The organism is Burkholderiales bacterium, from assembly GCA_035560005.1.
Lineage (GTDB): Bacteria > Pseudomonadota > Gammaproteobacteria > Burkholderiales > Eutrophovitaceae > DASRFY01.
The window spans coordinates 112354-168437 of the sequence record DATMAN010000101.1; the positions used below are offsets into that span (position 1 = coordinate 112354).

Below are 56084 nucleotides of genomic sequence, written 5' to 3' on the forward strand. Positions count from 1 at the left end.
GCTGTGCCATGTGGCGCGCAGCGTCTGCCGGCGCGCCGAGCGCCGCGTCGTGAGCCTGGCAGCGGCCGAACAGGTTTCGCCGCTCGCCCAGCGCTATCTGAACCGGCTCTCCGACCTGCTGTTCGTGCTGTGCCGGGTCATCAACCGCGCTCAAGGCGGCGTCGACCTCTACTGGCGCAGACAGCCCGGCGGGAACTGATCTTGCCGATGGACGCGGATGCGCTCTCCCGGCTGCTCGCGCGCTGCGCGCTCAGGGACCAGCGCGCCTTCGGGGAGCTGTACCGGCTGACCGCGCCAAAACTGTTCGCGGTGGCCCTGCGTATAACCAGACGGAAGGCCTGGGCCGAAGAGATCCTGCAGGAAAGTTTCGTGAACATCTGGCACCACGCGCAGGGCTACGACGCCGCCAAGAGCGCGCCGATGACCTGGATGACGGCGGTCGTGCGCAACCGCGCGCTGGACTGGCTGCGCCGGCCGCGCGAGTCCGAGCTGGGCGAGGTGCACGAGGACTTCCTGAACTCGGTCGCCGACGAGACGCCCGGGCCCGACGAATTGCTGCGCCAGTCGGCCGACGCTGCCCGGCTCGCGGATTGCATGCGTCAGCTCAGCGAAGAGCAGCAGCGCACGATCACGCTCGCCTTCTACTACGGACTGTCGCACGGCGAGCTGGCGCGCAAGCTCGAGCGCCCGCTGGGCACCGTCAAGACCTGGATTCGGCGCGGCCTGGAACGGCTTCGCGGCTGCCTGGACAACACCGGATGAGGCTCGACAACGACAGACTGCGCCAGGCTCTGGCGGCTGAATACGTGCTGGGCACGTTGCCGCCGCGCGCACGCCGTCGCTTCCAATGGCACCTGCGGCGCGATCCGGGGTTGCGGCGCCTGGTCGGGCAGTGGGAACGGCGCCTGACGCCGCTGGCCGACGGGCTGCCGCCGCTCGCGCCGCCGCGCCGCGTGTGGAGTGCGATCGAGCAGCGTCTGTTCGGCGCGCCGCGCGCGCGTGTCTGGCGCAGCGTGGCCTTCTGGCGCCTGGCTGCGGCTGCGGCGGGCGTGGCCGCGATCGCCCTCGCCGTTTGGCTCGCCCCGCCCGAGGACATCGCGCCCCCGGAGCGCATGGTCACGGTCATGACCGACATTCAGACCCAGAGCCCGGCCATGACCGTGTCCTGGGATGCGGGTCGTCCCGGACAGCGGCTGCTGCGCATCCGGGTGATCGGGCATGCGGAGATGGCACCGGACACCGCCTGGGAGCTGTGGATGCTGCCGGGTGGAGACAAGCCACCGGTGTCGCTCGGGCTCGTCTCCACGCACGAGACCCAGACGCTGACCGTACCGCGGGAACTGGCCGCGCGCCTGGACCAGGCTTGGGGACTGGCGATGAGCGTGGAACCGCGCGGCGGTTCACCCACCGGGCTGCCCACCGGTCCGGTGCTCTACAAGGGCCAGTGCGTGCGCATCTGAACAGTCGCGCGCCGTCCAGGGCGCGCGGATTCACCGCTGCGCACCCTCCAGCATCCGGCAAAGTTCCTCGACCCCGTCGAGAATCCGCGGCGTGGCCCGAACGATGCGCTCGGGGGCCAAGGTGAGAATGGCGCCGCGCTGCACCGCCTTGAGCTGTGGGAAAGTCGCCCAGAAGGCACGGGCCTCGACCACAGGCTCGCCCAGGGTGGAGACGATCGCGTCCGGATCGAGCCTGAACAGCCACTCCACCGGGATCGGTGCGGCATCCACCGGCAGTCCGGCGATCGCGTTGCGCGCACCGCACACGCGCAAGGCGTCCGAGATCAGGTGCCGCTCGTCGACCGTGAACAACGGCCGGCGCCAGATCTCGATGAACACCTGCCGGGGCCGGGCAGCGGCATAGCGTTGTTCCAGCAGCGCTCGCCGCTGCTCGAAGGCAGCGGCCGCGCGGCGCGCGGGCTCGAGCGTGGCGGCAAGCGCGCCAATGGCCAGCAGGTGGCGCGCGATGTCGCGCAGCCGGCGCGGTTCGGCCACGAAGACCGCATGCCCCGCGGCGGCCAGGTGCTCGAGATCGGCCGCGCGGTTGCCGCTTCCCCAGCCCAGAATCAGGTCCGGACGCAGCGCCGTGATGCGCTCGAAGTCCAGCCCGGTCGCATCTCCCACCGACGGCAGGCGCGCAGCCGCCGGGGGGAAGTCGCTGCCGCGCACCGTGCCGACGAGCTTGTGGCCGGCGCCGGCCTCGAAGGCCAGCTCGGCCAGATGCGGAGAAATCGCCACGATGCGCTGGGCAGGCCGCGGCAGGACGACGTGCGTGCCGCGGTCGTCGAGCTGCGCGACCCCCGCTGCGTGACTGGACCCGATCGCGCACGCCAGGACTGCGGCCAGTAGCGCGCCGTGGCGCGACGGGCTCATGGCCGCACCACCGGGACGAAAGGTCAGTTGGAAAAGTTCGGGCGGGCGCCCGCCACCGAGCCTCGTGCCCAGTCTCAGCGGGCCATGTAGGACAGCAGGTTCGAGCTGGTCTTGCGCAGGCGCTGCGAGAGCACGGTGACCAGCTTGATCAGGATCTTGGCGCCCAGGCTGGGCTCTTCCAGGATGATCTGCACCATGCTGTCTCGCGAGATCACGGCAAAGACGGTGGGCTCGGTCGCCACACAGGTCGCGAACCGCGGCTCGCCGTCGATCATCGACATCTCGCCGATGAGCGCCCCGGCCCCGACTGTGGTCATGGGCTGCGGCTTGCCGTGGGAATCCGCCTTCACGATGTCCACCCGGCCCTGAACGATGAGCAGCATGTAGTCGTCGACATCGCCTTCGCGGATGATGGTCTGCCCCGGTTCGGCCCGATAAACGTGCATGAATGCGCTCAGCCGCTCGACGTCCTCGCGCGTGAAGTCGGCAAAGAATTTGGAGTGTCCGATCATTTCGTAGATCTGCTGGGCGAGCGAGGTGCCCTCGCCCAGATGCTTGAAAGTCGGCAAGAGTGCGTTCTGGGGAGGCTGGACCGGGTTTTCCACCATCGTGTTCAAGACATTTTCCTCCACGCGGCGGGGTTGCAGCCGTATGCGCGTGGAATTATGCGTGAGCGGACCCGAGCGGTAAAGCCGAGGGCTCGGCGCATTGCTCGGCTGCGCCCGCGTGGCGCCTGGCGGCCGCCGCGCGCTTGAGGTAGGCCTCGCGCGCGATCGCCACGTCCTCCAGGAAAAAGCCCAGCTCTTCGAGGCGCAGCGCCTGCGGGCCATCCACCAGCGCCTTGGCAGGATTCGGGTGAAAATCCACGAGCACCATGTTCGCGCCCGCAGCCACGCCCTGGGCGGTGACATGGAAGATGTCCATGAGTCCGTCGGGCGAGGCGCCGCGCGAGCCGACCGAATGACTCGGATCGATGCACACCGGCATGCGCGTGAGCCGCTTGACTACCGGCACGTGCGCGAAATCGACGAAATTGCGGTGCGGATCGCCCAGATTGGTCTTCATTCCGCGCAGGCCGAACACCACCCGCCGGTTGCCTTCGCTCGCCAGGTATTCGGCGGCATTCAGCGACTCGTCCAGGGTGATGCCGAATCCGCGCTTGATCAGGACGGGGAAATCGCGCTGGCGGCCGACTGCCTTGAGCAGCTCGAAGTTCTGCGTGTTGCGCGTGCCGATCTGCAGCATGACCCCGGTGGGGTCTCCGGTCGAGCGCAGCGCCTCGCGGATCTCGTCGACGTGCGCTTCGTGGGTGATTTCCATCGCGATCACGCGGATGCCGTACTTGCCGGCCAGCTCGAATACCCAGGGCAGGCAACGCTTGCCGTGCCCCTGGAAGGAATACGGGCTGGTGCGGGGCTTGTAGGCGCCCATGCGCGTGCACTGCTGACCATTGGCCTGGAGCGCGCGCATCATCATCTCGACGTGCTCGGGGCTGTCGACCGCGCACAGCCCGGCGAACACGTGCAGGGTGTCCTGTCCGAAGCGCAACCCCTGGTAATCGAAGTGCGCGGGCCGGGTGTCGCCTTTGTGCCGGCCCAGCACCCGGTATTCCTCCGAGACCCGGATCACCTGCTCCACGCAGGGCAGCGAGCGCATGTCCTCGATCGACAGCGCCTTGGTGTCACCGATCAGATAGACCTCGGTGACCGAGCGCTCGGTACCCTGCACCCGGTGCACCCGTGTGGTGATGTCCGGCAGGGCGGCCAGTGCCTCCATCAGCTGCCGGTACTCGGCGCTGGCGGGATCGGTGTTCTCGTTCAGGATCAGGATCATGGGACGATCGGAAGTCGGCGGGCAAGCGGGGTGAGGCGTGCAGGCGCACTGGCGAAGCCGGGCGCGTGCCAAGCCTGCGCCGTTGCCGCCCGCCCGAGGCCTTGCGCGCGATTCACACGGTACCACCCACCGTCAGGCCATCGATGCGCAGCGTGGGCTGGCCAACCCCGACCGGCACGCTCTGGCCATCCTTGCCGCAAGTGCCGATGCCCGGGTCGAGCGACAAATCGTTGCCGATCATCGACACGCGGGTCAGCACGTCGGGACCGTTGCCGATCAGCGTGGCGCCTTTCACCGGCCAGGTCAGCTTGCCATCCTCGATCAGATACGCCTCGGCGGCCGAGAATACGAACTTTCCGCTCACGATATCCACCTGCCCGCCGCCGAAGTTCACTGCGTACAAGCCCTTGCGCACCGAGCGCACAATTTCTTCCGGATCCCTGTCGCCGTTCAGCATATAGGTATTGGTCATGCGCGGCATGGGTACGTGGGCATACGATTCGCGGCGCCCGTTACCGGTGGGCGCGACATGCATCAGGCGGGCGTTGAGCGCGTCCTGCATGTAGCCGCGCAGCACCCCGTTTTCGATCAGCACCGTGCGCTGCGTGGGATGGCCCTCGTCGTCGACCGCCAGCGAGCCGCGCCTCCGCGGGATGGTTCCGTCATCCACCACGGTGACGCCGGGCGCGGCCACCCGCTCGCCCAGGCGGCCGCTGAAGGCGGAACTGCCCTTGCGATTGAAATCGCCCTCCAGCCCATGACCCACCGCCTCGTGCAGCAGGACTCCGGGCCAGCCGGGTCCCAGCACCACGGTCATGGTGCCAGCGGGTGCCGGACGTGCATCGAGGTTGGTCAGCGCCTGGTCCACCGCCTTGCGCGCATACTCCTGCAGCCGCTCCTCGGTGAAATACGAATAGTCGAAGCGTCCGCCGCCGCCCGCGCTGCCCTGCTCGCGGCGGCCGTTGGCCTCGGCGATGACCTGCAACGACAGGCGCACCAAGGGGCGGATGTCCGCCGCCTGCAGGCCGTCGCTGCGCGCGATCAGGACCACTTCGAACTGGCCTGAAAGACTGGCGATGACCTGTTTCACGCGCGCATCGCGCTCACGGGCGAGCCGCTCGACGCGCTCGAGCAGCCGCACCTTTTCCGCCGCTTCGAGGCTCTCGAGCGGATCCTCGGTCGCGTAGAGCGCGCGCCCACGCGAACGCCGGGTCAGCGCCGCTTGCTGGGCCGCACCCCGGCGCGCGATGGCGCGCGCTGCGCGCGCCGCCGACTCGAGCGCTGCCAGGCTGATGTCGTCCGAGTAGGCGAACGCGGTCTTATCCCCGCTCACCGCGCGCACCCCCACCCCCTGGTCCACGTTGAAGCTGCCGGATTTGACGATGCCCTCTTCCAGGCTCCAGCTTTCGGTACGGCTGTACTGGAAATACAGGTCGGCGAAGTCGACCTCGTGCGACATGAGGAGGCCGAACACGCGCGAGAGCTTGGCGGCGTCGAGATCGAACGGCGCCAACAGCACGCCGCTCGCGGTGGCGAAGAGCTTCTCCTCGCTGGGAACGGTCAATTCGTCAGAGCGCATGATGAAAAAACAGTCTGTGGATCCGGCATGCCGACGCTGCGCCCGGACCGCAGGCCGCCGCTCATTGGCGCGCCCGATCGAATCCGGAGCGTGCGGCGGCTCTCATCGATCGGTCGCAGGAACCGCCCCCGGTTCGATTCTATCGCGGCCATCAACGGCGCGGGGTGCCGTTGGCGCCTTTCGCGATCACGCGCTCGACGTCGGGCGCCGCCCAGGTGCCGGTGACGTGATACTCGGCTGCCGCGAGCTGCTCCACCGGGTCGCCCAGGGCCTTCTGCGCAAGCAGCGTGGCGATGCCCACGGCCGGGTTCACCATCGCCCCCGCGATCGCGACGCCGGTCGAAAGCTGCGGCAGTACGCGCAGCCGTAGATCCTGCGTCTCGGCGGCAAGGTCCACCGCACCGCGCATCGCCACGCGCGCCGCCGGTCCCTCCATGCGGAAGTTCTCGGTCCGAGCCACGCCGCGCGTGAGCACCACGTCGGCACTGATCCGGTCGAAGCTGAAGCCCGCGCTGAACACGTCCCGGAAATCCAGCGAGAGCCGGCGTGGCAGCGTCTGCAGACTCAAGAGGCCAAGCAGCTTCCCCATGCCGGGGTCCAGTCTGGCGAAGCGCCCCTTGGCCGCCTCCAGCCTGAGCTGCCCGTCCAGGCTGGGCAGGTCCAGCCGGTGGGGTGCGCCGGCCCATGAGACCCGTCCGCTCAGCGCGCCATTGCCGCCGCGGATGCTTTCCGCATATCCGAGGCGCGTGAGCAGCCCGCCGACGTCTTGGGCTTCGATGCGCACATCGAGCGTTGTTTCGGGCATTGCACCCAGGCTCCATCTGCCGCTCGCCGAGAGCCTGCCGTCCGGATTGGAGACCTCCAAACGCTGCAGCTGCCAGGCATCGCCTTGCGCGAGCGCCAGCAGTTCCAGCCGGCCGAGCGGCTTGCCTTCGAACGTGAAGCTGTCCGCCACGATATCCAGTCCCGGCAGACTGCGTGGCGGCGAGTCGTCGACAGCGGACGGCTGCAGTGCTGTGGTGCCCTCCGGGACTCGCAGCGCGGCAAAACGCCCCGTGATGCGGCTCTCGCTGCTGCTTTCCCAGGCCAGCGTCCCGGAGACATCCGGACCTTCCACCGCAAAGCGCCAGCCGCGCGCGTCGCGCTCGCCCTGCAGTCGCCGCGCGGCGAAACGGCGGCCAGCCACGCTCAGTGCACCAACCGACAGATCGACCGCGGAGAGCCCCGGCCCCTGTGAGGGCGCCGGGGCTCCGGCCCACTGGCGCCAAGCGTCGATGTTCACTTCGTCGAGGCGGCCGGTCAGCGTCAGGCCGGACCGGCGCGGAATCCCCGCCTGACCTCCGAAGCGAACCTCACCGGCGCGCAAGGCGCCGCCGTCGAACAGGAGCTGCGCCGTGGCGATCTGACCAAGGGAGGCAAACAGTTGTTGACCACCACCGGAACCTTCCTTGAGTTCGACCGCGAACGGCAGCGACGCCGCGGCGGGCTTGGCAAACGGCGCAGGCAGCCGCAGCGCCATTCCCGCCAGCGTCGAGCTCGCCCGCAACAGCGCGACCCGGTCGCGCAGGGTCAGCGTGGCCTTCCACTCGGCTGCGCCGTCCAGCGCGCCGGTCAGGGGGCCGGGATGCGCGCGCTGCAGTCCCCGGGCATCGATCAGTCCGGCGGCCACCACGGTTGCCACACCGCCGCGCTGGGCGCTCAGATCGAAGTGCAGCGGCGCGCCGTAAATTCGCGCCCGGCCCTCGTGCACGCTGGCGCCTGCTTCCGTGAAGGTCACTGCCGCCGCCACGTCGGACAGCGCGGGGATGCGAGGGTCGACGATCACTTCCCGAGCATCGATTTCCAGCGTGCCGGAAACCTTCGCCTCGGCAATGCGGCGCAGCGGCAGTTCGAGCGACAGCCGGAGCTTTCCTTCGCCCTCGGCCGCGCGCATGTGCTCGGTGAAGCGGCCGGTGTATTCCGACACCGGGCTCTCGGCGATCAAGCGCAGGAATTCCCCAAGGGAGCCGTGCGCTTCGCCCTCCAGCAGCAAGCGTTCGTCGCGATCGCCCAGCATCGGGATGCGCGCGCGCACCCCGCTCGTTTGCAGCCCGAGCATGTGTCCGGCGCTGGACTGGATATCCATCTGCGCGCCGCGGAAGGCGACAACGCCGCTCGCGCCTTCGACCGCGGGCCAGCGCTCGTCGAAAGCCAGCGTGATGTCGCGCACCTTCGATACCACTTCGAACAGGCCGCTCTTGCCATCCGCAAACGGGAAGCGGTCCAGCGGGCCTTTCAAGCGCAATCGCACCTCGTCGGCGGTGCCGGTCACCAGCGCGCGCTGCAGCCAGCGCTGGGTGCCCGGCGCCCTGCGAGGGATGTAGCGCCAGACCGCGTTCGCATCGGCCCGCACCAAGCTGCCGGAAACATCGACGGTGCCCTTGGCGCCGGGTTCGCTCCAATAGGTTCCCGAGATGTTTCCGGCAGCGTGGTCGTTGACAAACGCGGCATTGCGCACGCTCACCACCACTTGCCCGTCGCGCAACGACCAGTCGACTTCGGCGTTGAGGTAATCGAGGGGAATCGGCTCTTCGAACACCCGCGGCAGCGCCAGGGTACCCGCATTTGCGCGCAGCGACGCCACTCCACCGCGCTCGTTGACGGCCAGGTGCGCCGCAAACCCCGACAGGCCGGGCAGCACGCCGTCGGCCCGCCATCGCAAGGCTTCCAGGTCGGCCTGGACCGCGTACGGGCGCGAGGCATCCCAGGCACCCTCCCAGGCGAGCTTGGCGCTGTTGATGCGCCCGGAGGGCGCAGTCGCTTGCAGACGCTCGCGGATTCGGGCATCGAGCGGGAGCCGTTCGGCAAGCGCCACCACCGGCGCAAGCTCCAGGCCCTGAAGATGCAGCTCGCTTTGCGTCCCGCGCCGGCGCAGCTCGATGCGCGCTGCCGGCAGGGTAATGTCGTCCTCGGTGGTGAAGGTGATCTGCTCGGCAGCGAGCCGCGTTTGCGCCGCGTCCTCCTGCCAGCTCAGGCGTGCCGCGAACCGGCGCAGCGCGAGCGGCGCCAGTTCGGGCGCCAGACGGGTGCGCACGTCGGCGAGCACGCTCTCGGCGGTCGCGGCGACGACCCGGCCGCTGTGCACGTCGAGCCACAACTGGATCGAACCCTGTCCCGACTCCAGGCGAAGTGGCGCCGGGAACCACTCCTGCAGCCGGGCCAGGTCCGCGCGTTCGACCGCCACGTACACTCGCCCGCGCCAGGCGCCGCGCTCGCCGGCCTCCCCGGCGAATTCGCCGCGCAAGGTCAGCGGGGCCGCCAGCTCGGGCGGCGGCACGCCGGTCATGCCGAAGCGATGCGCGGGGCCGTCGTTGTCCAGTCGCAGGGCGACGTCGCGAATCACGAGCGGGCCGGCGCTACGCAAGGCGTCGGTCCAAGTGACCCTTGCATGGCGAATGACCACCTGGCGCTGCGCCAGCAGCCAGTCGAGAAAACCCTTTTCCTGGCCGGCCGCCGGCTTGATCGCAGTACCACTGACCCAGATCCTCGCCTGCGCATCGCGCCGGACTTCGAGTGCGGCGCCCTCCAGCTCGATGGAATGAAAGCTCAGCTTGCCGAAAAACAGCGCGGTCCAGGACAGTACCGCTTCGAACCGCTGCAGCTCGAGCGCAAGCTGCCCGCCCGGCTCGCTCACGCGCAGACCGTGCAGTGTCAGCTCCGGGCGGTAGCCGCGCCAACTGCCCTCGAGCCGCGCGATCTCGACCGGCTGGCCGATTGCCTCGGAAACCGCACCGGCGATGGCGGGACGAAAGCCGTCCACGTTGGGCAGCAGCGCGTAGCGCAACGCGAGCACGCCCGCGACGAACAGCGCGCCGGCTACGAGCACCATGCCGGTCGCGAGCCGGTAGAACCACAGCGAGCCGTGCTTGACGAATACGAGACCGCGTTTGACGAACACTATTGCTGAATGGCTCCGCTGCGCGCGCCGGGAATGCCCTCGACGGTTCGAGTAAGATTACGCGCAGCGCGAAAGATTCCCCCGTTTCGCGGACGCACCGTCACTGCGGCTGCGCGCCGTGACTGCGCTGACAGGAACTTCCGCGGCGTGACGCGCACAGATTCTATCAGGGAGCGGCGGCTGCCTCGCACGTCCCGGGCCTTCGCTCGAAACGCATCGCGCCCGCACCGGTCCCGTTTGTTGCGATGGCTGCGCCACCATTCATGAACCCTTCCGCGGCGGAACTCGATCCACAGCTCGCCAGCGCCCTGCGCTGGTCGCGTTACGCCCGCCAACTGGTGGCCGCGGGAAGCTGCCCGCTCGAGCCCGCGGCATTCTCTCGCCCGTTCTTGCGCAGCCGGATGCGCGCCGCGCTCGCCGACCCGCCATCGAGTTCCGAGGACCTTGCGCGCCGCCTGCGCAAGCTGCGCCAGGGGGTGATGCTGTGCCTGATCGCGCGCGATCTGTCCGGGCGTGCCGATCTGGCCGAAGTGGTGGGCACCACCACCGCACTCGCCGAAGAGACGGTGCGCGCGGCGCTGGAGTTTCACCACGCGGCGCTCGCGCGGCAGTTCGGGCGCCCGATGGGTCAGGGCGGGGAGCAGCGGCTGCACGTCATCGGCATGGGCAAGCTCGGCGGCGAAGAACTCAACGTGTCCTCCGACATCGATCTGATCTTCGCCTACCCCGAAGAGGGGGAAACCGACGGCGCCCGCAAGATCGCGAACCACGAGTTCTTCACGCGGCTGGCGCGGCGCCTGATCTCGGCGCTCGCGGAGATCACCGACGAGGGATTCGTGTTCCGCGTCGACACCCGCCTGCGGCCCAACGGCGACAGCGGCCCGCTGGTCGTGAGCTTCGACATGCTGGAGGAATACTTCTACACCCAGGGGCGCGAATGGGAGCGCTACGCCTGGGTCAAGGCGCGGGTGATCGCCGGGGATCGCGAACCCGAGCTGATGGCGCTCGCCACACCCTTCGTCTACCGTCGCCACCTCGATTTCTCGGCGTTGGAAAGCCTGCGCGCCCTGCACAGCCAAGTGCGGCAGGAAGTTCTCCGGCGCGACATCGCCGACAACATCAAGCTCGGGCCCGGGGGGATCCGCGAGATCGAGTTCCTGGTCCAGGTGTTCCAGCTCATCCGCGGGGGGCGCGACACCGCGCTGCGGGTGCGGCCTACGCTGGCGGCGCTCGAGCAGCTCGCCGCGCGCGGCTTGCTGCCCGCGGACGCAGTGGCACAGTTGCGCGCCGCCTATGTCTTCCTGCGCAACCTGGAGCACCGGCTGCAATATCTCGACGATCGCCAGACGCAGACGCTGCCGGCGAGCGCGGAGGACCGGCTCATCATCGCGCAGGCGATGGGGTTCGCCGACCCTGCGAGCTTCGACCGCGCGCTTGCCGGGCATCGCAGCGTGGTGACCGGGCATTTCGAGGCGATCTTCGCCGCCAACGGCAACGTCCGCTCGGATGCGGCCAACGCAAGCTGGCTGCAAACGCTCGATCCCGAGCAGGCGGCCGGGCGCCTGCAGGGGCTCGGGTACCCCGATCCGGCCTCGGTGCTCGAACGCCTCGCGGGGCTGCGCTCCGGGGCGCGCTACATGAGGATGTCGGCTTCGGGTCAGGCGCGCCTGGACCGCCTGCTGCCGCTGGTCGTGGAAGCGGCGGCGCGCTTCGAAGGCGCGGACGCAACGCTCACCCGCCTGCTGCACGTGATCGAGAGCATCGGCCGCCGCGAGTCCTATCTGGCCTTGCTGCTCGAGTATCCGCAAGCGCTCGAAGCACTGACGCGGCTCGCCGCCGCCAGCCCCTGGGCCGCCGACTACCTCGCGCAGCAGCCGATGCTGCTCGACGAACTGATCGCCGCGCCCGGCAAGGCCGCGCCCGACTGGCCCAGGCTCAGGACGGAATTGCGCGAGGCGATGGACCAGAGCGCCGGCAACATCGAACGGCAGATGGATCTGCTGCGGCACTTCAAGCATGCGCAGACGCTGCGCCTGCTCATGCAGGACCTCGCCGGAGAACTGCCCCTGGAGACGCTGTCCGACCACCTCTCCGACCTGGCTTGCGCGGTGCTGGACGAGGTTCTGCGCCAGGCATGGGCGGGGCTGCGTACGCGACACCGCGAGCAGCCGCGCTTTGCCGTCATCGGCTATGGCAAGCTCGGCGGCAAGGAGCTGGGCTATGCCTCGGATCTCGACCTCATCTTTCTCTACGACGATGCGCACGAGGCGGCTCCCGAGGTCTACGCCAGGCTCGCGCAGCGCATCAATACCTGGCTCACGAGCGCGACACCGGCGGGCGTGCTCTACGACACCGATCTGCGCCTTCGCCCCAATGGAGCGGCCGGCCTGTTGGTGAGCAACGTCGATGCCTTCGACGACTACCAGCGCAAGCGGGCCTGGGTCTGGGAGCACCAGGCGCTCACCCGCGCGCGCTTCGTGGCCGGGGATCAAGGCGTGGGCAGCCGCTTCGAGGCGATCCGCAACGCAGTCCTGCGCATGCCGCGCGAGCGCCGCAAGCTCAAAGCCGAGGTCGTCCAGATGCGCCGGAAGATGCGCGAGGGCCATCCCAACGCCAGCGGGCTGTTCGATCTGAAGCACGACCCCGGAGGCATCGTCGACGTCGAATTCACCGTCCAGTACCTCGTGCTGGGCTATGCGCACGCGCATCCCGAACTCACCGGCAACATCGGCAACCTGGCGCTGCTCGACCTCGCCGCACGGCTGGCGTTGATCCCGACGCCGCTCGCGCGCGCGGTGCGCGCGGCCTACCGCGAGTTCCGTGCCCGCCAGCACGCCCTGCGGCTACAGGGCGAGCGTTACGCGCGCCTGCCGCACGCCGCGGTGGCCGGGCACGCCCGCAACGTCGTCGAGCTGTGGAACTGGGTGTTCGAGGGTGACAGCGTATAGCTGGCGGGGAAGCGTCGGCGCGCGACGCATCAGCCGCCCGCGGTGCTTTTCCCGATCAGGCGGTATACCGTCATGGGCCCCTTGCCCTTGATCTGGATTTCCTTCAGTTCCTCGAACGCGTAGCGCTGGGAGAGGCGGCGGTAGGTGGTCTTGTCGACCAAGATGCTTCCACCTGCGGCTTCGGCCATGAGCCGATTGGCGATGTTGACGGTATCGCCCCACAGATCGTAGATGAAGCGCTTGCTGCCGATCACGCCGGCAATCGCCGGACCGGTGGCGATACCCACGTGCAGTTGCACGCCGTAGCGGCGCATGACCGGGTCGTTGCGGGTCAGCTCGATCATTTCGAGCGCCATGTCCGCCGTGCGGTGGACATAGCTGTCGTCCTTCCCGGCGAGCCCGCCGGCGACCATGTAGGCGTCGCCGATGGTCTTGATCTTGTCCAGACGCGTTTTCTCGACCAGCAGGTCGAACTGGGTGAACACGTCGTCGAGGAAGTTCACGACCTGGCTGGGCGCCAGCTCCTCGGCCAGGCGCGTGAAGTCGACGATGTCGGCGAACATGACCGACACGTCGGCGAAGCCGTCGGCGATCGTTCCGGGATTGCGCTTGAGCCGTTCGGCCACGTGCAGCGGCAGGATGCTGGTAAGTAGGCGCTCCGACTTCTCCCGCTCGGCGCGCACCAGCTCGTGCTGCCGGGCGAGTTCCTCTTCGTAGCGATCGCGCTGCTGGACGAAGTAGCGCAGCAGCAGCCAGACCATCGTGGAGATGATGGTGAAGTTCAGCACGAAGAAAACCGCCACCGTCTTCAGCGGGATGCCGTAGTCCTCGCCGGTTGCCAGGAAGAAATCGAACGCGCCCGAGACCACCGTCAGCACCACGTAGGCGAAGAACCACGGGATGGATTCGCGCGGCCCGTAGACGACCATGGCTCCGATCGGAGCAATCAGTGCCATCAGCGCGATGCCCGATGAACTGACGAAGCTGCCGATCGACCACTGCACGACGAAGGGAAAGAACAGGAACAGCGCGAGCTGCGCGAAGCGGAAGAAGCCGAAGTTGCGGGTGCGCAGGTAGATCAGCATGACCAGGGCGGAGAGCACCTGGAAGCCGAAGGGGATCGTGGTCGGCAGGCGCAGCCCCATCCACCAGTACACCGCCAGCCAGATGATGGCGGCGATGTTCATCAGACCGCTGGCGAACAGCAGCAGCGTCTTGCGCAGCCGGACGATCTCGCTGTCGTTCTCGTCGACCGCCGCGCTGGCGAGTCGCCGGATCAGACCCGAGCGCGCCGGCTTGAGCGAATCGCGCTGGACGGTTTCGGACATCGAGTCGGGCTGCCGCGAAGAGCCTCGTATGGCGCGCTTAGGATTTCCACGTCGGTGCTGCAGTGGCTGCGAAGGTTAAAGCATCCCCGCCTGTTGAGCAAACGCGCCGGCGGGCTGCGGGTCCGTGGCATCGACGCCTGCGATCGCATGTCCTGCGTACCGGTCCTGGGCACACCAACTACGGTAAACTTGGCGCTTTTTTCGGGGGCGACAAGATGTCGATGGCGGACAGGGACGGCGTCATCTGGTATGACGGCAGGCTTGTGCCGTGGCGGGAGGCCACCACGCATGTGCTGACTCACTCGCTGCACTACGGCCTGGCCGTATTCGAGGGCCTGCGTGCCTACAAGACCGTGCGCGGCACCGCCATTTTCCGCTTGCGCGAGCACATCGACCGGCTGTTCAACTCCGCTCACATCTACCTGATGAAGATGCCGTTCGACCGCGATACGGTGGTCGAGGCGTGCCGCGAGGTGGTTCGCGCCAACAAACTGGAGGCTTGCTACGTCCGGCCCATCGCCTTCTACGGCTCGGAGAAGATGGGCGTCTCGCCCAAGGGCGCGCGGGTGCACGTGGCGATCGCCGCTTGGCCCTGGGGAGCCTACCTCGGCGCGGACGGCATCGAAAAGGGCATTCGCGTCAAGACCGCCAGCTACGCGAGGCATCATGTCAACGTGACGATGTGCCGCGCCAAGTATTCCGGAACCTATGCCAACTCGATCCTCGCGAATCAGGAAGCGGTGGAGCACGGCTACGACGAGGCACTGCTGCTCGACGTCGACGGCTTCGTGGCCGAAGGCTCGGGCGAGAACCTGTTCCTGGTCAAGGACGGCAAGCTCTATGAACCGGAGCTGACCTCCGCGCTGATCGGCATCACCCGCGACACGATCATCACGCTGGCACGCGAAGCGGGCTACGAAGTCATCGCCCGGCGCATCACGCGCGACGACGTCTACATCGCCGACGAAGCGTTCTTCACGGGCACGGCCGCGGAGGTGACCCCGATCCGGGAGCTGGACAGCCGGCTCATCGGAGGCGGCACGCGCGGTCCGGTGACTGCCAAGTTGCAGGCGATGTTCTTCGACGTGGTCAACGGCCGCTCCGAGGGTCACCGGCACTGGCTCACGCCGGTCTCGTGATGGACAGCGGCAAGAACCGGGCGAGGGAGCGCGAAGTGGAGATCTCGCCGGCCGATCTTCCGTTGCATTGCCCGCTGTCTTCGCAACCGCTTTGGAATTCGCACCCCCGGGTCTTCCTGCCGATCGAGACCACGGGCAACATCCTGTGCCCTTACTGCGGAACCCGCTACGTGCTCAAGGGTGGCCCCCGTTCGTCGCACCAGAAATGAACCGCAAAGGCACCGGGACACAGAGAGGCTCAACCGCGCATTGACCATCGAGATCTTCAGGCGCAAGGCAACCCCTCGGGTCAAAATCGGGCTTCCGATTTCCGGGTGTCCTCGCGCCTTGGTTCCGGGCCTTGTTGGATTTTCCCGGTGACTGCGCGGTGAATGGCGTCGGCCCAAGAATCCTGATCGTCGCGCCGTCCTGGGTCGGCGACGCCGTGCTGTCGCAACCGCTGCTTGCGCTGCTCAAGGCAAGGCAGCCCGATGCGGCGATCGACGTGTTCGCCCCGTCCTGGGTATTGCCCGTCTATCGGCGCATGCCTGAAGTGGCCGGCACGCTGGAGAATCCATTCGGGCACGGAGCGCTCGCGCTCGGTGCGCGGCTGCGCTACGGGCGCCGGCTGCGCGAGCGGTGCTATGCGCGGGCCGTGATTCTGCCCAATTCGCTGAAGAGCGCCCTGGTACCCTATTTCGCCGCAATCGCGCAGCGCACCGGTTTCGTCGGCGAGCTGCGCTATGGGCTGCTCAACGACGCCCGCCGACTGGACGAAGCGCGCATGCCGTTGATGGTGGAACGCTTCGCGTACCTGGCCGGCGAAGCGGGCGAACCCTTGCTCCGGCCGGTGCCGCGCCCGCGCCTGCGTGTGACCGGCGAGGAGACGCAGCAGGTGCTCGCCGCCAAGGCACTGCAGCGCCCGGAAAGACTCGCGTGTTTCTGCCCCGGGGCCGAATACGGTCCGGCCAAGCGCTGGCCGGCCGCACATTTCGCGCAGCTCGCCCGGCACCTCGCCCGGCAGAGTTGGAAGGTCTGGCTGCTGGGTTCGAGCAAGGACGTCGAGGCTGGTACGCAAATCGTGCGGCAAGCCGGCGACGCCGTGCTGGACCTTACCGGGAAAACCTCGCTGGACGAGGCGGTGGCGCTGCTCGCGATCGCGGATCTGGTCGTCACCAACGATTCCGGATTGATGCACGTGGCAGCCGCGCTGGATCGCCCGCTCGTGGCGATCTACGGCTCGAGTTCGCCGCGCTTCACCCCACCGCTCTCGGAGCACGCGCGCATCGTGCAGCTGGGCGTGCCATGCAGTCCGTGTTTTCAGCGCGTGTGCCCACTCGGCCATTTCGACTGCATGATGCGGCTGGCTCCCGAACGCATCCTCCGCGAGATCGAAGCGCTGGGCTGCGCCGCATGAGCGGCAGGATGCCCGACACGCCGCGGTTGCACCCGCTCACGGGTGCAACGCGTTACCGCGCGCCCTGGTGGTTGCCCGGCGGGCATCTCCAGACCCTCTATCCGGCACTGCTGCTCAGACCGGCGGCGCCGCCGTACCGGCGCGAGTGCTGGGACACGCCCGACGCAGACTTCGTCGAAGTCGACTGGCTCGACGGCTCCGAGGGGGCGCCACTCGTGGTGCTGTTCCACGGCCTGGAAGGAGGCTCGCGCAGCCCGTACGCGGCGAACCTGATGCGCCATCTGGCTGCGGCTGGCTGGCGCGGCGTGGTACCGCACTTCCGCGGCTGCGGCGGGCGCCTGAATCGCCTTCCGCGCGCCTACCATTCGGGTGACGCGACCGAAATTGGCTGGATGCTGAGGCAGGCGGCCAGCCGCTCCGGTGCCGATACCGTCTATGCGGTCGGCGTTTCCCTCGGCGGCAACGCCTTGCTCAAGTGGCTGGCGCAGGCTGGCGCTGGGGCGGATGTTCTGGTTCGTCGCGCGGCGGCGGTTTCGGCGCCGCTGGACTTGCGCCGGGCCGGTGACGGCCTTGCGGTCGGGCTCAACCGCATCTACACGCGTCATTTTCTGCGTTCGATGAAAAGAAAGAGCCTGGCCAAGCTCGCGCTGTTTCCCAACCTCTACGACCGCGACGCCCTGCGGCGCGCCCGCACGCTGAGGGCGTTCGATGATCTGGTGACGGCGCCTTTGCACGGATTCCGCGACGCCGACGACTACTGGAGCCGCGCCAGCGCCCTGCCGGATCTGCACGCGATCCGCGTGCCGACATTGATCGTGCATGCGCGCAATGACCCGTTCCTGCCCGGGGAGTACCTGTCGTGGGACGCGCACGCCGCGCCGTGCGTCACGCTCGAAATCACCGAAGGCGGCGGGCATGCCGGCTTTGTGAGCGGCCCGTTTCCAGGACGGCTGGATTGGCTACCGCAGCGCCTGCTCCGGTTCTTCGGCGCGGGGGCGTCGTGCGCGGAGGCTGTTGCGTCGGGACCGGCGTCCAGGGTGACCGGATAGTGGTGCAACGGCGATTGTCGAACCGGCCGGGAGGGTGGGACAATCGGACCGGCACGCAGCCACATGCGCAACGCAATGATTGCCATCCCACCGGAGATCTTCAAGGCCTACGACATCCGCGGCATCGTCGGCAAGACGCTCACGCCCGAGATGGTGTTCGAGGTCGGGCGCGCGTTGGGCAGTGAAGCGCTTGCACTGGGCAGCCGGTCGGTGTGCGTCGGTCGCGATGGACGCCAGTCGGGTCCCGCCCTGGCCGGGGCGCTGGCCGAGGGCCTGCGCAGCACCGGGGTCGACGTGATCGACGTCGGGCGCGTGACCACGCCCATGCTCTATTTCGCCACGCATCATTTGCGCACCGGCAGCGGCGTCATGGTCACCGGCAGCCACAATCCGCCCGAGTACAACGGCCTGAAGATGGTGGTGGCCGGCGAGACGCTCTCCGGCGAGCGCATCCAGCAGCTGCGCGCCCGCATTGAGCGGGCCGACTTCGCGGCCGGCTCCGGGAAGATCGAAACGCGCGATATCGGCCGGGACTACGTCGAGCGCATCGCCGGCGACATCAAGCTCAAGCGGCCAATGCGCATCGCGGTCGATTGCGGCAACGGGGTGGCCGGCGCCTATGCGCCGCGGCTCTATCGCGCGCTCGGCTGCGAAGTCGCGGAGCTGTTCTGCGAAGTCGACGGCACCTTTCCCAATCACCATCCGGATCCGTCGCAGCCGGAGAACCTGCGCGACCTCGTGGAGGCGCTGGCGCGCGGCGGCGGTGAAATCGGGCTCGCCTTCGATGGCGACGGCGATCGCCTCGGTGTAGTGACCAAGCAGGGAAAGATCATCTATCCGGATCGCCAGCTGATGCTGTTCGCCGCCGACGTGCTCTCGCGCAATCCGGGAGCAGAGATCATTTTCGACGTCAAGTGCACCCGCAATCTCGGTCCCTGGATCGAGCGCCACGGCGGCCGGCCCACCATGTGGAAGACGGGCCACTCGCTGATCAAGGCCAAGATGAAGGAGTCCGGCGCGCTGCTCGCCGGCGAGATGAGCGGCCACATCTTCTTCAGGGAACGCTGGTACGGATTCGACGACGGCTTGTACGCCGGCGCGCGGCTGCTCGAATACCTTTCCGCCCACTCCGACGTCTCGGCCGTGTTCGAGCGGCTGCCGGATTCGGTCAACACGCCTGAGCTGCAGGTCAAGCTCAAGGAGGGCGAGAACTACGCCCTGATCGAAGCGCTGCAGAAGAGCGCGCGTTTTCCCTCCGCGCGCAGGGTAATCACGATCGACGGGCTGCGGGCGGAGTATGAAGACGGTTTCGGGCTCGCCCGCTCATCCAACACCACCCCTGTGGTGGTGCTGCGCTTCGAGGCCGACAACGAACCTGCCCTGAAACGCATCCAGGAAGAGTTCCGCCGCGTGCTGCTTCAGGCGCGCCCGGACCTGCAACTGCCTTTCTAGACCCTGATCGCTTTCCCCCGGCCGGGAAAACTAGCGCAACTGCTGCTCGACCCAGCCGCGCACCGAACGCAGCGCCTCCGCAAGCTTCTCCGGAGCGGTGCCGCCGGCCTGTGCCAGGTCGGCGCGGCCCCCACCTTTGCCGCCGACCTGCCGCGCGACGAAATTGACCAGCTCGCCCGCTTTGATCTTCTCGGTGAGGTCCGCTGTCACACCCGCGATCAGGGTGACCTTTTCTCCGTCGACCGCGCCGAGCACGATCGCGGCGGATTTGAGCCGGCCCTTGAGCCGGTCGATCGCTTCGCGCAACGTCCTGGCGTCGGCGCCGTCCATGCGCGCCGCCAACACCTTGGCAGGGCCCACGCTCTCGGCCCGGTCGGCCAGATCTTCGCCCTGCGCGCTGGCGAGCTTTGATTTCAACCGCGCCAGTTCCTTCTCCATTTGGCGGACGTTTTCGAGCACCTGAACCAGCCGGTGCTCGACTTCCTCGGGACCGGTCTTGAGCGCCGCGGCGATCTCGCTCAACTGGCGCTCGCGCCTTTGCACGTACTCCACGGCGCTCTCGGCGGTGACGGCTTCGATCCGGCGAATGCCGGCCGCCACGCCCGACTCCGACACGATCTTGAAGAAGCCGATGTCGCCGGTGCGCGAGACGTGCGTGCCGCCGCACAGCTCCGTGGAGAAATCGCCCATGCCGACGACGCGCACCTCGTCGCCGTATTTCTCGCCGAACAGGGCCATGGCGCCGGCACGGATCGCCTCGTCGTATTTCATCACGCGCGGCTGAACCACAACGTTGCGCCGGATCTGTTCGTTGACCAGCTGCTCGACGCGCGCGATCTGCTCGGCGCTGAGCGGTTTCGGATGTGAAAAATCGAAGCGCGTCCTGAACTCGTCGACCAGCGAGCCCTTCTGCTGCACGTGGTCGCCGAGCACCTTGCGCAGCGCCGCGTGCAGCAGGTGGGTGGCGGAATGGTTGTACATCGTGGCATGGCGCAGCTTCAGATCCACCTGCGCGTGCACCGCGTCGCCGACCTTCAACTCGCCTTTGACCACCGTGCCGTGATGGCCGAACACCTCGGCCTGGATCTTCTGTGTGTCCTCGACCTTGAAGGTCGAGAAGGGGCTGACCCTGGTCACCAGGATACCGCGGTCGCCGACCTGCCCTCCGGATTCGGCGTAGAAGGGCGTGCGATCCAGCACCACGATCCCGCGCTCGCCCTGGGCGAGGCGCTGCACCGCAGTGCCCTCGCGGTACAACGCCGCCACGCGCGCCTCGAGGTTCAGCGTCTCGTAGCCGTGAAATTCCGTCGCCCGCCCCGAGTAGGCCACCGCCGCGGCGGCCTTGAACTGCGAGGCCGCGCGCGCGCGCTCGCGCTGCTTCTCCATGGCGGCCTCGAAGCCGGCGAAGTCCACCTGGATGCCGCGCTCGCGCGCGATGTCGGCGGTGAGATCCACGGGGAAGCCGTAGGTGTCGTAGAGCCTGAACACGGTTTCCCCGTCGAGCATGCGGTCTTCGCGGTGCAGCGCCGATTCGAGCACGGCCATGCCGTTTTCCAGCGTCTCGGCGAAGCGTTCCTCCTCCTGCTCGAGCACTTCGGTCACGCGCTGCCGCGCCGCCGGCAGCTCGGGATAGGCATCGCCCATGACCGCGCACAGATCCGCCACGAGCTTGTGGAAGAACGGCTGCTTCTGCCCGAGCTTGTAGCCGTGGCGGATGGCGCGCCGGGTGATGCGCCGCAGGACGTAGCCGCGGCCCTCGTTGCCCGGGATGACGCCGTCGGTGATCAGAAAGGCGCAGGCGCGGATGTGGTCCGCGATCACCTTGAGCGAATTGGAGGTCAGATCGCGCGCGCCGGTGACGCGCGCTGCGGCACGAATGAGGTCCTGGAACAGGTCGATTTCGTAGTTTGAGTGCACGCCCTGCAGCACCGCCGCCACGCGCTCCAGTCCCATGCCGGTGTCCACCGAAGGCTTGGGCAGCGGGTGAAGCCGGCCGGATTCGTCGCGGTTGAACTGCATGAAGACCAGGTTCCAGATCTCGATGTAGCGGTCGCCCTCCGCCTCCGGCGTACCCGGCGGACCACCGGGAATTTCCGGACCGTGATCCCAGAAGATTTCGGTGCACGGCCCGCAGGGCCCGGTATCGCCCATCTGCCAGAAGTTGTCGCTCTGATACTGTGCACCGCCCGGTTTGTCGCCGATGCGCGAGATGCGGTCGCGCGGGACCTTGATCTCCTCGGCCCACACGCGGTAGGCCTCGTCGTCGTCCTGATAGACCGTGACCCACATGCGCTCGGCGGGCAGACCGAACTCCCGCGTGAGCAGATCCCAGGCGAAGTGGATCGCCTCGCGCTTGAAGTAATCGCCGAAGCTGAAGTTGCCGAGCATCTCGAAGAACGTATGGTGGCGCGCCGTGTAACCCACGTTTTCGAGATCGTTGTGCTTGCCACCGGCGCGCACGCAGCGCTGCGCGGTCGTGGCGCGCACGTAAGGACGCTTGTCCTGGCCCAGAAACACGTCCTTGAACTGGACCATGCCGGCGTTGGTGAACAGAAGCGTCGGATCGTTGGCGGGCACCAGCGGGCTGGAGGGCACGATGGTGTGGCCGTGGCGCTCGAAGTACTTCAGGAACCGCGTGCGGATCTCGCTGCTTTTCATCGACTCACTCGAAAGGCAGGAGCCGGTCTGCGGGCCGGCTCCGTCAAGGGGATTCTAGAGCATCCGGCACGCGACCGGCTTCAGTCCTCGCGCCCGTCCAGCACGCGCCGGATGACCTCGGTGGCGAATCCGCGCGAAGCGAGAAACCGCGCCTGCCGGGCGCGTTCGGCCGGGCTCGCCGGCCGGCGCCCGAACTTCCGGCGCCACACCTCGCGCGCGGCCTGCAGCTCGGTCGCCCGCAGGCCGCGCGCGGCGCGTTCGATGGCGTCCTCGGAGACCCCTTTGCTGCGCAGCTCGTGCGCGATGCGCGCGCTGCCGTAGCGCGCGCGGCGCGCGTGCAGCACGGACTCCACGAACCTCGTCTCCGAAAGCCAGCCGCGCGCCTCCAGCTCGTCGAGCAACGCGGCGAGCTGGCGCTCGTCCTCGGCGTGCGGCTTGAGCTTCGCCGCCAGCTCCGCGCGCGTGTGCTCGCGCCGCGCGAGCAGCCGCAGCGCCCGGGCGCGCAGCCGGTCCGGCAAGCGGGATCAGTCCTCCACGGCGGCGGCCATTACCGGGGCGGCCGCCACGCCCACGTGGGCGCGGATCTTGTTCTCGATCTCGCGGGCGATTTCGGGGTGGTCCTTCAGGAACTCTCGGGCGTTGTCCTTGCCCTGCCCGATGCGCTCCCCGTTGTAGGCGTACCAGGCTCCCGATTTCTCGATCAGCTTGTAGAGCACTCCCAGCTCGATGATTTCGCCTTCGCGCGAGATGCCCTCGCCGTAGAGGATGTCGAAATCGGCCTGCCGGAACGGCGGCGCCACCTTGTTCTTGACCACCTTGGCCCGCGTTTCGTTGCCGATCACCTCGTCGCCCTTCTTGATCGAACCGATGCGGCGGATGTCGATGCGCACGGAGGCATAGAACTTCAGCGCGTTGCCGCCCGTGGTGGTCTCCGGGTTGCCGAACATCACGCCGATCTTCATCCGGATCTGATTGATGAAGATCACCAGCGTATTCGAGCGCTTGATGTTGGCCGTGAGCTTGCGCAGCGCCTGCGACATCAGCCGCGCCTGCAGCCCCATCTGCGGCTCGCCCATCTCGCCTTCGATCTCGGCCTTGGGCGTCAACGCCGCCACCGAGTCGATCACCACCACGTCCACGGAGCCGGAACGCACCAGCATGTCGGCAATCTCCAGCGCCTGCTCGCCGTTGTCCGGCTGGGATATCAGCAGTTCTTCGATCTTCACTCCGAGCTTCGCGGCGTATTGCGGATCCAGCGCGTGCTCCGCATCGATGAAGGCGGCGGTCCCGCCCGCCTTCTGCATCTGGGCGATCACCGACAGCGTGAGCGTGGTCTTGCCGGATGCTTCCGGGCCGTAGATCTCCACGATCCGGCCGCGCGGCAGCCCGCCCACGCCGAGCGCCAGATCCAGACCGAGCGAACCCGTGGACACAACCTGCAGATCCCGGGCCACCTGCTGCTCGCCGAGGCGCATGATCGAGCCCTTGCCGAACTGCTTTTCGATCTGGGAGAGCGCCGCCTGAAGGGCCTTTTGCCGGTTCTCGTCCATGGCTTTTCCTTGTGTGCCTCGTCTGATGCGAAGGGGTTTTGCCGCAAGGCGGCGATTATGGCATACGCCTCGACGTCATCGCGCCTCGCCAGAGGCTCTGTCAGGAAATGCTTGGGTTGCGCACCCGCCGGATCGGCGAACCTCGCCTTGGGGTTGCGCGCGATCGTCGGCCGTGCGACTCGCCAACACCCACCCGACACCGCGCTTGCAGGCGGCTTGTCGATCGGCAGCGTTGCCCACGCGATGAACGAAACGCTCGGCCGCCGCGCCGGCCACGCGTCTTGCATCCGGAGAATGCTCCGGGCAGAGGGGCGGAACCGAGGAGGCAACCCAGAGCGCTCCGGTAGCCGGCGCGCGAGGCGTCGCCAGGGCGCTTAGGCCGTCTGGCCGATGTCCGCGGCCTGCGCCACGCCCTGCAGGGCGCGAATCACCGACTGACGGCGCACCGCTTCGCGATCGCCGCCAAAACGATAGGTGCGGGCGGTGCAGGCGCCGCCGCGCACGGCCCATGCGATCCACACAGTGCCCACCGGCTTGTCAGCGGTTCCGCCCTCGGGCCCCGCCACGCCGCTCACCGCGACCGCGATCTGCGCTGCGGACCGCGCCAGCGCTCCGGTCGCCATCTCCCGCACGGCCTGTTCCGAAACGGCGCCGAAACGCGCCAGGGTTTCTGCCGCCACGCCGAGCATCGCCTGTTTGGCATCGTTGCTATAGGTGACGAAACCCCGATCGAACCAGCGCGAACTGCCGGGCACCATCGTGACCGCCTGCCCGACCCACCCGCCGGTGCACGACTCGGCGGTGGCGAGCATCCAGCCGCGCGCCGCGAGCGCACGGCCTGTCTCCTCCGCCAGCGCGAAGAGCTCCTTGTCCATGATCAGCCGAACACCAATTTCCAAGCGGCCATGCACAACAGCGTATAGAACGCCGCGATCAGGTCGTCGAGCATCACGCCCAGCCCGTTGGGCAACGCCCGCTCAACCGAGCGGATCGGCGCCGGCTTCAGCACATCGAACACGCGGAACAGCGCGAACGCGATTGCCTGCCAGAGCGGGTGTTGCGGCGTGAAGAACAGCACCAGCACAAAGGCGACGATCTCGTCCCACACCATCGCCCGGTGATCGTGCGCGCCCAGATGCCGTCCAGTCAGCTCGCAGGCCCAGATACCCACCAGGAACAGCGCACACCACAAAGCGAGAAAGAACTCGGTGGCCAGCAGGCGCGTCAAGCCCAGATAGAGCGGCACCGCCGCCAGCGTGCCGATCGTTCCGGGGGCGGCGGGCACCAGTCCGATGCCCAAGCCGAGCGCGACGAAACGCGCCGGATGCCCGTACGCGAAGCGCAAGCGGGGGCGCGTGACCGGCACGCTAGCGGAAATGATCGAAGCCTCTCTGCGCCAGCTCGATCGGGCGACCGCCCGCATCGACGACCCTGACGTCCGAACCGTCGACGATGCGCCCGATGCACGATGCCGCCACCCCGGTGCGACCGGATATGGCCACGATCTCCCGCTGCGCCGAGGCGGGGGCCGTGAAAACCAGCTCGTAGTCGTCTCCGCCGGCGAGCAGCGCCGCTCGCACGGCCGGAACGTTCTTCAAGCCGTTGACCTGTGGCGCGCAAGGTACCGCCGCGTAGTCGACTTCCGCCCCGACCCCGGAGCGTTCGCAGATATGACCGAGATCGGCGATGAGCCCGTCGGAGACATCGATCGCCGCGGTGGCGATCCCGACCAGGGCTTCGCCCAGCGCGATCCGCGGCGTGGGTCTGTGCAATCGCCTCAAACAATGCTCCAGGTCCGGGCCCTTCAGCCGCAGGTCGCCCTTCAGATGCAGCACGGCGAGCGCCGCGTCGCCCAGCACTCCCGAGACCCAGACCTGATCTCCCGCACGCGCGCCGGCCCGCGTCAGCGCCTTGCCCGGTTGCGTTTCACCGAGCACAGTCACGGTGATCGACAGCGGACCGCGCGTGGTGTCTCCGCCGATCAGTTCCACGTCGAAGCTTTCGGCCAGCCTCAGGAACCCGTCCGAGAACTCCGCCAGCCACGACTCGTCGGCGGCGGGCAGGGTCAAGGCGAGCAAGGCGTAGCGCGGATGCGCGCCCATCGCCGCCAGGTCCGACAGATTCACCGCGAGGCATTTATGGCCCAGCGGGCCCGGCTCGGCCTCTAGAAAGAAATGCGTTCCCGCCACCAGCGTATCCGTGGACACCGCGAGCTGCCTGCCGGGTGCCACCTCGATCAGCGCCGCGTCGTCGCCCACGCCGAGCACCGCCCGGCGCGCCGGACGCGTGAAATAACGCGCGATCAATTCGAACTCGGACGCCATCGCCGGATTCTAGTCCTCGCAAGTTCGCTCAACCACAGGGGCACGAAGGCCCGGAGCAAATCAATAACAAGTCAATCACCCGCAACACCGAAGAAAAGCGATCGGGAAGACAACTTCGTCCTGACGCCCTCGGCAGCTCCTCTTGAGTTGGCTTCCTTGTGCCTGCGTGTCCGTGCGGCGAGATTCACCGTTCAGTCCTTGGGCAACAGCTTCAGGAAAGCCTGGTATTCGTCGTCGTTCATCGTGAAACTGTGCTCGGCTCCGGGGAATCCGCCCTTGCGCACGTCTTCCTGGAAATCCTGCAACGCCCGGCTGATGATGCTCCAGCAGTCGGCGTACTTCTTCACGAACTTGGGGGTGAAACGGTCGAACAACCCCACCATGTCGTGCAGCACCAGGTTCTGGCCATCGCAGTGCGGGCCGGCGCCGATGCCGATCGTGGGAATGGTCAACCGCTCGGTGATGACCTGCGCCACGCGATCGGGAATCGCCTCGAGCACGATGGCGAAACAGCCTGCCTGCTGCATCGCCAGCGCGTCCTTGAGCAGCTGGGCGCCGGTCTGGGCGCTCTTGCCCTGGACCTTGAAGCCGCCGAGCTTGGAAACCAGTTGCGGGGTGAGCCCGATATGGGCCATGACCGGAATTCCGGCGCGCACGACCGCCGCCGCGATCGGCGCGAACTCCTCGCCGCCCTCGATCTTCACGACGTCGGCGCCGCCTTCCTTGACCATGCGCATCGCGTTGTTGATCGCGTCGGCGACCGAGGCGTGATACGCGCCAAGCGGAAGATCGCCGACCAGGATCGCGCGCTTGGCCGCACGCGAGATCGCCTTCGCATGGTGAATCATCTCGTCCATCGTGACCGGCACCGTGCCCGAATATCCCAGTGCGGTCATGCCCAGGGAATCGCCGATCAGGATGCAGTCCACGCCGGAACGGTCGACCAGTTGCGCCGTCGGATAATCCACCGCGGTGACCTGGAAGATCTTCTCGCCACGTTCGACCTTCGCCTGCAGATCGAAGATCGTCAGCTTCTTCGGTGCCGCCGCTTCAGCCATCTCTCCCCCTCTGTCTTGTCCTGGTGCCTCGGTGATACGTTCCGGTGCGCGCAGCTCATCTCTGACCGGTGCGAGCCCTGACTTCTTCGGGGCGCAGCTCGGCGGCGAGCTTGTCGAGCACGCCGTTGACGTACTTGTGCCCGTCGGTGCCGCCGTAGCTCTTCGCCAGTTCGACCGCCTCGTTGATCACCACCTTGTAAGGCGTTTGCGGCTGGCTGGCGAGCTCGAACGCCGCCATCAGCAACAGCGCGTGCTCGACCGGAGAAAGCTCCTGCACCTTGCGGTCCAGATGAGGTTGCAGCCTGGCTCGAAGCGTCTCCGCGTCCCGTAGCGTTCCGCGCAGCAGCGTTTCCAGGAACTTGCGGTCGGCAGCCCCGTACTCCTCGCGTTCGGCGAGCTGCGCCAGCAGCTCCTCGGCGCTCGATGCGTTGAGCAGCCACTGGTAGACGGCCTGCAGGCCCAGCTCGCGCGAGCGTCGTCTAGCGCCTTTCATCGATGTCCTTCAGCAGCCGGGCCATCTCCACTGCGACTCGTGCGCAGTCGGCGCCCTTCTGCGACGCACGCACCGCAGCCTGCTCCTCGGTATCGCAGGTCAGAATGCCGTTGGCGATGGGAATGCCCGCGTCGAGCTGCACCGAGGCGATGCCGGCGGCCGACTCGTTGGCGACCACCTCGAAATGATACGTCTCGCCGCGGATGACCGCGCCCAGCGCGATCAGCGCGTCGAACTGTTCGGTGTTGGCAAGCTTCTGCAACGCCAGCGGCACTTCGAGAGCACCCGGAACCGTGGCGATCGTCACGTCGGCCGCACGCACTCCGAGCCTGTCCAGCTCGGCGAGGCAAGCCTGGAGCAGCGTCTCGCCCGGCTGCGCGTTGAAACGCGCCACCACGATGCCGATGCGCAACCCGCGGCCATCCCGGCTCGGCTCGAATCTGAAGCTCCCGTTACCGCCTGCCATCACTGCTCCTCGCCGTCAAGGCTTTTCCCGCGGCTGGACGTAGCCGGTCACTTCGAGATCGAAGCCGGCCATGCTCGGCATCCGGCGCGGCGTGGCCAGCAGCTTCATGCGCTTGACCCCGAGATCGCGCAGAATCTGCGCGCCCACGCCGTAGGTCCTAAGGTCCACCGGAGGCGCCTGGTCGAAGTCCTCGCCGGTGGCGGCGAGCCGCTCGAGCAACTGCGCGCCGGTCTCGGTGCGATGCAGCAGCACGATCACGCCGGCGGGTGCGGCGGCGATGGCGCGCAGCGCGTCGTTCAGGTTCCAAGAATGCGCGGTGCTTTGTGCGTCGAGCAGATCGGCCACCGACAGCGGCTCGTGCACCCGCACCAGGACCTCCTCGTGCGCAGCCGGCGCTCCATGCACCAGCGCCAGGTGGGCATCATGCGCGATGACATCCCGGTAGGCGACCAGGGTGAACCGGCCGAAGACGGTCGTGATGTCACGCTGCGTCACCCGTTCGATCAGCGATTCGGTGCGACTGCGGTAATGGATGACGTCGGCGATGGTGCCGATCTTCAATCCGTGGCGGCGCGCGAACTCGACGAGGTCCGGCAGCCGCGCCATGGTCCCGTCGTCCTTCATGATCTCGCACAGTACCGCCGCGGGATACAGTCCCGCCAGGCGCGCCAGATCGCAGCACGCCTCGGTATGACCGGCGCGCATCAGCACACCGCCTTCCTGCGCGATCAGCGGAAACACATGGCCCGGCTGAACGATATCCTCCGGCCGGGCGCCCGGGCTGGACGCCACCTTGATGGTGTGAGCGCGGTCCGCCGCCGAAATGCCCGTGGTCACGCCCTGCGCGGCCTCGATGGACACCGTGAAATTGGTGCCGTGCACCGAGCGGTTGCGCGCGGTCATCGGCGAAAGGTTGAGGCGGCGCGCATGCTCCCCGGTGATGGGCATGCAGATCAGGCCGCGGCCGTGCTTGGCCATGAAGTTGATCTTCTCCGCCGTAGCGAACTGCGCCGCGAAGACCAGATCGCCTTCGTTCTCGCGGCTCTCGTCGTCGACCAAAATCACCATCCGGCCGGCGCGGATCTCGTCGATGATTTCGGGAATGGAACTGATGGCGTCTTTCACGGCCGGTCGCTGGTCAGAAGCCGATCGACGTAGCGGGCGATCGGGTCGACTTCCAGATTGACCCGGCTGCCCGGGGCAAGCTGCTTCAGGTTGGTCATTTCGAGCGTATGCGCAATGAGATTGACCGTGAAGACTTCGCGCGTGACGCGGTTGACCGTCAGGCTCACGCCGTTCATCGCGATCGATCCTTTCCCCGCAATGAAGCGTCCGAGCGCCGGCGGAAACCGCACGCTCACGCTCCGATTGGCCTCGCCGCCTTCGACATCGATCACCTCACCCACTGCATCGACATGCCCCGTGACGAGGTGGCCACCGAGCCGGTCCGAGAGTTTGAGCGCCTTTTCCAGATTGACCACCGCGCGCTCGCGGAACCCGGCGGTGACGCGCAGCGTCTCGGGCGAGACGTCGAAGCCAAGGGTTTTGCCCTCCAGCGCGGTCACGGTCAGGCACACGCCGTCCACGCATACGCTGTCCCCGATCGCGATATCGGACAAGTCCAGCGCGCCAACCTCCACCCGCAGAGCCGCTCCGGCGCTCGACATCCGCAGCCGGGCGACCGTTCCAAGAGCCTGCACGATCCCGGTGAACATCGCTATCGGCGAAAACGCGCGATCACCCTGAGGTCCGCACCCACGTGGCGCAGGTCACGTACCTCCAGCCTCGGCGCATCTTCCAGCCGGTGCACTTCTTCCAGATCCAGGATGCCGCGTCCCTGCGCGCCCAGGAGCATGGGCGCGTAGTAGATGACCAGCTCGTCGACCAGCCCGGCGCGGTGCAGCGCGCTGTTGAGGTTGACCCCGGCTTCCACCGTGACTTCGTTGATGCCGCGCCCGGCCAGCTCGGCGGCGAGCCGCTCCAGATCGACCTTTCCCTGGGCATTGGGCAGGATCACGATATCCGCGCCGCGCGCCCGGACCTCGCGGATGCGCTGCGCGTCCTGCGTCGCGGTCGCGACCAGCACCCCCCCATCTCCGAAAATCCTCGCTTCCGGGCGGATCCGCAGCCGGCTGTCGACCACGATGCGCAGCGGCTGGCGCGTGGTTTGCACCTCGCGCACGTTGAGCCGCGGATCGTCGTCGCGCAGCGTGCCGATGCCAGTCATGACCGCGCAGGAGCGCGCCCGCCAGTGATGCGCGTCGCGCCGTGCGCCCGGTCCAGTGATCCATTGCGAGACTCCATTGTCCAGCGCGGTGCGGCCGTCCAGCGCGGCGGCGATCTTGAGCCGCAGCCAGGGGCGCCCGCGGTTCATGCGCGCGACGAAGCCGATGTTGAGCTCGCGCGCCTGAGCCTCCATGACGCCGACCTCGACCTCGATCCCGGCCGCGCGCAACCGGTCGATGCCGCTGCCCGAAACCTGCGGGTTGGGATCCTGCATCGCCGCAACTACCCGTTTGACCTGCGCCGCGATCAGCGCATCGACGCACGGCGGCGTGCGTCCATGATGGGTGCACGGCTCCAGCGTTACATACACCGTGGCGTCGCGCGCGCGGGAACCCGCGGCGGCCAGTGCGTGCACCTCGGCGTGCGGCTCGCCCGCGCGACGGTGCCATCCTTCGCCCACGACCTCGCCGTCGCGCGCAATGAGGCAGCCCACCCGGGGATTCGGCGTAGCCGTGTACAGCCCCTGCTCCGCCAGACGCAGCGCGCGTGCCATGAAGGCAAAATCGTCCGCCGTCACGCCCATCAGCGGCCCTTGCGGCGCGCGGCCGGCCTTTGTACTTCCCTGATCGCGTCGCGAAAGTCGTCGACGTCCTGGAAGCTGCGGTAGACCGAAGCGAAACGGATGTACGCCACCTTGTCCAGCTTGTACAGCTCCTTCATGACCATCTCGCCGACCCTGCGCGACTCCACTTCGCGTTCGCCGAGCGAGAGCAGGCGCTGCTTGATGCGCTCGACCGCCTCTTCCACCAGCTCGGCCGATACCGGCCGTTTGTGCACGGCACGCTGGAAACCGGTGCGCAGCTTCTCCTCGCTGAACTCCTCGCGCATGCCGTTCGATTTCACGATCTGAGGCATGCGCAGCTCCACCGTCTCGTAGGTCGTGAAGCGCTTGTCGCAAGCCGGGCAGCGACGGCGCCGGCGCACGCTGTCGCCGACCTCGGACACGCGCGAGTCCACCACCTGGGTATCTTCGTGTTTACAGAAGGGGCAGCGCATGGGCGCACAGGATGAAGGATGAAGAGTGAAGGATGAACGCAGCTTCACGGCCGCGGCGCGCGCTGGACGCACCAGAACAAAGGCCGATAGACGGCGTGCGGCCCGGGCTGTCCGCGCCACATGAGCTGCGCCGTACCGCGAGCCTCAGTTCATCCCCCATCCTTCCGCCTTCATCGCGGGTTTGCGTACACCGGAAACTTGCGGCACAGCGCGATCACCTCCTCCCTGACCCGCGCGATGACCTTCTCGTCGTGCGGGGCATCGAGCACGTCCGCGATCAGATGTCCGAGCCGCTCCGCCTCCAGCTCGGTGAAGCCGCGCGTGGTCATGGCCGGAGAGCCGAGCCGGATGCCGCTGGTGACGAAAGGCTTCTCGGGATCGTTCGGGATCGCGTTCTTGTTCACGGTGATGTGCGCCTGGCCCAGCACGCGCTCGGCGTCCTTGCCCGTGATCTGCTTGGCGCGAAGATCGACCAGGAACAGATGGCAGTCGGTGCGGCCCGAAACGATCCGCAGGCCCCGCTTGTCCAGCACCTTGGCCATGACGCGGGCGTTCGCGATGACCTGCTCCTGGTAGCGCCTGAACTCGGGGCTTTGCGCCTCCTTGAAGGCGACCGCCTTCGCGGCGATCACATGCATCAGCGGACCGCCCTGGGTACCCGGAAAGATCGTGGAGTTGATCTGCTTCTCGTAGTCGGCCTTGCCGAGGATGAGGCCGCCGCGCGGCCCGCGCAGCGTCTTGTGCGTGGTGCTGGTGACGAAGTCCGCGTGTGCCACCGGGCTGGGATACAGACCGGCGGCCACCAGCCCCGCGTAGTGCGCCATATCCGCCATCAGATAGGCGCCCACCGCCTCCGAGATTTCCGCGAAGCGCTTCCAGTCGATCACCAGCGAGTAGGCCGAGGCGCCGGCCACGATCATCTTGGGCCGGTGCTCGCGCGCCAGCTTCTCGACCTGGTCGTAGTCGATTTCCTCCTTCTCGTTCAGCCCGTAGCTCACGACGTGGAACAACCGGCCGCTGAAGTTGACCGGGGAGCCGTGCGTGAGATGTCCGCCGTGGGCCAGCGACATGCCCAGGATGGTGTCGCCCGGCTCCAGGACGCAGAGGTAGACCGCCGCGTTGGCCTGGCTGCCGGAATGCGGCTGCACGTTGACGACCTCGGCCTTGAAGAGTGCTTTGGCGCGTTCGATGGCGAGCTTTTCCGCAACGTCCACGAACTCGCACCCGCCGTAGTAGCGCTTGCCCGGATAACCTTCCGCGTACTTGTTGGTCAGCACCGAACCCTGCGCTTGCAGCACCCGCGGGCTGGCGTAGTTTTCGGAGGCGATCAGCTCGATGTGATCCTCCTGTCGCCTGCGCTCCGACTCGAGCGCGAACCACAGTTCCGGGTCGAAGTCCTCGATGTTTTCCTTGGCGGTGAACATGGCAGCGGTCGACTGAAAAACCGGCGAAGTTTAGCACCTTGCAGCGCAACAGCCGCGCTTCCCGGCAAAGGCTTGGGTTAAACTTCGCCGCACCAAGGATCCATAACAACGCCCGGCGCGGTCCGGGCATCCTCCTGGGGAGACGTCATGCCGAAAACCATTCTGAGCAAGTTGGTCTGGGCGGGTATTGCCGTTCTCGGCGCCTCGGCCATCGGCGGCATCGCGATCCATCGCGGCGAGTCGATCAACGCCATTTGGTTCATCGTCGCCGCGATCTGCACTTACCTGGTCGCGTTCCGTTTTTACAGCGCCTGGATCTGCGCCAAGGTGCTGGTGCTCGACAGCACGCGCGCCACACCGGCCGAGCGCTTCAACAACGGCCGCGATTTCGTCCCAACCAACAAATGGGTGGTCTTCGGGCATCACTTCGCCGCGATCGCCGGCCCGGGCCCCTTGATCGGGCCGACGCTGGCCATGCAGTTCGGCTATCTGCCCGGCACGCTGTGGATTCTGGTGGGCGCCGTCCTGGGCGGCTGCGTCCAGGACATGGTCATCATGTTCTGCTCCACGCGCCGCGACGGCCGCTCGCTCGGCCAGATGGCGCGCGACGAACTCGGCCCGATCGGGGGCTGGGCGGCGCTGATCGGCACCATGATGATCATGATCATCCTGATCGCCGTGCTCGGGCTGGTGATCGTCAACGCGATGTACAAGAGCCCGTGGGCCACCGCCACCGTGCTGGGCACCATTCCGGTCGCGATGCTGATCGGCATCTACATGCGCGGCATCCGTCCCGGGCGGGTGCTGGAGGGCACGTTGATCGGCATCGTGCTGCTGGTGGTGTGCGTGCTGGGCGGAGGCTGGGTGGACCACAACGAGGCACTGCGCGGCTATTTCGACTGGTCGAAGATGGGCTGCGCCTGGTTCGTGATGGTCTACGGCTTCGCCGCAGCGGTGCTGCCGGTCTGGCTGTTGCTCGCTCCACGCGACTATCTGTCCACGTTCCTCAAGCTCGGCGTGGTGTTCATGCTGGCGATCTCCATCATGATCATCGCCCCCGAGGTGAAGATGCCCTATCTCACCGAGTTCGCCCGAACCGGCATGGGGCCGATCTTCAAGGGCGACCTGTTCCCGTTCGTGTTCATCACCATCGCCTGCGGCGCCATCTCCGGTTTCCACTCGCTGGTGTCCTCCGGCACCACGCCGAAGCTGCTCGCCAACGAAAAGGAAATCCGCATGATCGGCTACGGTTCGATGGCGCTGGAGTCCTTCGTGGCCATCATGGCGGTGATCGCCGCCACCGTGCTCGATCCGGGCGTGTACTTTGCGATCAACAGCCCGGCGGGGGTGGTCGGCAAGGAAGCCGCGGCGGCCGTGGCCACGATCTCGTCCTGGGGCTTCCCCGTCACCGTCGAGCAGATGGCGGCGCTCGCCAAAGAGATGGGCGAAGCCACGCTCTTCGCCCGCACCGGCGGCGCGCCTTCGCTCGCGGTGGGCATGGCGACCATCTTCTCGACCACCTTCGGCGGAACCATGCTCGCGGTCTGGTACCACTTCGCGATCATGTTCGAGGTGCTGTTCATCCTCACCACGCTGGACGCCGGCACGCGCGTGGGCCGCTTCATGCTGCAGGATCTGGGCAAGCACTTCTGGAAGCGCTTCGGCAACGTGTCCTCCTATCCGATGACCGTGCTGTCGAGCCTGATCTTCGTCTCGGCGTGGGGTTATTTCCTCGTGCAGGGCGTGCGCGACCCGCTGGGTGGCGTGAACATCCTGTGGCCGCTGTTCGGGATCTCCAACCAACTGCTCGCCGGCATCGCGCTGACGGTCGCCACCGGCATCATCATCAAGATGGGCCGCGCCAAGTACGCCTGGGTCACCGGGCTGCCGCTCACCTGGCTCGCGATCGTGTGCACCTGGGCGGCGTGGGAAAAGGTCTTCAGCCCGAACCCGGCGGTGGGCTTCCTGGCCGGCGCGGCCGACATGGCGGCCAAGCTGGCCGCCGGCACGCTCACGCCCGAGCAGGCGGCGGTGGCGCCGCAACTCATCATCGGGCAGCGCATCGACGCCGCGCTCGCGCTGCTGTTCGCGATCATTCTCTGGGTGGTGATCATCGACATGCTGCGCATGTCGCTGCGCATCCGCGCCGGCAGGCCGGTGCTGCCGCTGTCCGAGTCCCAATACATCAGGACTCAGCTCGACGCCAGCATGGTGACCAGCTCGCTGCACGCGTGATGGAGGCGATCGTGACCGGACCGTTGCGTTCCTTCTGGCGGTTTCTGCGCCAGGCCAGCGGCGACGACGCTTACGAGCGCTACCTCGCCCATCATCGCGCGCACCATCCCGGGCAGCCACCGCTGACCCGTGCAGACTATTTCAGGTTCTGCCAGGAGCAGAAGTGGAGCAAGCTCTCGCGATGCTGCTAGCGCAGCATCGGGTGGGAGGCTTGAGCAGTCACGTCGCCACGCGAGACGAAGGGCAGCGGCCGCCGCATGCCTCATGCCTCGGCGCGCTTTCGGGCGCTTTAGCGGAACCAGACGACGATGCCGACGGAGAACAGGTGGATGTCTTCCTCTCCGGTGTCGTCGTCTCCGAAGTCCGGGAAGAAGTCCCATTCGGCGCGGATGCCCAGGTTGCCGCCGATCGCGAACTGGGCACCCAGACCGATGGTGACGTCCACGCCGTCATCGCTTGCCGAGCCTGGAGCGCCGGCCACGATTCCGCGGGTGTCGAGATTCCAGAAGGACAACCCCGCCTTGCCGAACAGCGCCCCTTCGCGAAACGGCAGGATTCCGACCCCTTGAACCGTCATCGCGCTGGCTTGGAACTTCAGGTCGAAGGGGGTGCCGAGGAAGCTGCCCCTGCCCGAGATCTCGCCCAGATTTACGTACGCCGCCTCGGCCGCGAAGTTGGCGTTGAACTGGTACCCGGCGAAGAGCTTGAACCCCGCGTCCTGGTCCTCGCAGTCGATGAGGGTCACCCCGGGCTCGTCGTCGCAGAAATCCGATGCCATCGACGCTCCGACGCTGGCCCCGATGTAGCCGCTGCCGGCGCTTTGCGCGCCGGCCCATTGAGGAAAGGCCAAGCCGGTCGCGACCAGCAGCGGCAACGCGCGGCGTATCACACTGTTGAGCATAGTGGCCTCCGTTCTGGTGAGCGTGGGCGCGCATCGGGCATGACATGACCGCGCGCCGTCCGCCGTCGCTATCTTGCGTCCGAACATCGTGAAAGCCAACCCGGTCCGGTATTCGATCCGTCCTTCGAACCCCGAAGCACACCTCTTCTCGGTCACCTGCACTGTCGCACTGCCCGATCCGGCCGGGCAGCGCCTTTCGCTGCCCACCTGGATTCCCGGCAGCTATCTGATCCGGGAGTTCGCCCGCCACATCGTTCACATCTCGGCACGGGGCGGACGACGCCCGGCGGCTCTGGAGAAGATCGACAAGAACACCTGGGTCGCGGAACCGGTTGAAGGCCCGCTGACCATCCAGTACGAGGTGTATGCCTTCGATTCCTCGGTGCGCGGCGCCTACCTGGATACCCGGCGCGGCTTCTTCAACGGGCCGTGCCTCTTCCTCAAGGTCCACGGGCGGGAGGACCAGCCGCACGAGGTGCAACTCCTGCCGCCGCGCGGCGCGCGCTATGGCCGCTGGCGCGTGGCGACCGCGATGCGCGCGACCGACGCCGATCGGCGCCGTTACGGGGTTTATCGCGCCGCGGACTACCAGGAGCTGATCGATCATCCGGTGGAGATGGGGGAGTTTTCGCTCGTGACCTTTCGCGCTGCGGGGGTGGCGCACGATCTGGTGATCTCCGGCCGCCATGACGCCGATTTAGATCGTCTCGCCCGAGATCTGAAGCGCTTGTGCGAGACGCAAATCGCGTTCTGGGGCGAGGCGCCGGTGGATCGTTACATTTTCCTGGTCAATGCGGTCGACGAAGGCTACGGTGGCCTGGAGCACAGCGCCTGCGCTGCGCTGCTCTGCGGCCGCGACGATCTGCCGCGCCGCGGGTTGCGCGAGCCCGACGAGCGGTACCGGACTTTTCTCGGCCTGGCGAGCCATGAGTATTTCCACACCTGGAACGTCAAGCGCATCAGGCCCGCGGCCTTCACCCCGTACGATCTGGACCGCGAAAACTACACGCGTAGCCTGTGGGCCTTCGAAGGCATCACCTCCTACTACGACGACCTTCTGCTCCGGCGCGCCGGGCTCATCTCCGAACAGACCTACCTCGAAATCCTGGGCAGCACCATCACGCAGGTCCTGCGCGGGCCAGGCCGCCGCAGGCAGACGGTGGCCGATTCAAGCTTCGATGCCTGGATCAAGTACTACCGCCCGGACGAGAACACGCCCAACGCGGTGGTGAGCTACTACCAGAAGGGGAGCCTGATCGCCTTGTGCCTCGATCTGCTGATCCGCGAGCGCAGCGGCGGGCGCCGCTCGCTCGACCATGTCATGCGCGCCTTGTGGCGCCGTCATGGCCGCAGCGGGGTTGCGGTTCCCGAGGACGGCGTGGAGCAGCTCGCGGAGGAAGTGACGGGACTGCGCCTGAAGGGTTTTTTCGATCTGGCGCTGCGCTCGACCGCGGAGCTGCCGCTGGCGCGGCTGTTGCGCACCGTGGGCATCGAAATGGTGTTGCGCCCGGCCGAATCGGCGTCCGACCGCGGTGGCAAGCGCGCAACCCGGCCGCAAGCGGAACTGGCGGTGCGCGCCGACCTGGGCGCTCGCATCCGCGCCGAAGGCGGCGAGCTGCGCGTGACCCACGTGCTGGATGGCGGCGCCGCACAGCGCGCCGGCCTTTGCGCCGGCGATGTCATCTTCGCGCTCGACGGCCTGCGCGTGACCGGCAAGAACTTGGAAGAGCGGCTTGCGCGCCTGCGCGCCGGCCAACGATGTCGCCTGCACGCCTTTCGCCGCGACGAGCTGATGAGCTTCGACGTGCGCTTCCCGCGGCCGCCGAGCGACACCTGCGTGCTGGTCCCGATCACCGACCGGCAGGCCGAACGCCGGCGCCGCGCGTGGCTCAAGAGGGCATGAGCCGCCACGACACCTGAAAAGGCAAGCGAAAGGCGTGCGGGCGTTTGCGATTCTGCGGGCCCTGGCGCATGGGATCTGCGGGTGCGTATTCCGCAAGCCACTCACTGCAACTGCCCGGGTCTTCTGGGTGCCTTCGTGCCCTGCTGGTCGATCTGCTTTCTTTGGGTCGTTTTGGCGATTCAACGTTCTGCAGCGATGCGCACGCCGACCTTGGTGATCTTGCGCCCCTCCAGTTCGCGCACCACCAGCTCCAGCGGCCCGAGGCGCATGCGGTCGCCCACCACGGTGCGGCCGCGGAAACGCCAGTCGAGATACTGCGCGAGCGTCCTCGCGCGCAGCGACTCCGGCACCGCAACGCCATAGACCTCCGCCAACTCGCCCAACGTGGCTTCGCCGGTCAGGGTGAAGCTGCCGTAGTACTGCGCCTGTTCGGTTTCCTCGAAGTCGTCCGCCGGCACGAACAGGCGCTCCAGCACTGGAATCTCGTGGTCCCCGGTGATCACGTACAACAGGTCGCCGGCGGCGACCTGCGCGTGTCCGATGTCGTCGAGCGCCCGGCCGTCGCGGAACACGGCCGCCACCCGGGCGTCCGCCGGAAGCTCGAGATGCGCAACCTTGCGGCCGATCGCCTCGCTGGCCGGGCTCACGCGCCATGCGAGCAGACGCAGACCCGCCTTGCCCGGAACGATCAGCCGTTCCGAAAACAGCGGCTCGTGCTCGGTGGGCAGCTTCAGGCGCAACCACGCAGCCAACGGCGCGACGCTCCATCCCTGGATGATGAGCGAGGTCAGCACCACGAAGAACGCCACGTTGAAATAGATCTGCGCCTCCTCCAGCCCGCCCAGCACCGGGAAGATCGCGAGCACGATCGGCACCGCACCGCGCAAGCCGACCCAGGCGATGAACAGCTGCTCGCGCCAGGGAAACTTGAACGGCAGCAGGGAGAGCCACGCGGCCAGCGGGCGCGCGACGAAGATCAGCACGAGCGCGATGAACAGCGCGTCCATCGCGGAAGGAACCAGGGCGCTCGGCGTGACCAGCAGCCCCAGCAGCACGAACATCGTGATCTGCGCCAGCCAGGCCAGACCGTCCTGCACCTTGAGGATATTGTCGATCGCATGCACCCGGCTGTTGCCGAGCACCAGTCCGGCGAGATAGATCGCGAGGAAGCCGCTGCCTTCGACCAGAACCGTGGCGGCGTAGATGCACAGGCCGCCGGCTGCGGCGAGCAGGGGGTACAGGCCGAGCGTCAGGCTGACGCGCTCGATTAGCGCGGCGAGCAGCTTGCCCCCGAGCAGGCCGACGCCTGCCCCGATCCCGAACTGAACGATCAGTTCGCCGAGCACGCCGATCCCCAGGCTGCGTCCGCCGGTGTTGATCGCCTCGATGAACACCAGCGTGAGGAACACGGCCATCGGGTCGTTGCAGCCGGATTCGATCTCCAGCGTCGCTCCGACCCGCTGCTTCAACCGCATGCCGCGCGCATGCAGCAGGGAAAACACGGCGGCCGCGTCGGTGGAGCCGACGATGGCACCGATCAGCATGCCCTGCATCCAGTCCATGTCGAGCACCCAAGCCGCTGCCGCTCCAACCGTTCCCGCGGTGAGAATCACGCCCAGCGTGGCCAGCGAGAGCGCCGGGCGCAGCCCGACGCGGAAAGTATCGGTGTGCGTGCGCACGCCGCCGTCGAACAGGATGACGGCGAGCGCCACCGTGGCGACGATGTAGGCGGCATCGAAGTTGTGGAACCGGATGCCGCCCGGCCCGTCCTCGCCGGCCAGCATGCCGACCGCGAGAAACACCAGCAGCAGCGGCGCGCCGGTGCGATTGGCGATGAGGCTCGCCAGCACGGCGCTCACCACCAGCAGGGCACCGACGAAAATGGCCTGGTTAGCGAACTCCACGTTTCCGGATCGGATGTCCTCGTGTTCCGCGCTTCGCGCCGGATTCAGCTTCCAATGTCTGCGACCGGTGCCGGCCGCCAGCGCAGCAGGCGGCGTTCGACGAACGTCACGATCCTGTCCAGGATGAGCGCGCAGGCGGTCAGGACGATGACGCCGGCGAATACCGTGTTGATGTCGAACACGCCCTCGGCCTGCAGGATGAGATAACCCATTCCCCGGGCCGAGCCCAGATACTCGCCGACCACCGCGCCCACGAAGGCCATTCCCACCGAGGCGTGCAGGCTGGAGAACACCCAGCCGGCAGCGCTGGGGACGTACACGTAACGCAGCAACTGGCGCTTGTCCGCACCCAGCATGCGCGCGCTGGCGATCAATACCGGGTTCACTTCGCGCACCCCGTGATAGACGCTGAAGAACACGATGAAGAACACCAGCGTCACTCCGAGCAGCACCTTGGACCAGATGCCCAGCCCGAACCAGACCGCGAAGATCGGCGCGAGGATCACCCGCGGCATGGAATTGAGCGCCTTGATGTAGGGATCCAGCAGCGCGGAAGCCGTCTCGGACAACGCCAGCCACAGACCGGCTGCCACGCCCAGGATGGTTCCCATCGCGAACGCCAGCACCGTCTCCAGCAAGGTGACGCCCAGATGGGGCCAGATCCTGCCGCTGGCGAACCATTCCCAGATCCGCTGCAGCACGACCAGCGGCTCGCCGAAGAAAAACGGAGGCAGCCATCCGACGCGGGTCAGCGCGTGCCACAGCGCGAACAGGCCAAAGAGCAGGAGCGCCTGGTACAGGGGCAGCCAGCGCGGTCTCATGCGGGCGTGGCCTCGAACGAACGCCCGTGCCCGCGCGCGCGATCGTTGCCCGCGAGCACACCGCCCCGGCTTGCGCGCGCGCTCATGGCGCCGCTCCTGCACGGTGTGCCTTCAGCACTTGCTGCTTGAGCACCCGCCAGATCGCACCATGCAGCTCGAGGAATCGCGCGGTCAGCCTTACCTCGGACACATCGCGCGGCCGCGCCAGATCGATGCGAAATTCCTCGAGCGGCCGGCCGGCCGGGCCGGCCGACAACACCACCACGCGGTCCGAGAGCGCGATCGCTTCTTCGATGTCGTGCGTGACGAACACGACCGACTTGCGATCCTGCGACCACAAGGCGAGCAGCTCGTTCTCCATCAGGCTGCGGGTCTGTACGTCGAGCGCGGAGAACGGCTCGTCCATCAGGAGAATCTTGGGGTCGAGGATCAGCGTCTGCGCCAGGGCCACTCGCTTGCGCATGCCACCCGAAAGTTCGTGCGGGTATTTCGCGCCATGACCCGACAAGCCGACTCTGGCGAGCCACGCGTCCGCCCGCTCGACCGCCTCGGCTCTGCCCGCCCCGCACAGCAGCGGCCCGAGCATCACGTTCTCGCGGGCCGTGCGCCACGGCAGCAGCGAATCGCTCTGAAACAGGTAGCCCGCGTGCCGGTTCAGTCCGGCGAGCGGCGTCCCCAGCACCGTGACCGATCCGGCGGTCGGCGCGAGCAACCCGGCGGCCACGTTGAGCAGGGTGGACTTGCCGCAACCGGTCGGACCGACCAGCGAGACGAACTCGCCTTCTTCGACCGCGAGGCTGGCCTGTGCCACTGCGGTGTAGGCGGCGCCGTTTCTTCCTGGAAAAGTGCAGGTGATGCGGTCGAGGACCAGAGCGCTTTGCGCCATCTTCAGCCCGGCGCTCATCGCGCAGCGCGCACAAGGGCGCTGCGGCTCGGGAATTGACCGGCCGGCACGAGCGTCGAATCCATCGTCCCGAATTCTAGCCGACGGCCCATCCGGGCACGACCGGTATACTGCGCGTCATTCAACGGGCGCAGCCATGGCACGGGGCATGAGACCGCGGGCTTCGGACTCCTTCACCGATGTCGAAGTCGAGGCTTTGACCGAAAGGGGGCGCGCGCCTGCGCCGGCCAGAGGAACCCACTGAGTGTTCCGAGCCGGCGGACTAAGCACAAGACGGAGCAGACGCGATGGCTGGTTCGATGGGTTCGTACGACTACATCATCGTGGGCGCCGGGTCAGCCGGCTGCGTGCTGGCGAACCGTCTGAGCGCCGATCCGGGCATGAGCGTGCTGCTCATCGAAGCGGGCGGGAAAGACGACTACTTCTGGATCCCGATCCCGGTGGGTTACCTGTTCACCATCGGCAATCCGCGCACCGACTGGATGTATCGCACGGAGCCCGAGGACGGGCTGAACGGACGTTCGATCGGCTACGCCCGAGGCAAGGTCATGGGCGGCTGCACGTCGATCAACGCCATGATCTACATGCGCGGACAGAAGAGCGACTACGATGACTGGGCCGCACGGGGCAACCGCGGCTGGACCTGGGAGGAAGTGCTGCCCTATTTCAAGCGCATGGAGGACTATGTCCACGGCGCGGATCAGTTCCATGGCGCCGGCGGCGAGCTGCCGGTCCAGGAGCGGCGCGTGAGCTGGGAGATCCTCGAAGCCTGGCGCGAGGCCGCGGAGGAATGCGGCATTCCCAAGATCACGGAATTCAACCGGGGAGACAACTTCGGCAATGCCTATTTCCAGATGAACCAGCGCAACGGCGTACGCTGGAATGCGGTACGCGCGTTTCTGCGGCCGATCAGGCGGCGCAGGAATCTGCACATCCTCGACCAGGCGCATGTTCAGCGTGTCCTCATCGACGCGCGCGGCGGAGTCAGGCGCGCAACCGGCGTGGAGCTGCGCTTGTCCAACGGGCAGCTGCGCAGCGCCGAGGCCAAGCGCGAGGTCCTGCTGGCGGCGGGTGCGATCGGATCTCCGCAGATCCTCCAGCTCTCCGGGATCGGTCCAGGCCCATTGCTGCAGCAATGCGGCATCCAGGTGGTGCACGACCTGCCCGGAGTCGGCGAAAACCTTCACGATCATCTGCAGATCCGCCTGCAGTACAAGGTCGCCAACACCGTCACGCTCAACGACCGCGCGCGCGGCGTCCTCGGCCGGATCGCCATGGGTCTGGAGTATTGCCTGTTGCGCACCGGCCCGCTGACCATGCCGCCCTCGCAGCTCGGCGCCTTCGGCAAGAGCGATCCTTCGCAGCCTTCGGCGAACATCGAATGGCACGTGCAGCCGCTGTCGCTGGACAGGTTCGGCGAACCGCTGCACCGCTTCTCCGCCATCACCCCGTCGGTGTGCAATCTGCGGCCCACGAGTCGCGGTTATGTCAGGATCAAGAGCCCGGACCCGCTGGCACATCCGGCGATCAAGCCGAACTATCTCTGCACCGAAGAAGACCGCCGCGTGGCGGTGGATTCGATCCGCATCACGCGCCGTATCATGTCGGCCAGAGCGCTCGCCCGCTTTCAACCCCGGGAGTTCCGCCCGGGGCCGGAAGCGCAGTCGGACGAAGAGCTGATCCGCGCCGCAGGCGATCTCGGCACGACCATCTTCCATCCCGTCGGCACATGCAAGATGGGCAGCGATCCCCTGGCGGTCGTCGACGACCGGTTGCGCGTGCACGGCGTCCGGAATCTGCGCGTGATCGACGCGTCGGTCATGCCGCGGATCACCTCCGGCAATACCAACGCGCCGACGATGATGATCGCCGAAAAGGGCGCGGAGTTCGTCAAGCGCGACCGCGGCTTCGCCTGAGCCCGCGCACCGCCTACCATCCTGGAGCTCCGATGGAAACCGTCCAACCCAGGGAGTCGTTGATCAGCGTTGCCAATCTGGTCTATGGCCTGCACAGCCTGAGCATTGCGATCGGCGTGCTCGGCGCCTGGACCATCGTGGGAGCGTTCGTCTTCGGCATCCCGTCGATCGTCGCGGTCATCGTCAACTACGTGAAGCGGGACGAAGCCTCGGGTACCTGGCTGGAGTCGCACTTCCGATGGCAGATCAGGACGTTCTGGTTCGCGCTGCTGTGGTGCCTGATCGCGGCGCTGCTCGCCGTCACCATTGTCGGCATTCCCCTGGCGTGGGCCGTGCTCGTCGTTGCCGGCATCTGGGTGATCTACCGGGTGGTCCGCGGCTGGCTGGCCCTGGCGGACCGAAGAGCGCTGAACGTTCCCGCGGCGTGATGTCCGCTCGCCTTCGCGCCGCGGCGCTCGCCGCACTGTGCCTGAGCGCCGCAGGCTCGCGCGCCGAGGATCTCTTTGTACTGCGCTCGGGCCTGAACGAAGTGGTGCTCATCGATCGCGCGAGCATCGTGCGCAAGGGCTCCCGCGCTCGCGCTTGGGTGGTCGAGCGCAAGGAAGGCGGGGGCGGGGCCAACACGGAAAGCCGCAGCCTTTACGTGTTCGACTGCGCCGCGCGCACGCTCGGCGTGGCCGGGCGCGAGGACGGCGCAGGGGCGGCCGCGTCGCTCAGCCCGCCGCGCTCCGGCCTGGAACAGACCCTGATCGCCTACGCCTGCGGCCGGTGATCAGGCGAGTTCCGCCTGCAGTTTCGCGAGGAAAGCGCGAATGCGCTTGGCGTTCTGGCCCAAGTCGCTGCGTCCCACCCGCGACTTGGAACGAACGTCCACCTGGGTCCCGTCGGAGTTGGTGGTGATGCGCACCACCACGTCGTCCTTGAACCCGTAGAGCAGCGAAGTGTCGGTGGCCTCGATCCGCATCTCCTGAGGACTGGCGTCCACCAGCTCCATGCCCATCTTGACAATGACCGCCTTGGCCGCTTCGAAGACCTTTTCCGGAGGGTGGCTCACGACCAGCGGCGCCAGATCGGGGTAGGCCTTGCGCTGCTGCTCCGCCACCTCCGGCCCGTCGTATTCGACCGGGTGGTCGCCCTCTTTCCTCACGTTCTTCACCGCGACGAAGGCGGGGGGATTGCCAAGATCCGTGGTGATGTCGTGAATGTAGGGAACCGAGTCGAGCGTACGCTTCCAGCTCCAGGGCACGTAGAGCGCCAGCGCCGCAACGACCAGGCCGATCGCGCCGAGTACCATCGCCGCGCGCGAGCGGGCCGCGGGGATGAGCAGTCCGGCCGCGATGAGCACCACGGCGGCGGCCGCCCCCCAGAAAGTCCACCGGATGATCGCAAATCCGGTACGGAAATGCCACAGCCCCAGCCGGTAGCCGATGCCGGAAAAGATCATCGCACCGGCACAGATTACCGCCACCGCGAACCCGCCGATCAGCAGCCACTGCGACCGCCGGCTCGGCACTTTCGCCGTCCCCGCTTCCGCGTTCATGTTCACCTCCGTCGATCGGAGCCGCCCGGCTCTCATGATTTTCATGAATTCTAGTCCAGCGCGCGCTGCGCCAGTCAACGCAGGCTGGAGCGGGACGTTAAGCGCGCGTCGCCCTGCGGAGCGAGCTGCTGGCGGCAAGTCACAATCCAAAAGGAGCTAGGACACATGAAACGATTGATCGGTCTGCTGATGGTTACCCTGTTCTGCGCCACCTCCGTCTACACCTTCGCGGCCGACGAGGCGGCGCAGCCAGCCAAACCCGAGCAGCACATGAAGGTCAAGAAACACAGCAAGAAGAAGCAGGAGCACGCGAGAAAAGAAGAAAAGAAGGAAGGCGCACCGGCCGCGACGCCGGCCACACCGGCCACGCCTGCGACGCCCGAGAAGAAGGGCTGATCGCAGCCGCACGGGTCGTTCGATCGGCGGACGACGCGCTCCGCCAACGCACGGGCAGCGCATCTGCGCTGCCCGTTTTCTTTTCCTCGCGCCGCCATTCCAGCGCAAGCCGCACGACAGTCGAGCTCGCGCCGGATCGTTGCGACGTGACGGGAATATGACCGTTCCAATTCCCGCGCGGCATGAAAGCTATGCCGGTCGCCGGGATTCTTTTCCGCTGCCGGCGCACCTATATTGCACTGCGTCAGATGCGCGATGCGCGCACCTTCCGTGACAGGAGGCTTTCATGGAATTGATTCTTGGCAGTCTGCGCGCCCTGATCGCTCGGGCGCTCAGCCGTTGGTACCACGCGAGCGATGCGACCAGGTCCACCGCAAGGAAGCTGGACCAGCGTCTGGGCGAGATCTACAGCCGGACGATGAGCGAGCGGCTTCACTTGTAGGAGTGGCCCATGAAACGAGTGAAATGGCTTGTAACGCTTGCTCTGGCGCTGGGGTTGTCCAACGGCGCCGTCGCGGCACGTGAGGGGGACGAGATCCAGTTCGCCGCTGTGGACTGGAAGTCCTACGAGCGGGTCGCGGACCGCATCACGCTGTGGATGACGCACAGCTATGATCAGACCGTAACCCTGGCGCACGGCTTCTATCCGCACCGCTCGGAGCGAAGGCAGTATCTGATCGATTGCGACAGGCGCACCTACGCGATTGCCCAGTGGTTGCTGACCGACCGCGCCGACGGTGCCGGCCAGGTCGTGTGGCACGCGCGCGTCGAAGACCCGCCGTTTTTCCCGTTCATCGCCGGCAGCTTCGAAGGCGCGGTGTTCCACGCTGCCTGCTCGATCGAACCCACGACCGCGGTCGCCGCGCGCGCCGCTCGGGCATTTCCCGGCGCGCCATCGCCCACCGCCAACTAGCACGCAAACCGGGAGGGCCGCAAGGCCCTCCACCGATTTCGCCTTCCAGACGAACCGAAAAGCACCCGGCGGCCGCTCCGAGCGCAGTTCGTCACGGTCGGCTGCGATCGGCGCACGCGGCAGCGGCAGCGATCCTGCACAATGCCGTCTTCATGACGGCCGCCCATCCGACCCTCTACGCGCTTGCCGCCGCCGCGTTCGTCTCCGGAGCCAACCTGCGGCTCTTCGACGCCCTGCTGCCGACGATCGCGGAGGACTTCGCGGTGCCTGCGACCACCGCTTCGGCCACGGTGACCGCGTTCACGCTGGCCTACGGGCTGTTCCAGCTGGTGCACGGACCGCTCGGCGATCGCATCGGCAAGCTCAAGGTCATCGCTGCCGCCTGCTTCATCGCCGCCGCGGCCTCGGTCGGTTCGGCCACCGCAGGATCACTCGGCACGCTGACCGCGATGCGGTTCATCACCGGAATCGGCGCCGGCGGCATCATTCCGCTCGCGCTGGCCTGGATCGGCGATGCCACCCCTTACGAGCGGCGCCAGGCCACGCTGGGCCGCTTCATCGGCATCGTGCTCCTAGGCCACATTCTCGGTCCGGCGCTGGGCGGACTGTTCGCCCACTTCGTGTCCTGGCGCGCCGTGTTCCATGTGTTCGCGGCCCTGTTTCTCGCGGTGGGCGTGGTGCTCCTGATGCGCAACCGCAAGGCGCCGCTGCCGGTGAGCGCGCGCCGCAGCGGGCTCGTGCGCGGCCACCTCGAACTGCTCAAGGACCACTGGGTCCGCACGGTGCTCGTCACGGTCTGCCTGGAAGGCGCGCTGTTCTACGGCACCTTTGCCTACACCGGGGCCTACCTGAAAGACAAGTTCGACCTGTCCTACTTCACGATCGGGACGATCATTTCCGCCTTCGGCCTGGGCGGCGTGTGCTACAGCCTGCTGGTGCGCTGGCTGTTGCGCCAGCTCGGAGAAACCGGCCTGGTGCTGGGCGGCGGCATCCTGCTGCTGATCTGCTACCTCCTGCTGCCGCTGCTGCCGGCGTGGCAGGCGTTCTTTCCGCTGCTGATCGCCGCCGGCATCGGCTTCTACATGTTCCACAACACCATCCAGACCCGATCGACCGAGATGGCGCCGCACGCGCGCGGCACGGCACTCGCGCTGCACGCCTTCTGCCTGTTCTTCGGCCAGGCGATCGGGGTGGCCATCGTCGGCCGCGGCATCGTCGGGATCGGCTATGGCTGGTGTTTCGCGCTGGCGGGAGTGGCGCTGGCTGTGCTCGGGCGCTTCTTCTCGCGCCGCATTGCCGCTCATCGTTGGGCTGGTTGAAGGGGCTCGTCCCCGGTCCCCGGGTGGTTCGATTGTTCCGTATCGGTTTCACTGCGGATGCGCAACGCACTTGGCGTACAGATCGCCCAGCCTGCCTTCCGGGTCGTAGTTGCGCTTCAGGCGCCGATAGGCCTCACCGTTGTAGATCCGGTCAAAATCCTCGCGTGAGAGAAAGGTGGACGAGTACAGCATCTTCACCCCGCCGCGGGCAAAACATTCGCGGTCCATGATGCGGGTGTACCAGTAGTCGCCCTTTTCCGGCCGCTTCTTCACCTGGCAGTAGCAACCGAGGTTGTAGTACAAGGTGTTCGCCGGCACGGGATAGAGGGTCGGAGAGCGGGGCGTGCGGATCGGCGTGACGATCCACGGTTTTCCTCCCAGATCCACTTCACGCAGCGCAAAGCGCGTCAATTCGGCCGCCTGCTCCCAGGGCACTTCCCAGTCCTGAATCAGCGGTTCCTCCTCGTCCTTGGCTGTCCAAGGCAGCCACTGCAGCAACGCGTGCTTGCGCTGCGTGTAGCGCTTGTAGAAGCCGGAATTGCGCAGCCGCGCCGGGGCGAAGCGGCGGAACACCCGGTAGGGCCAGCCCTCCGGGATGTTCCAGAACCATTCCGGGTCGTAGCGGAACAGGTAGTCCTTGGTAGTGAGGTAGACGTCGGGCTGCTCCTGGATGAGCTTGTAGAAGATGTTCCGGCGCAGGATGTCGTCCACCCGGGGGGCGCGGTCGACGAAGCGCGACAGCGTCAGATAGAGCCTGCGCGCGTCGAAGAAGATGCCTTCGATGAAGTCGATGTCTTCACGCAGCGTGGCGGCGCGCATCGCATCCAGGAAGGCGTCGAGGTCCGTGTAGCGCGCGGTCCCCAGATGCACGTAGGGCTTCGCCGGCATCAGGCGCATCTTCGCGCGGAGGATGTAGCCGAGCGTGCCGTAGGAGTTCGGCAGCCCGTAGAACAGGTCGCTGTACTCGTTGTCCGGCCGACAGAGAACGACCCGCCCGCCCGGCAGCAGCACCTCCGCTTCCAGCAGGCCGTCGTGCACGAAACCGTAGCGGAAGCAGTTGGACTCGATGCCGATGCCGACCGTCGCACCGCCGATCGTGATGTGCTTGAGCTCGGGTGTGACGCACGGAACGCATCCCTGCGGGAGCGTGTAGTCGACGATGGCTTCGAACGTCGCCGAGCCCTCGACGTCGAGAACCCGCGCCTCGCTGTCGAGCGCGAGGCAGTGGCTGAAGCGGCTCAGATCGAGGCCGCGGCCGCCTTGCACCCGCGGCGTGTAGCGGAACAGGTTCGAGCTGGTGCGCTTGCGCACGCCGGTCGCGACGCGCCCGCGCATCGAGTCCAGCAGAGCGGCTTTGCGCGCTTCGAAGGTTCGCACGCCAGCACCTAGACCGCGGAAGGCGCGCCCTCGGGCGCCTGCGAGCGCTGCGCCAGCCGCTGCAGATCGTCCTGGTAGAGGAACGCCCGGCTCATCGGGTAGCTGTCCTTCGAGATATTGCCCTTGCTGAAAAGCACCTGGAACAGATGCGTGCGCGAGTGTACCGAGCGGAACATCTCCGCGCAGGACACCAGATAGGTGCGCCACACGCGCCGGAAGCGCTCGTCGAACTTCTTCGGGTCGAGCAGCTCGATCTCCTTCCAGTGCCGGTCGAAGCGCTCGGTCCACGCATCGAGCGTCAATGCGTAGTGCCGGCGCAGGTTCTCGATGTCGATGATCTCCAGCCCGCACGCTTCCATGGCCGCGATGGTCTGCGCCAGGCTGGGAATCCAGCCGCCGGGGAAGACGTGCTCACGGATGTAGAACTCCGTGTCGCGCACGCCCACGTGCCCGATGAAGTGCAGCATCCCGAGCCCGCCCGGCTTGAGAAAGTCGGCGTGCGCCCTGACGACTTCGCGAAGCTGGTCGCGCCCGGCGTGTTCCAGCACGCCGATCGACACCACCTTGTCGAACTGGGCGTGGACTTCGCGGAAGTCGGCTTCCCGCACCTCCAGCCGTTCGGTCATGCCGCGCCTCCGGATCTCCTCGCGCAGCCATTCCACCTGCTCGGTCGTCGTGTTGACGCCACAGGCGCGCACGCCGTGATGCTGCGCCGCGTGGAACATGAAGCCGCCGAATCCGCAGCCGATGTCCACGACGCTTTCGCCCGGCTTGAGCCGCACCTTGCGGCACACGTGTTCCACCTTGTTGCGCTGCGCCTCCTCGAGGGTCTTCGTGCCCTCCTTCCAGTAGGCGCAGGTATACATCATCAGCTCGCGATCGAGCCAGTAGCCGTAGAAGTCCGCGCCGTGTCCATAGTGGAAGCGCGCGTTGGCCTTTGCCTGTTCGACGGAGCGGTTCGAGCGCCGCAGCTCGTGCCACTGGTTGCGCAGCCACACCAGCGGTCCCGGGCGCCGATCGAACCCGCTCTCGAAGCCGACGCGGAACGCCTGACCGAAATCGCCTTCGATGTCGATCGCCCCGTCGAAGTAGGATTCCAGCATTCCGACGTGGCCGAACGCCAGCGTCCGCAGTTGCGCGCCAACGGTCTTGAAGTGGAAACTGACCAGGGGATCGCCGGGGCGGTTCTGCCAGGTCGAACCGTCGGCGAACCTCACGCGGAAGCAGACCTCGGTGGCGTTGCCCAGACGCTGAATCAAGCCCTTGAACATGCGGCGACTCCTTGGCAATTTTGGCGAAATGATAGCGGTGGGGCGCAAGAATGGCAGGTCCCGGAGCTTGGCGCGTCCGGCCGTCGCCGGGCCCTTTGCCCTCGCCTGTCTGTTGTGGCTGGGCGGCTGCGCCACGGGACGCAATTACGAAGCGCTGCTCGCGCTGGGCGACATCGCGGCCGGCACAGGACCCAGCCGGCTCAAGAAAATTACCCCAGAACCCACTCGCGCCACGGTGAGCTACGAGGCGGCAGGCCACACCTACCGTGCCGATCTTTATCTGCCGGGCGGTGGCCGGGTCGAGGCCGGGATCGTACTGGTGCCGGGCGCCGTTCCGGAAGGAAAGGACGACGAGCGTCTGGTCGCGCTCGCGAAGACGTTCGCCCGGCTGCGCTACGCCGTGCTGGCGCCCGAGTTGAGCGGCTACCGCGAACTGAAGATCGGCCCGCGCCACGTGCGCGAAGTCGCGGAAGCGGTGCGCCATCTTGCCAGCCGGCAGGAGTGGGCGCCGGAGGGGCGCGTGGGCATCGGCGCGTTCAGTTACGGCGCCGGACCGGCCATAGCGGCCGCCCTGGAGGACGACGTGCGAGGCCGAGTACGGTTCGTGCTCGCGGTCGGGGGCTACTACAATCTCAGAAGCGCGCTGCGCTTCCTCACCACCGGAGCGTTCGAGGAGAACGGCAAGCTGCGCCGGCTCGAGGCGAGCGAATACGGAAAGCTCGTCTTCATCCGCAGCACCATGGATCTGCTTGCGCAAGCCGGCGATCGCGCTGCGTTCGAGGCGATGATCCAGGCCAAGCTCAAGGATCCGACCGCCGACGTGTCCGCGCTGGCGCGAGCGCTCGACCCGGAGGGTCTTGCGGTATACCGGCTGCTGTCCAATAGCGATCCTGCGCAGACGCAGCGCCTGATCGCAGCCCTGCCCGCCAGGATCGTGGAAACCATCGATGCGCTCACGCTGGACAACAAGCCGCTGTCGAAACTGCAGGCGCGTCTGATCCTCGTCCATGGCAGGGACGATCGGCTCATCCCATACAGCGAAAGCCTTGCGCTCGCCAAGTCCGTCGCGCCGGGCCAGGCCAGAGTCTTCCTGATCCATCACATCCTGAGCCATGTCGACCTGGGCATGTCGCACCTGTTCTCGCGGCGTTTCTGGAGCGAAGAATTGCCCGACGCCTGGCGGCTGTGGCGCGCCCAGGTCTTGGTGCTGAAAGAGCGCGACCTCTCCGCGGCGGCAGCCCGCGCAGATGCCGACTAGAATGCGTATCCGATTGCAGCCCCTCGCCTGACGCGCTCGGAACTCGCGGCCGCGGATGACTGTCGCATGGGGGCGACGCTTGACCGCTACGCGCGTCGCGGGTGAAAGTCCGCGGCGCATGGAACGAATGACACAGAAGAATCCCCTGGGGCTCGCCGCGGTCCATGCCGCGCGCATCGCCGATCTCTTCGCCCATGCGCGCAGCATGATGGCGACGCCATTGCCCTGGCCGGCGTCGTGGGAACTGAAATCGGAGCAGACCGCCGCCGCGAGCGAAGAGTGCCCGCGCATCCTGCTGCTCACCTCCAGTCTCGGCTACGGTCATGTGCGGGCCGCGCTCGCCATCGAGGCCGCGCTGCGCGAACGGCTCCCGGGCGCCGTCGTCCGCACGCTGGATTTCTGGTCGTTGATGGACGACCGGGTCGCCTGGGCGGTGCGCAGTACTTACCTGCAACTGATCGAGCAGCATCCGCTGCTCTTCGACCGGATCTATCGTCTCGACCAGCGAACCTGGCGCGATATTCTGGAGAGCCGCGAACCTTTACCCGCTTCGATCGCGGAAGTGGCTGCACTGGTTCCTCCCACAAGCGGTGCCATGAGCGATTCGCCCCGGGACGCGTGGCATCCTTCCGACCGCCTGCTTCTGCGCCTGCTCGGTGCCACGCTCTCCAGCCGCGCGCGCGGCATGCCGGGCAACGGGCGTCTGTTGCGCCTGGCGCTGGTGAGCTGGACATGGCGCCGGCTCGCGCGGCGCCTTGCCCAGCGGGTGCAGGCCTTCGATCCGCACGCGATCATCGCCACACAGATGAATCCAGCGGCGCTGCTGTCCTCGGCGAAGCGGCGCCGATCCATGGATGTTCCCACGATCTGCGTTGCGACGGATTTCGGCCTGCACGATTTCTGGATTCAGCCGGGGGTCGATCGTTACTGCGTCGCGCACGAATCGATCGCGAGAGCGCAACGCCAGCGTCTCGACGCGAACAAGGTTCTTGCCACCGGTATTCCCCTGATGCCCGGCTTCCTTCAGCCGCCGGCCGCGCGCGAGGCACGGCAGGCACTGGGGCTCGACACCGATTCTCCGGTGGTGCTCGTGGCCGGAGGCGGGCTCGGACTGGGGGTGGACGCGGCGGCGGAAAAGCTGCTGACCAGTCCGCTGCGCTTGCAGATCCTGGCGGTCGCGGCACACAACAGCACGACCCATCGCTGCCTCTCGGCGCTGGCAGAGCATCATCGGGGACGGATCCGGTTGTGGGAGTGGACCGAGCGCATGGAACTGCTCATTCGCGCGGCGGACATCGTGGTGGGCAAACCAGGTGGACTCACCGTCGCGGAAGCCCTGGCCTGCGGGCGACCCCTGATCGCCACCCGTGCGCTGCGCGGACAGGAAGGGTTCAACGTGCGTTTCCTGGAGGAACATGAGGTGGGACGCCTGGTCTCCGAAAACGATCTGGTCGCCGCCATCGACGCATTGCTGGCCGATCGACTCTTGTTGACGCGGATGCAGGAGCGGGCGTGGCTGCTGGGCCGGCGCGATGGCGCCGATCGCATCGCAGAGCTGGCGCTCTCGCTGGCCGGACCTCGGGTACGCAGGGAGGTTCGCAGGCGCTGATGGATTGGCTGCGCCAGGTGCTGCGGGAAGTGCTGCGGCAGATCGACCGCCGCTACCAGCGCGCGCACCGCCTGCAGGCGGCAGGACCCGTGCTCTTCGTGGGGCGCGCCAGATACCGCGGACCGGTGATGCAGTTCGCCGACGATACGCTGCTCGAGCCGGGCGATGATGTGGGCATGTTGCACTTCAACAATGAGCGCTTCACCCGGATCGAAGGCGGCTCTTCACGCAGCACGGCGCTCGAGTTCGCACGCCTGATGATCCAGTCCCTGCACCACCTCGCCCACAAAGCGCGCACCGACCCGGCGCTTTCCGACCTCGCGGTCTTTCACGCCGTGAGCTGGCTTCCCGCCCACGGCGAACGCATCGGGTTTATCTGTGCACCCTATCCCGAAGGCTTGAAGAAGCGCTGGATGACACTGCACTTCAAGCTGCTGGTCTGGGCCTTCGCGCCGGCACGCGACAGTCGCTCGGCCTGGCCCGACCCGCACTACTTTTGGCTGACGCGCAAGGAACTGCTGAGGAGATTCCCGGAAAGTGACCAGGAGCCCGATGACATCGACCGCAGAAGCTACCGGCGTGCTGGCGCGCGGTCCGGCTGAGCGCCGGCACGTCTACCTGACCTTCGACGACGGGCCCGATCCGGCCTGGACGCCGCGCATCCTCGACGCGCTCGGGGAGGCGGGCCTCGTGGCGGCCTTCTTCACGATCGGAAAGCTGGCTCGCGTGGCGGGCGCCGTGGTGCGCCGCGCGGCGTCCGAAGGACATCTGATCGGCAACCACAGCTGGAGCCACCGCCACCCGTGGACGATGTCGCCGGAAGCGGCCCGGCGCGAAGTCCGCGACGGGGCCACGGCGCTGGCCGACGTCGCGGGCCAGGCTCCGGCCTTTTACCGGCCACCCCACGGACGCCTGCGCCGCTGCATGGTGGAGGAGGCACGCGCGGGTGGTCAGCGCGTGGTGCTGTGGAGCCGCAGCGCGGTGGATTGGGGGCCCCTGGGTTATGCAGCCGGAATCCAGTGGCGGCTCGCCCGGGTCGCTGCCGGAGACATCGTGCTCATGCACGACGGCGGGCGAGGCATCAATCGGCCCGATCAACTGATGCGCGCACTTCCGGAGTTTCTCTCGCGCCTGCGCCGGCAGCATCTGACCTCGGCTTCGTTGAGCGAACTCTGACCCGCTCGGCAGAATGCCCGGCCGATGCGCGCGCCGTGGCCTGTTCCGGCGTCAGCGCGCCGCACGGCAGCGCCCGGCAGGGCACCGACCGCGAGCGCGTCAATCTTTGCTGGCCTGTTGCGCAATGGAGCGTAGAATCTGTGGCTCGACATCGAAGAGGCTGCCACCAGCCGAATGAGCCCGTTCGGCTTCATGGCACGCATGACCGCATGCAAACGTACGTCCGCAGGCGCCCTCGCCCGCTGGGAATCTGTGTCCGCTGCGGCACGCCTTACGGCGAGCAATCCCTGGAAAGGACCGCCATCTGCTTGCAACCGCATCCGGATGGCGGGATGTGCGGCGGTCGCGTGACTTGGCGAGCCGACCCCAACGAGTGGGCAAAGTGCCCGGAGTGCGACGCTACGGGGTTGGTCGGCGAGAAGCCCTGCGCGCGCTGCAAAGGCGCCGGCTGGCTCTTGCAGGTCAGATAGCCTCCTCCAGGTCAGCGAAGCGGTATCGGACAAACAACGGAGAACGCATGCCTGCCTACCTCATCGCCGATGTGGACGTCCATGATCCGAAAGGCTACGAAGAGTATCGCCGCCTGGTCGGTCCTTCCCTGCAGAAATACGGGGCGCGGTTTCTCGCCCGTGGCGGCAGGATCGAGGTGCTGGAAGGCACCTGGGCTCCGACGCGGGTCGTGATCGTGGAGTTCGAGAACGCGGAGAAGGCCCGCCGCTGGTACCAGTCCGAGGAATACCGGCCGGCCAAGGAAGCGCGGCAGCGGGCTTCCACCGCGAATTTCATCCTAGTGGAAGGCGTGTAGCCGAGCGGCCGCCGACCCAGACCACAGTGCGATCGGGAGCCGCGATGCCCGCGTACCTGATTTCCGAAATCGAGATCCTCGATCCGGAGGGCTACGAGGAGTACCGTAGACTGGTCAAGCCGACGCTGGACAAGTACGGGGGGAAGTTCCTGGCTCGCGGCGGCAGGATCGAGGTGCTCGAAGGCCGCTGGAACCCCAGGCGCATCGTGATCTGCGAATTCGAGAACCTGGCCCGGGCACGCCAGTGGTACGACTCGCCGGAATACGAGAAAGCCAGGCAAATCCGCCAGCGGAACGCGCGCGCGAACATCATCGTTGTGGAAGGCGTGTAAGGCGCTGCGGCTCGGCGCCTTGCTCACGAGTCGAGCGGCCGAATCAGGTCCGGATCATCGTTCCCGGCCTTGTTGACCCGCGCGCTGACGGGATAGTGCTCGAACTCGGACAGCGCATGCGCGCGGGCGAGCTCAAGCGCTTCGTCTGCCTGGGTGAGCGTCGGATCGAGCCAGGCTGCATGGCTGTCGTCCGGCAGCGCGAGCGGCATGCGCGGGTGAATGGCGGCAAGCGCCGCTGTGGCCGGACGGGTGAGGATCGAGCAGGTCAGCAGGGGCTCTTCCTTGCCCGGAGGCGACCATGGCGCCATGAGCCCCGCGAAGCAGAAGAGCTTCCCGCCGGCCAGGCGTATGAAGCAGGGCTGCCTGACCTTCCTGACTTCGCCGGTTGCCGGATCCACCCGTTCGACTTCCTGCCATTCGTACCACCCTTCGGCGGGAAGAAGGCAGCGGGCGCGCTGCAAGCAATGCCGCCACATCGGCTTGGTGGCGGCCTCCTCGACGCGCGCATTGAACGTCAGTCTGGGCGGCTTTTCCCCTTTCCACCAAGTCGGGATCAGCCCCCAGCGTGCCTGGGCCAGCTGCACCGCCTGCAAGGTGCGCGACCACTTCAACACCGGCACGAGGCTGGTCGGCTGCACGTTGAAGCGCCGCGGAAACGGGGTGCCGCCGCTGCGACCAGCATGCCAGACACGCTCGATCGCGGCCTGCTCCGGACTGACGTAACGGCCACACATCGGCCTACATATTGCCGCGCCAGGCGGCCTCCGTCAGCGTGCGGTGGGGCTCGCCTTGCCGCCGTAAGCGGCCTGTAATGGGCGGCTTGGAATACTCGCACCACAGGAGGTCCGGCAGGCGGTCCTGGCCCAGGCCGCTTGTGTCGCCGTCACGCGCGTCGCGCCGGACAAACGGGAGGAGATGCGCATGGGACGACGCGTTGCCTTGCTCTTCGATGGTACCTGGAACAATCGAAAGGACCGGACCAATGTGGTGCGCATGCGCGATTCGATCCAATCCACCGGCCTTGAGGATCCCGAACAACCCTGCTACTACGACACCGGGGTAGGCACGCACTGGTATCGGCGCTTCACCGGCGGGGCATTCGGGCGCGGATTGTCGGAGAACATCCGCGCAGGCTATGCATGGCTCGCTCGGACCTACCGGCCGCAGGACGAAATCTTCCTGTTCGGTTTCAGTCGCGGCGCCTACACCGCCCGCA

The 56084-nt window shown here is 67.3% G+C and carries 54 protein-coding genes (2 of these 54 only partly in view); 26 read left to right on the forward strand and 28 right to left on the reverse strand.

Annotated features, from left to right (window positions below; all coding sequences use genetic code 11):
- The 3 genes in view from VNM24_16610 to VNM24_16620 are tightly spaced (at most 8 nt apart) and all read left to right on the forward strand, a layout consistent with a single transcriptional unit that may run on beyond the window.
- A protein-coding gene (locus tag VNM24_16610) for a cob(I)yrinic acid a,c-diamide adenosyltransferase (GenBank protein HWQ40202.1) crosses the window boundary here: on the forward strand, positions 1-199 show its 3' end. It extends 356 nt beyond the left edge of the window; the window shows 199 of its 555 coding nt (coding positions 357-555); its start codon lies beyond the left edge, outside the window; it ends in the stop codon at positions 197-199.
- A gap of 8 nt (positions 200-207) precedes the next feature.
- Positions 208-762 carry a sigma-70 family RNA polymerase sigma factor gene (locus tag VNM24_16615; GenBank protein HWQ40203.1) on the forward strand — a complete coding sequence of 185 codons (555 nt, stop codon included), beginning with the start codon at positions 208-210 and terminating at the stop codon, positions 760-762.
- On the forward strand, positions 759-1460 hold the full coding sequence (locus VNM24_16620) for an anti-sigma factor (protein HWQ40204.1): 702 nt from the start codon (positions 759-761) through the stop codon (positions 1458-1460). The genes VNM24_16615 and VNM24_16620 overlap by 4 nt, the downstream gene beginning before the upstream one ends.
- A 30-nt stretch (positions 1461-1490) precedes the next feature.
- Here VNM24_16620 and VNM24_16625 read toward each other — a convergent pair whose 3' ends face one another.
- From VNM24_16625 to VNM24_16645, 5 genes are all read right to left on the reverse strand, one after another.
- Positions 1491-2372, reverse strand: coding sequence for a helical backbone metal receptor (locus tag VNM24_16625; protein ID HWQ40205.1), 882 nt, complete (start codon positions 2370-2372; stop codon positions 1491-1493).
- A 74-nt stretch (positions 2373-2446) separates the two neighbouring features.
- Positions 2447-2980, reverse strand: coding sequence for a cyclic nucleotide-binding domain-containing protein (locus VNM24_16630; protein HWQ40206.1), 534 nt, complete (start codon positions 2978-2980; stop codon positions 2447-2449).
- Positions 2981-3035: 55 nt separating this feature from the next.
- On the reverse strand, positions 3036-4205 hold the full coding sequence (locus VNM24_16635) for a hypothetical protein (protein ID HWQ40207.1): 1170 nt from the start codon (positions 4203-4205) through the stop codon (positions 3036-3038).
- 112 nt (positions 4206-4317) lie between these two features.
- Entirely contained in the window at positions 4318-5784 is a 1467-nt protein-coding gene (gene tldD, locus VNM24_16640) for a metalloprotease TldD (protein HWQ40208.1), read from the reverse strand.
- 151 nt (positions 5785-5935) lie between these two features.
- Positions 5936-9721 carry a YhdP family protein gene (locus VNM24_16645; protein HWQ40209.1) on the reverse strand — a complete coding sequence of 1262 codons (3786 nt, stop codon included), beginning with the start codon at positions 9719-9721 and terminating at the stop codon, positions 5936-5938.
- A 263-nt stretch (positions 9722-9984) separates the two neighbouring features.
- Here VNM24_16645 and glnE point away from each other — a divergent pair, with 263 nt between their 5' ends.
- Positions 9985-12669 (forward strand): bifunctional [glutamate--ammonia ligase]-adenylyl-L-tyrosine phosphorylase/[glutamate--ammonia-ligase] adenylyltransferase, encoded by a 2685-nt coding sequence (gene glnE, locus VNM24_16650; GenBank protein HWQ40210.1) that lies wholly within the window; start codon positions 9985-9987, stop codon positions 12667-12669.
- A 29-nt stretch (positions 12670-12698) separates the two neighbouring features.
- On the opposite strand, the gene VNM24_16655 is transcribed toward glnE, so the two are convergent.
- Entirely contained in the window at positions 12699-13997 is a 1299-nt protein-coding gene (locus VNM24_16655) for an adenylate/guanylate cyclase domain-containing protein (protein ID HWQ40211.1), read from the reverse strand.
- A gap of 215 nt (positions 13998-14212) precedes the next feature.
- On the opposite strand from VNM24_16655, the gene VNM24_16660 reads away from it, so the two are divergent.
- The 5 genes from VNM24_16660 (at position 14213) to VNM24_16680 (ending at position 19033) form a co-directional block, all read left to right on the forward strand.
- Positions 14213-15136, forward strand: a complete 924-nt coding sequence (locus tag VNM24_16660; protein ID HWQ40212.1) for a branched-chain amino acid transaminase — start codon at positions 14213-14215, stop codon at positions 15134-15136.
- Positions 15136-15345 (forward strand): zinc-finger domain-containing protein, encoded by a 210-nt coding sequence (locus VNM24_16665; protein HWQ40213.1) that lies wholly within the window; start codon positions 15136-15138, stop codon positions 15343-15345. The genes VNM24_16660 and VNM24_16665 overlap by 1 nt, the downstream gene beginning before the upstream one ends.
- Positions 15346-15503: 158 nt before the next feature.
- Positions 15504-16532, forward strand: coding sequence for a lipopolysaccharide heptosyltransferase II (gene waaF / locus VNM24_16670; GenBank protein ID HWQ40214.1), 1029 nt, complete (start codon positions 15504-15506; stop codon positions 16530-16532).
- Positions 16529-17581 carry a hydrolase gene (locus tag VNM24_16675; GenBank protein HWQ40215.1) on the forward strand — a complete coding sequence of 351 codons (1053 nt, stop codon included), beginning with the start codon at positions 16529-16531 and terminating at the stop codon, positions 17579-17581. Before waaF ends, VNM24_16675 begins: the two co-directional genes overlap by 4 nt.
- 75 nt (positions 17582-17656) lie before the next feature.
- Positions 17657-19033 (forward strand): phosphomannomutase/phosphoglucomutase, encoded by a 1377-nt coding sequence (locus VNM24_16680; protein ID HWQ40216.1) that lies wholly within the window; start codon positions 17657-17659, stop codon positions 19031-19033.
- 30 nt (positions 19034-19063) lie between these two features.
- Here VNM24_16680 and alaS read toward each other — a convergent pair whose 3' ends face one another.
- The 14 genes from alaS to glyA form a co-directional block, all read right to left on the reverse strand.
- Positions 19064-21691 (reverse strand): alanine--tRNA ligase, encoded by a 2628-nt coding sequence (gene alaS, locus VNM24_16685; GenBank protein HWQ40217.1) that lies wholly within the window; start codon positions 21689-21691, stop codon positions 19064-19066.
- Between the two features lie 80 nt (positions 21692-21771).
- Positions 21772-22209 carry a recombination regulator RecX gene (gene recX, locus VNM24_16690; GenBank protein HWQ40218.1) on the reverse strand — a complete coding sequence of 146 codons (438 nt, stop codon included), beginning with the start codon at positions 22207-22209 and terminating at the stop codon, positions 21772-21774.
- A gap of 6 nt (positions 22210-22215) precedes the next feature.
- Positions 22216-23241 carry a recombinase RecA gene (gene recA, locus VNM24_16695; GenBank protein ID HWQ40219.1) on the reverse strand — a complete coding sequence of 342 codons (1026 nt, stop codon included), beginning with the start codon at positions 23239-23241 and terminating at the stop codon, positions 22216-22218.
- A gap of 374 nt (positions 23242-23615) precedes the next feature.
- Positions 23616-24116, reverse strand: coding sequence for a nicotinamide-nucleotide amidohydrolase family protein (locus VNM24_16700; GenBank protein HWQ40220.1), 501 nt, complete (start codon positions 24114-24116; stop codon positions 23616-23618).
- A gap of 2 nt (positions 24117-24118) precedes the next feature.
- Entirely contained in the window at positions 24119-24607 is a 489-nt protein-coding gene (locus VNM24_16705) for a phosphatidylglycerophosphatase A (GenBank protein ID HWQ40221.1), read from the reverse strand.
- Position 24608: 1 nt separating this feature from the next.
- Complete coding sequence (thiL, locus tag VNM24_16710; protein ID HWQ40222.1) at positions 24609-25565, reverse strand: thiamine-phosphate kinase; 957 nt, start codon at positions 25563-25565, stop codon at positions 24609-24611.
- A gap of 191 nt (positions 25566-25756) precedes the next feature.
- Positions 25757-26623, reverse strand: coding sequence for a 3-methyl-2-oxobutanoate hydroxymethyltransferase (gene panB / locus VNM24_16715; GenBank protein HWQ40223.1), 867 nt, complete (start codon positions 26621-26623; stop codon positions 25757-25759).
- Between the two features lie 55 nt (positions 26624-26678).
- Positions 26679-27116, reverse strand: coding sequence for a transcription antitermination factor NusB (nusB, locus tag VNM24_16720; protein HWQ40224.1), 438 nt, complete (start codon positions 27114-27116; stop codon positions 26679-26681).
- Positions 27103-27582 (reverse strand): 6,7-dimethyl-8-ribityllumazine synthase, encoded by a 480-nt coding sequence (gene ribH, locus VNM24_16725; GenBank protein ID HWQ40225.1) that lies wholly within the window; start codon positions 27580-27582, stop codon positions 27103-27105. Before ribH ends, nusB begins: the two co-directional genes overlap by 14 nt.
- 15 nt (positions 27583-27597) lie before the next feature.
- Positions 27598-28707 carry a bifunctional 3,4-dihydroxy-2-butanone-4-phosphate synthase/GTP cyclohydrolase II gene (gene ribBA, locus VNM24_16730; protein ID HWQ40226.1) on the reverse strand — a complete coding sequence of 370 codons (1110 nt, stop codon included), beginning with the start codon at positions 28705-28707 and terminating at the stop codon, positions 27598-27600.
- Positions 28704-29297: a riboflavin synthase gene (locus VNM24_16735; protein ID HWQ40227.1), complete on the reverse strand. Its 594-nt coding sequence runs from the start codon at positions 29295-29297 to the stop codon at positions 28704-28706. Before VNM24_16735 ends, ribBA begins: the two co-directional genes overlap by 4 nt.
- Positions 29298-29299: 2 nt before the next feature.
- Positions 29300-30391, reverse strand: coding sequence for a bifunctional diaminohydroxyphosphoribosylaminopyrimidine deaminase/5-amino-6-(5-phosphoribosylamino)uracil reductase RibD (gene ribD, locus VNM24_16740; GenBank protein ID HWQ40228.1), 1092 nt, complete (start codon positions 30389-30391; stop codon positions 29300-29302).
- Complete coding sequence (gene nrdR, locus VNM24_16745) at positions 30391-30864, reverse strand: transcriptional regulator NrdR (protein ID HWQ40229.1); 474 nt, start codon at positions 30862-30864, stop codon at positions 30391-30393. The genes ribD and nrdR overlap by 1 nt, the downstream gene beginning before the upstream one ends.
- A 170-nt stretch (positions 30865-31034) precedes the next feature.
- Positions 31035-32288 (reverse strand): serine hydroxymethyltransferase, encoded by a 1254-nt coding sequence (gene glyA, locus VNM24_16750; GenBank protein HWQ40230.1) that lies wholly within the window; start codon positions 32286-32288, stop codon positions 31035-31037.
- A 147-nt stretch (positions 32289-32435) separates the two neighbouring features.
- Between glyA and VNM24_16755 the strand changes: the two genes are divergently transcribed.
- The gene (locus tag VNM24_16755) at positions 32436-34523 is read left to right on the forward strand and encodes a carbon starvation CstA family protein (protein HWQ40231.1); all 2088 of its coding nucleotides are present in this window, start codon (positions 32436-32438) and stop codon (positions 34521-34523) included.
- Positions 34524-34534: 11 nt separating this feature from the next.
- Positions 34535-34714: a YbdD/YjiX family protein gene (locus VNM24_16760; protein ID HWQ40232.1), complete on the forward strand. Its 180-nt coding sequence runs from the start codon at positions 34535-34537 to the stop codon at positions 34712-34714.
- Between the two features lie 98 nt (positions 34715-34812).
- Here VNM24_16760 and VNM24_16765 read toward each other — a convergent pair whose 3' ends face one another.
- A complete protein-coding gene (locus VNM24_16765) occupies positions 34813-35424 on the reverse strand; it encodes an outer membrane beta-barrel protein (GenBank protein HWQ40233.1) in 612 nt (203 codons plus the stop codon).
- A gap of 88 nt (positions 35425-35512) precedes the next feature.
- Between VNM24_16765 and VNM24_16770 the strand changes: the two genes are divergently transcribed.
- Positions 35513-37327 carry a M61 family metallopeptidase gene (locus VNM24_16770; protein ID HWQ40234.1) on the forward strand — a complete coding sequence of 605 codons (1815 nt, stop codon included), beginning with the start codon at positions 35513-35515 and terminating at the stop codon, positions 37325-37327.
- A 179-nt stretch (positions 37328-37506) separates the two neighbouring features.
- Here VNM24_16770 and VNM24_16775 read toward each other — a convergent pair whose 3' ends face one another.
- The 3 genes from VNM24_16775 to VNM24_16785 form a co-directional block, all read right to left on the reverse strand.
- Positions 37507-39231: a potassium/proton antiporter gene (locus VNM24_16775; protein ID HWQ40235.1), complete on the reverse strand. Its 1725-nt coding sequence runs from the start codon at positions 39229-39231 to the stop codon at positions 37507-37509.
- A 44-nt stretch (positions 39232-39275) separates the two neighbouring features.
- Positions 39276-40052 carry an ABC transporter permease gene (locus VNM24_16780; GenBank protein HWQ40236.1) on the reverse strand — a complete coding sequence of 259 codons (777 nt, stop codon included), beginning with the start codon at positions 40050-40052 and terminating at the stop codon, positions 39276-39278.
- 82 nt (positions 40053-40134) lie between these two features.
- Positions 40135-40938, reverse strand: coding sequence for an ABC transporter ATP-binding protein (locus tag VNM24_16785; protein ID HWQ40237.1), 804 nt, complete (start codon positions 40936-40938; stop codon positions 40135-40137).
- 305 nt (positions 40939-41243) lie between these two features.
- On the opposite strand from VNM24_16785, the gene VNM24_16790 reads away from it, so the two are divergent.
- From VNM24_16790 to VNM24_16800, 3 genes are read left to right on the forward strand one after another with little or no spacing between them, the layout of a single operon-like run.
- Positions 41244-42872, forward strand: coding sequence for a GMC family oxidoreductase N-terminal domain-containing protein (locus VNM24_16790; GenBank protein ID HWQ40238.1), 1629 nt, complete (start codon positions 41244-41246; stop codon positions 42870-42872).
- Positions 42873-42904: 32 nt separating this feature from the next.
- Positions 42905-43300, forward strand: a complete 396-nt coding sequence (locus VNM24_16795) for a hypothetical protein (protein ID HWQ40239.1) — start codon at positions 42905-42907, stop codon at positions 43298-43300.
- Positions 43300-43644 carry a hypothetical protein gene (locus VNM24_16800; GenBank protein ID HWQ40240.1) on the forward strand — a complete coding sequence of 115 codons (345 nt, stop codon included), beginning with the start codon at positions 43300-43302 and terminating at the stop codon, positions 43642-43644. Before VNM24_16795 ends, VNM24_16800 begins: the two co-directional genes overlap by 1 nt.
- Here VNM24_16800 and VNM24_16805 read toward each other — a convergent pair whose 3' ends face one another.
- The gene (locus VNM24_16805) at positions 43645-44412 is read right to left on the reverse strand and encodes a DUF1499 domain-containing protein (protein ID HWQ40241.1); all 768 of its coding nucleotides are present in this window, start codon (positions 44410-44412) and stop codon (positions 43645-43647) included.
- A 174-nt stretch (positions 44413-44586) separates the two neighbouring features.
- On the opposite strand from VNM24_16805, the gene VNM24_16810 reads away from it, so the two are divergent.
- The 4 genes from VNM24_16810 to VNM24_16825 all read left to right on the forward strand — a co-directional run bounded on the left by VNM24_16810 (position 44587) and on the right by VNM24_16825 (position 47040).
- On the forward strand, positions 44587-44808 hold the full coding sequence (locus tag VNM24_16810) for a hypothetical protein (GenBank protein ID HWQ40242.1): 222 nt from the start codon (positions 44587-44589) through the stop codon (positions 44806-44808).
- Positions 44809-45094: 286 nt separating this feature from the next.
- Positions 45095-45250 carry a hypothetical protein gene (locus tag VNM24_16815; protein ID HWQ40243.1) on the forward strand — a complete coding sequence of 52 codons (156 nt, stop codon included), beginning with the start codon at positions 45095-45097 and terminating at the stop codon, positions 45248-45250.
- A 9-nt stretch (positions 45251-45259) separates the two neighbouring features.
- A complete protein-coding gene (locus VNM24_16820) occupies positions 45260-45721 on the forward strand; it encodes a surface-adhesin E family protein (GenBank protein ID HWQ40244.1) in 462 nt (153 codons plus the stop codon).
- Positions 45722-45873: 152 nt separating this feature from the next.
- Positions 45874-47040, forward strand: a complete 1167-nt coding sequence (locus VNM24_16825) for an MFS transporter (GenBank protein ID HWQ40245.1) — start codon at positions 45874-45876, stop codon at positions 47038-47040.
- 48 nt (positions 47041-47088) lie between these two features.
- Here the strand turns inward: VNM24_16825 and VNM24_16830 are convergent, their stop codons facing one another.
- Both VNM24_16830 and VNM24_16835 read right to left on the reverse strand, forming a co-directional pair.
- A complete protein-coding gene (locus VNM24_16830) occupies positions 47089-48417 on the reverse strand; it encodes an FAD-binding oxidoreductase (protein ID HWQ40246.1) in 1329 nt (442 codons plus the stop codon).
- A gap of 8 nt (positions 48418-48425) precedes the next feature.
- The gene (locus VNM24_16835) at positions 48426-49688 is read right to left on the reverse strand and encodes a cyclopropane-fatty-acyl-phospholipid synthase family protein (protein HWQ40247.1); all 1263 of its coding nucleotides are present in this window, start codon (positions 49686-49688) and stop codon (positions 48426-48428) included.
- A gap of 67 nt (positions 49689-49755) precedes the next feature.
- Here VNM24_16835 and VNM24_16840 point away from each other — a divergent pair, with 67 nt between their 5' ends.
- The 6 genes from VNM24_16840 to VNM24_16865 all read left to right on the forward strand — a co-directional run bounded on the left by VNM24_16840 (position 49756) and on the right by VNM24_16865 (position 54868).
- Positions 49756-50946: a hypothetical protein gene (locus tag VNM24_16840; protein HWQ40248.1), complete on the forward strand. Its 1191-nt coding sequence runs from the start codon at positions 49756-49758 to the stop codon at positions 50944-50946.
- Between the two features lie 118 nt (positions 50947-51064).
- The gene (locus VNM24_16845) at positions 51065-52555 is read left to right on the forward strand and encodes a glycosyltransferase (protein HWQ40249.1); all 1491 of its coding nucleotides are present in this window, start codon (positions 51065-51067) and stop codon (positions 52553-52555) included.
- Positions 52555-53157 carry a hypothetical protein gene (locus VNM24_16850; protein ID HWQ40250.1) on the forward strand — a complete coding sequence of 201 codons (603 nt, stop codon included), beginning with the start codon at positions 52555-52557 and terminating at the stop codon, positions 53155-53157. The genes VNM24_16845 and VNM24_16850 overlap by 1 nt, the downstream gene beginning before the upstream one ends.
- Positions 53108-53731, forward strand: coding sequence for a polysaccharide deacetylase family protein (locus VNM24_16855; protein HWQ40251.1), 624 nt, complete (start codon positions 53108-53110; stop codon positions 53729-53731). The genes VNM24_16850 and VNM24_16855 overlap by 50 nt, the downstream gene beginning before the upstream one ends.
- A gap of 517 nt (positions 53732-54248) precedes the next feature.
- On the forward strand, positions 54249-54536 hold the full coding sequence (locus tag VNM24_16860) for a DUF1330 domain-containing protein (GenBank protein HWQ40252.1): 288 nt from the start codon (positions 54249-54251) through the stop codon (positions 54534-54536).
- Positions 54537-54580: 44 nt separating this feature from the next.
- Positions 54581-54868 (forward strand): DUF1330 domain-containing protein, encoded by a 288-nt coding sequence (locus VNM24_16865; protein ID HWQ40253.1) that lies wholly within the window; start codon positions 54581-54583, stop codon positions 54866-54868.
- Positions 54869-54891: 23 nt separating this feature from the next.
- Here the strand turns inward: VNM24_16865 and VNM24_16870 are convergent, their stop codons facing one another.
- Positions 54892-55602, reverse strand: a complete 711-nt coding sequence (locus VNM24_16870; protein ID HWQ40254.1) for an SOS response-associated peptidase — start codon at positions 55600-55602, stop codon at positions 54892-54894.
- 187 nt (positions 55603-55789) lie between these two features.
- Between VNM24_16870 and VNM24_16875 the strand changes: the two genes are divergently transcribed.
- Positions 55790-56084: the beginning of a DUF2235 domain-containing protein gene (locus VNM24_16875; GenBank protein HWQ40255.1), read on the forward strand. It continues 713 nt past the right edge of the window; the window shows 295 of its 1008 coding nt (coding positions 1-295); its start codon is at positions 55790-55792; its stop codon lies off the right edge, out of view.

Excerpts from the sequence above, each read along its gene's own strand:
- VNM24_16660 (HWQ40212.1), top strand. The coding sequence starts at position 14,213 with ATGTCGATGGCGGACAGGGACGGCGTCATCTGGTATGACGGCAGGCTT.
- VNM24_16865 (HWQ40253.1), top strand. The coding sequence starts at position 54,581 with ATGCCCGCGTACCTGATTTCCGAAATCGAGATCCTCGATCCGGAGGGC.
- VNM24_16700 (HWQ40220.1), bottom strand. The coding sequence starts at position 24,116 with ATGGACAAGGAGCTCTTCGCGCTGGCGGAGGAGACAGGCCGTGCGCTC.
- VNM24_16825 (HWQ40245.1), top strand. The coding sequence starts at position 45,874 with ATGACGGCCGCCCATCCGACCCTCTACGCGCTTGCCGCCGCCGCGTTC.
- VNM24_16735 (HWQ40227.1), bottom strand. The coding sequence starts at position 29,297 with ATGTTCACCGGGATCGTGCAGGCTCTTGGAACGGTCGCCCGGCTGCGG.
- glnE (HWQ40210.1), top strand. The coding sequence starts at position 9,985 with ATGAACCCTTCCGCGGCGGAACTCGATCCACAGCTCGCCAGCGCCCTG.
- VNM24_16665 (HWQ40213.1), top strand. The coding sequence starts at position 15,136 with ATGGACAGCGGCAAGAACCGGGCGAGGGAGCGCGAAGTGGAGATCTCG.
- VNM24_16805 (HWQ40241.1), bottom strand. The coding sequence starts at position 44,412 with ATGAACGCGGAAGCGGGGACGGCGAAAGTGCCGAGCCGGCGGTCGCAG.
- thiL (HWQ40222.1), bottom strand. The coding sequence starts at position 25,565 with ATGGCGTCCGAGTTCGAATTGATCGCGCGTTATTTCACGCGTCCGGCG.
- VNM24_16785 (HWQ40237.1), bottom strand. The coding sequence starts at position 40,938 with ATGGCGCAAAGCGCTCTGGTCCTCGACCGCATCACCTGCACTTTTCCA.
- VNM24_16800 (HWQ40240.1), top strand. The coding sequence starts at position 43,300 with ATGTCCGCTCGCCTTCGCGCCGCGGCGCTCGCCGCACTGTGCCTGAGC.
- recA (HWQ40219.1), bottom strand. The coding sequence starts at position 23,241 with ATGGACGAGAACCGGCAAAAGGCCCTTCAGGCGGCGCTCTCCCAGATC.
- VNM24_16855 (HWQ40251.1), top strand. The coding sequence starts at position 53,108 with ATGACATCGACCGCAGAAGCTACCGGCGTGCTGGCGCGCGGTCCGGCT.
- VNM24_16655 (HWQ40211.1), bottom strand. The coding sequence starts at position 13,997 with ATGTCCGAAACCGTCCAGCGCGATTCGCTCAAGCCGGCGCGCTCGGGT.
- VNM24_16790 (HWQ40238.1), top strand. The coding sequence starts at position 41,244 with ATGGCTGGTTCGATGGGTTCGTACGACTACATCATCGTGGGCGCCGGG.
- VNM24_16680 (HWQ40216.1), top strand. The coding sequence starts at position 17,657 with ATGATTGCCATCCCACCGGAGATCTTCAAGGCCTACGACATCCGCGGC.
- nrdR (HWQ40229.1), bottom strand. The coding sequence starts at position 30,864 with ATGCGCTGCCCCTTCTGTAAACACGAAGATACCCAGGTGGTGGACTCG.
- VNM24_16765 (HWQ40233.1), bottom strand. The coding sequence starts at position 35,424 with ATGCTCAACAGTGTGATACGCCGCGCGTTGCCGCTGCTGGTCGCGACC.
- tldD (HWQ40208.1), bottom strand. The coding sequence starts at position 5,784 with ATGCGCTCTGACGAATTGACCGTTCCCAGCGAGGAGAAGCTCTTCGCC.
- VNM24_16815 (HWQ40243.1), top strand. The coding sequence starts at position 45,095 with ATGGAATTGATTCTTGGCAGTCTGCGCGCCCTGATCGCTCGGGCGCTC.
- VNM24_16820 (HWQ40244.1), top strand. The coding sequence starts at position 45,260 with ATGAAACGAGTGAAATGGCTTGTAACGCTTGCTCTGGCGCTGGGGTTG.
- VNM24_16625 (HWQ40205.1), bottom strand. The coding sequence starts at position 2,372 with ATGAGCCCGTCGCGCCACGGCGCGCTACTGGCCGCAGTCCTGGCGTGC.
- VNM24_16860 (HWQ40252.1), top strand. The coding sequence starts at position 54,249 with ATGCCTGCCTACCTCATCGCCGATGTGGACGTCCATGATCCGAAAGGC.
- panB (HWQ40223.1), bottom strand. The coding sequence starts at position 26,623 with ATGGCTGAAGCGGCGGCACCGAAGAAGCTGACGATCTTCGATCTGCAG.
- VNM24_16845 (HWQ40249.1), top strand. The coding sequence starts at position 51,065 with ATGGAACGAATGACACAGAAGAATCCCCTGGGGCTCGCCGCGGTCCAT.
- VNM24_16620 (HWQ40204.1), top strand. The coding sequence starts at position 759 with ATGAGGCTCGACAACGACAGACTGCGCCAGGCTCTGGCGGCTGAATAC.
- VNM24_16635 (HWQ40207.1), bottom strand. The coding sequence starts at position 4,205 with ATGATCCTGATCCTGAACGAGAACACCGATCCCGCCAGCGCCGAGTAC.
- glyA (HWQ40230.1), bottom strand. The coding sequence starts at position 32,288 with ATGTTCACCGCCAAGGAAAACATCGAGGACTTCGACCCGGAACTGTGG.
- VNM24_16755 (HWQ40231.1), top strand. The coding sequence starts at position 32,436 with ATGCCGAAAACCATTCTGAGCAAGTTGGTCTGGGCGGGTATTGCCGTT.
- VNM24_16630 (HWQ40206.1), bottom strand. The coding sequence starts at position 2,980 with ATGGTGGAAAACCCGGTCCAGCCTCCCCAGAACGCACTCTTGCCGACT.
- VNM24_16835 (HWQ40247.1), bottom strand. The coding sequence starts at position 49,688 with ATGTTCAAGGGCTTGATTCAGCGTCTGGGCAACGCCACCGAGGTCTGC.
- VNM24_16675 (HWQ40215.1), top strand. The coding sequence starts at position 16,529 with ATGAGCGGCAGGATGCCCGACACGCCGCGGTTGCACCCGCTCACGGGT.
- VNM24_16615 (HWQ40203.1), top strand. The coding sequence starts at position 208 with ATGGACGCGGATGCGCTCTCCCGGCTGCTCGCGCGCTGCGCGCTCAGG.
- VNM24_16780 (HWQ40236.1), bottom strand. The coding sequence starts at position 40,052 with ATGAGACCGCGCTGGCTGCCCCTGTACCAGGCGCTCCTGCTCTTTGGC.
- ribD (HWQ40228.1), bottom strand. The coding sequence starts at position 30,391 with ATGGGCGTGACGGCGGACGATTTTGCCTTCATGGCACGCGCGCTGCGT.
- VNM24_16870 (HWQ40254.1), bottom strand. The coding sequence starts at position 55,602 with ATGTGTGGCCGTTACGTCAGTCCGGAGCAGGCCGCGATCGAGCGTGTC.
- ribH (HWQ40225.1), bottom strand. The coding sequence starts at position 27,582 with ATGGCAGGCGGTAACGGGAGCTTCAGATTCGAGCCGAGCCGGGATGGC.
- nusB (HWQ40224.1), bottom strand. The coding sequence starts at position 27,116 with ATGAAAGGCGCTAGACGACGCTCGCGCGAGCTGGGCCTGCAGGCCGTC.
- alaS (HWQ40217.1), bottom strand. The coding sequence starts at position 21,691 with ATGAAAAGCAGCGAGATCCGCACGCGGTTCCTGAAGTACTTCGAGCGC.
- VNM24_16850 (HWQ40250.1), top strand. The coding sequence starts at position 52,555 with ATGGATTGGCTGCGCCAGGTGCTGCGGGAAGTGCTGCGGCAGATCGAC.
- VNM24_16795 (HWQ40239.1), top strand. The coding sequence starts at position 42,905 with ATGGAAACCGTCCAACCCAGGGAGTCGTTGATCAGCGTTGCCAATCTG.